This window comes from Micromonospora sp. NPDC049102 (assembly GCF_043197485.1).
Lineage (GTDB): Bacteria > Actinomycetota > Actinomycetes > Mycobacteriales > Micromonosporaceae > Micromonospora.
This window is the reverse complement of sequence record NZ_JBICTE010000023.1, coordinates 1-57,215: the sequence shown is the minus strand read 5'-3', so window position 1 is coordinate 57,215 and position 57,215 is coordinate 1. Positions and strand designations below refer to the sequence as shown.

At 71.8% G+C, this 57,215-nt stretch carries 53 protein-coding genes, 2 tRNA genes and 1 pseudogene (1 of these 56 running past the window's edge); 35 read left to right on the top strand and 21 right to left on the bottom strand.

The window, feature by feature from the left end:
- From ACGFH9_RS21215 to ACGFH9_RS21190, 6 genes are all read left to right on the top strand, one after another.
- Window positions 1–534, top strand: the 3' portion of a protein-coding gene (locus tag ACGFH9_RS21215) for a PH domain-containing protein (protein WP_355244487.1). The gene continues 342 nt to the left of window position 1, outside the view; 534 of the gene's 876 nt are visible here — the last part of the coding sequence; the start codon falls outside the window, past its left edge; the stop codon is at window positions 532–534.
- Window positions 535–637: 103 nt separating this feature from the next.
- On the top strand, window positions 638–1,444 hold the full coding sequence (locus tag ACGFH9_RS21210; protein ID WP_393221868.1) for a SigE family RNA polymerase sigma factor: 807 nt from the start codon (window positions 638–640) through the stop codon (window positions 1,442–1,444).
- Between the two features lie 56 nt (window positions 1,445–1,500).
- Entirely contained in the window at window positions 1,501–2,700 is a 1,200-nt protein-coding gene (locus ACGFH9_RS21205; RefSeq protein WP_393221865.1) for a hypothetical protein, read from the top strand.
- Between the two features lie 103 nt (window positions 2,701–2,803).
- The gene (locus ACGFH9_RS21200; RefSeq protein ID WP_393221862.1) at window positions 2,804–3,676 is read left to right on the top strand and encodes a PHP domain-containing protein; all 873 of its coding nucleotides are present in this window, start codon (window positions 2,804–2,806) and stop codon (window positions 3,674–3,676) included.
- Window positions 3,677–3,717: 41 nt separating this feature from the next.
- Window positions 3,718–4,332, top strand: coding sequence for a MarC family protein (locus tag ACGFH9_RS21195; protein ID WP_393221859.1), 615 nt, complete (start codon window positions 3,718–3,720; stop codon window positions 4,330–4,332).
- Between the two features lie 32 nt (window positions 4,333–4,364).
- On the top strand, window positions 4,365–5,297 hold the full coding sequence (locus ACGFH9_RS21190) for a RecB family exonuclease (protein ID WP_393221856.1): 933 nt from the start codon (window positions 4,365–4,367) through the stop codon (window positions 5,295–5,297).
- A 58-nt stretch (window positions 5,298–5,355) separates the two neighbouring features.
- On the opposite strand, the gene ACGFH9_RS21185 is transcribed toward ACGFH9_RS21190, so the two are convergent.
- A complete protein-coding gene (locus ACGFH9_RS21185; protein WP_355619365.1) occupies window positions 5,356–6,219 on the bottom strand; it encodes an oxygenase MpaB family protein in 864 nt (287 codons plus the stop codon).
- Window positions 6,220–6,408: 189 nt separating this feature from the next.
- Between ACGFH9_RS21185 and ACGFH9_RS21180 the strand changes: the two genes are divergently transcribed.
- Entirely contained in the window at window positions 6,409–6,891 is a 483-nt protein-coding gene (locus ACGFH9_RS21180) for a DUF2231 domain-containing protein (protein ID WP_393221994.1), read from the top strand.
- Between the two features lie 30 nt (window positions 6,892–6,921).
- Here ACGFH9_RS21180 and ACGFH9_RS21175 read toward each other — a convergent pair whose 3' ends face one another.
- Complete coding sequence (locus ACGFH9_RS21175; protein WP_393221852.1) at window positions 6,922–7,248, bottom strand: hypothetical protein; 327 nt, start codon at window positions 7,246–7,248, stop codon at window positions 6,922–6,924.
- Window positions 7,249–7,355: 107 nt separating this feature from the next.
- Between ACGFH9_RS21175 and ACGFH9_RS21170 the strand changes: the two genes are divergently transcribed.
- Entirely contained in the window at window positions 7,356–7,538 is a 183-nt protein-coding gene (locus tag ACGFH9_RS21170) for a hypothetical protein (RefSeq protein WP_393221849.1), read from the top strand.
- 170 nt (window positions 7,539–7,708) lie between these two features.
- Window positions 7,709–7,912, top strand: coding sequence for a hypothetical protein (locus tag ACGFH9_RS21165; RefSeq protein WP_393222007.1), 204 nt, complete (start codon window positions 7,709–7,711; stop codon window positions 7,910–7,912).
- 218 nt (window positions 7,913–8,130) lie between these two features.
- Here ACGFH9_RS21165 and ACGFH9_RS21160 read toward each other — a convergent pair whose 3' ends face one another.
- On the bottom strand, window positions 8,131–8,808 hold the full coding sequence (locus ACGFH9_RS21160; protein WP_393221846.1) for a 5-formyltetrahydrofolate cyclo-ligase: 678 nt from the start codon (window positions 8,806–8,808) through the stop codon (window positions 8,131–8,133).
- Window positions 8,809–8,893: 85 nt separating this feature from the next.
- Here ACGFH9_RS21160 and ACGFH9_RS21155 point away from each other — a divergent pair, with 85 nt between their 5' ends.
- The 8 genes from ACGFH9_RS21155 (at window position 8,894) to ACGFH9_RS21120 (ending at window position 17,765) form a co-directional block, all read left to right on the top strand.
- A complete protein-coding gene (locus ACGFH9_RS21155; RefSeq protein WP_393221844.1) occupies window positions 8,894–11,230 on the top strand; it encodes a diguanylate cyclase in 2,337 nt (778 codons plus the stop codon).
- A gap of 9 nt (window positions 11,231–11,239) precedes the next feature.
- Window positions 11,240–12,202 carry a UTP--glucose-1-phosphate uridylyltransferase gene (locus tag ACGFH9_RS21150; protein ID WP_355244516.1) on the top strand — a complete coding sequence of 321 codons (963 nt, stop codon included), beginning with the start codon at window positions 11,240–11,242 and terminating at the stop codon, window positions 12,200–12,202.
- Window positions 12,199–13,512: a gephyrin-like molybdotransferase Glp gene (gene glp / locus ACGFH9_RS21145; protein WP_355244519.1), complete on the top strand. Its 1,314-nt coding sequence runs from the start codon at window positions 12,199–12,201 to the stop codon at window positions 13,510–13,512. Before ACGFH9_RS21150 ends, glp begins: the two co-directional genes overlap by 4 nt.
- Before the next feature lie 70 nt (window positions 13,513–13,582).
- Window positions 13,583–14,233 carry a GNAT family N-acetyltransferase gene (locus tag ACGFH9_RS21140; protein WP_393221840.1) on the top strand — a complete coding sequence of 217 codons (651 nt, stop codon included), beginning with the start codon at window positions 13,583–13,585 and terminating at the stop codon, window positions 14,231–14,233.
- 179 nt (window positions 14,234–14,412) lie between these two features.
- The gene (locus ACGFH9_RS21135) at window positions 14,413–15,192 is read left to right on the top strand and encodes a hypothetical protein (protein WP_393221838.1); all 780 of its coding nucleotides are present in this window, start codon (window positions 14,413–14,415) and stop codon (window positions 15,190–15,192) included.
- Window positions 15,193–15,562: 370 nt separating this feature from the next.
- Window positions 15,563–15,639: transfer RNA gene (locus tag ACGFH9_RS21130), tRNA-Ala, on the top strand.
- A gap of 113 nt (window positions 15,640–15,752) precedes the next feature.
- Window positions 15,753–16,613: a LysE family translocator gene (locus tag ACGFH9_RS21125; RefSeq protein ID WP_393221835.1), complete on the top strand. Its 861-nt coding sequence runs from the start codon at window positions 15,753–15,755 to the stop codon at window positions 16,611–16,613.
- Window positions 16,614–16,790: 177 nt separating this feature from the next.
- A complete protein-coding gene (locus tag ACGFH9_RS21120; RefSeq protein WP_393221832.1) occupies window positions 16,791–17,765 on the top strand; it encodes a DMT family transporter in 975 nt (324 codons plus the stop codon).
- A gap of 69 nt (window positions 17,766–17,834) precedes the next feature.
- Here the strand turns inward: ACGFH9_RS21120 and ACGFH9_RS21115 are convergent, their stop codons facing one another.
- The 9 genes and pseudogenes from ACGFH9_RS21115 to ACGFH9_RS21075 form a co-directional block, all read right to left on the bottom strand.
- Window positions 17,835–18,980, bottom strand: coding sequence for an aminotransferase class I/II-fold pyridoxal phosphate-dependent enzyme (locus ACGFH9_RS21115; protein WP_393221829.1), 1,146 nt, complete (start codon window positions 18,978–18,980; stop codon window positions 17,835–17,837).
- Window positions 18,977–19,997, bottom strand: a pseudogene (locus ACGFH9_RS21110) (aldo/keto reductase family protein). The gene ACGFH9_RS21115 and the pseudogene ACGFH9_RS21110 overlap by 4 nt, the downstream one beginning before the upstream one ends.
- A gap of 21 nt (window positions 19,998–20,018) precedes the next feature.
- Complete coding sequence (locus ACGFH9_RS21105; protein ID WP_393221826.1) at window positions 20,019–22,100, bottom strand: molybdopterin-dependent oxidoreductase; 2,082 nt, start codon at window positions 22,098–22,100, stop codon at window positions 20,019–20,021.
- The gene (dapF, locus tag ACGFH9_RS21100; RefSeq protein ID WP_393221823.1) at window positions 22,097–22,996 is read right to left on the bottom strand and encodes a diaminopimelate epimerase; all 900 of its coding nucleotides are present in this window, start codon (window positions 22,994–22,996) and stop codon (window positions 22,097–22,099) included. The genes ACGFH9_RS21105 and dapF overlap by 4 nt, the downstream gene beginning before the upstream one ends.
- 159 nt (window positions 22,997–23,155) lie before the next feature.
- Complete coding sequence (locus ACGFH9_RS21095) at window positions 23,156–23,863, bottom strand: 2OG-Fe dioxygenase family protein (RefSeq protein WP_393221821.1); 708 nt, start codon at window positions 23,861–23,863, stop codon at window positions 23,156–23,158.
- Between the two features lie 77 nt (window positions 23,864–23,940).
- Window positions 23,941–24,981, bottom strand: coding sequence for an iron-containing redox enzyme family protein (locus ACGFH9_RS21090; RefSeq protein WP_393221818.1), 1,041 nt, complete (start codon window positions 24,979–24,981; stop codon window positions 23,941–23,943).
- A 678-nt stretch (window positions 24,982–25,659) separates the two neighbouring features.
- Entirely contained in the window at window positions 25,660–26,343 is a 684-nt protein-coding gene (locus ACGFH9_RS21085; protein ID WP_355244553.1) for a lytic polysaccharide monooxygenase, read from the bottom strand.
- A 145-nt stretch (window positions 26,344–26,488) separates the two neighbouring features.
- Complete coding sequence (locus ACGFH9_RS21080) at window positions 26,489–27,085, bottom strand: hypothetical protein (protein ID WP_393221816.1); 597 nt, start codon at window positions 27,083–27,085, stop codon at window positions 26,489–26,491.
- Between the two features lie 356 nt (window positions 27,086–27,441).
- A complete protein-coding gene (locus ACGFH9_RS21075; protein ID WP_393221813.1) occupies window positions 27,442–28,230 on the bottom strand; it encodes a hypothetical protein in 789 nt (262 codons plus the stop codon).
- A gap of 89 nt (window positions 28,231–28,319) precedes the next feature.
- Here ACGFH9_RS21075 and ACGFH9_RS21070 point away from each other — a divergent pair, with 89 nt between their 5' ends.
- Complete coding sequence (locus ACGFH9_RS21070; protein WP_393221810.1) at window positions 28,320–29,321, top strand: hypothetical protein; 1,002 nt, start codon at window positions 28,320–28,322, stop codon at window positions 29,319–29,321.
- 55 nt (window positions 29,322–29,376) lie between these two features.
- Here ACGFH9_RS21070 and ACGFH9_RS21065 read toward each other — a convergent pair whose 3' ends face one another.
- Complete coding sequence (locus ACGFH9_RS21065; protein WP_393221807.1) at window positions 29,377–30,390, bottom strand: hypothetical protein; 1,014 nt, start codon at window positions 30,388–30,390, stop codon at window positions 29,377–29,379.
- Between the two features lie 148 nt (window positions 30,391–30,538).
- Complete coding sequence (locus ACGFH9_RS21060; protein ID WP_393221805.1) at window positions 30,539–31,195, bottom strand: 4'-phosphopantetheinyl transferase; 657 nt, start codon at window positions 31,193–31,195, stop codon at window positions 30,539–30,541.
- 183 nt (window positions 31,196–31,378) lie between these two features.
- Here ACGFH9_RS21060 and ACGFH9_RS21055 point away from each other — a divergent pair, with 183 nt between their 5' ends.
- Window positions 31,379–31,648: a hypothetical protein gene (locus tag ACGFH9_RS21055; RefSeq protein ID WP_393221802.1), complete on the top strand. Its 270-nt coding sequence runs from the start codon at window positions 31,379–31,381 to the stop codon at window positions 31,646–31,648.
- Between the two features lie 53 nt (window positions 31,649–31,701).
- On the opposite strand, the gene ACGFH9_RS21050 is transcribed toward ACGFH9_RS21055, so the two are convergent.
- The 3 genes from ACGFH9_RS21050 to ACGFH9_RS21040 form a co-directional block, all read right to left on the bottom strand.
- Complete coding sequence (locus ACGFH9_RS21050; RefSeq protein ID WP_393221799.1) at window positions 31,702–32,484, bottom strand: peptidase; 783 nt, start codon at window positions 32,482–32,484, stop codon at window positions 31,702–31,704.
- Window positions 32,484–33,779 (bottom strand): VWA domain-containing protein, encoded by a 1,296-nt coding sequence (locus ACGFH9_RS21045; RefSeq protein WP_393221796.1) that lies wholly within the window; start codon window positions 33,777–33,779, stop codon window positions 32,484–32,486. Before ACGFH9_RS21045 ends, ACGFH9_RS21050 begins: the two co-directional genes overlap by 1 nt.
- Window positions 33,780–34,141: 362 nt before the next feature.
- On the bottom strand, window positions 34,142–35,800 hold the full coding sequence (locus ACGFH9_RS21040) for a dolichyl-phosphate-mannose--protein mannosyltransferase (protein WP_393221991.1): 1,659 nt from the start codon (window positions 35,798–35,800) through the stop codon (window positions 34,142–34,144).
- A 150-nt stretch (window positions 35,801–35,950) separates the two neighbouring features.
- Here ACGFH9_RS21040 and rsmI point away from each other — a divergent pair, with 150 nt between their 5' ends.
- The gene (gene rsmI / locus ACGFH9_RS21035) at window positions 35,951–36,790 is read left to right on the top strand and encodes a 16S rRNA (cytidine(1402)-2'-O)-methyltransferase (protein ID WP_393221793.1); all 840 of its coding nucleotides are present in this window, start codon (window positions 35,951–35,953) and stop codon (window positions 36,788–36,790) included.
- Between the two features lie 16 nt (window positions 36,791–36,806).
- Here rsmI and ACGFH9_RS21030 read toward each other — a convergent pair whose 3' ends face one another.
- A complete protein-coding gene (locus ACGFH9_RS21030) occupies window positions 36,807–37,970 on the bottom strand; it encodes a hypothetical protein (RefSeq protein WP_393221790.1) in 1,164 nt (387 codons plus the stop codon).
- Window positions 37,971–38,128: 158 nt separating this feature from the next.
- Here ACGFH9_RS21030 and metG point away from each other — a divergent pair, with 158 nt between their 5' ends.
- On the top strand, window positions 38,129–39,931 hold the full coding sequence (metG, locus tag ACGFH9_RS21025) for a methionine--tRNA ligase (RefSeq protein WP_393221788.1): 1,803 nt from the start codon (window positions 38,129–38,131) through the stop codon (window positions 39,929–39,931).
- Window positions 39,932–39,976: 45 nt separating this feature from the next.
- On the opposite strand, the gene ACGFH9_RS21020 is transcribed toward metG, so the two are convergent.
- Window positions 39,977–41,218, bottom strand: coding sequence for a hypothetical protein (locus tag ACGFH9_RS21020; protein ID WP_393221785.1), 1,242 nt, complete (start codon window positions 41,216–41,218; stop codon window positions 39,977–39,979).
- Between the two features lie 76 nt (window positions 41,219–41,294).
- Between ACGFH9_RS21020 and ACGFH9_RS21015 the strand changes: the two genes are divergently transcribed.
- The 6 genes from ACGFH9_RS21015 to ACGFH9_RS20990 all read left to right on the top strand — a co-directional run bounded on the left by ACGFH9_RS21015 (window position 41,295) and on the right by ACGFH9_RS20990 (window position 47,260).
- Entirely contained in the window at window positions 41,295–42,194 is a 900-nt protein-coding gene (locus tag ACGFH9_RS21015) for a TatD family hydrolase (RefSeq protein ID WP_393221989.1), read from the top strand.
- Complete coding sequence (gene rsmA, locus ACGFH9_RS21010; protein ID WP_355244594.1) at window positions 42,188–43,057, top strand: 16S rRNA (adenine(1518)-N(6)/adenine(1519)-N(6))-dimethyltransferase RsmA; 870 nt, start codon at window positions 42,188–42,190, stop codon at window positions 43,055–43,057. The genes ACGFH9_RS21015 and rsmA overlap by 7 nt, the downstream gene beginning before the upstream one ends.
- Window positions 43,058–43,144: 87 nt before the next feature.
- Window positions 43,145–44,095 (top strand): 4-(cytidine 5'-diphospho)-2-C-methyl-D-erythritol kinase, encoded by a 951-nt coding sequence (locus tag ACGFH9_RS21005; RefSeq protein ID WP_393221782.1) that lies wholly within the window; start codon window positions 43,145–43,147, stop codon window positions 44,093–44,095.
- Window positions 44,096–44,202: 107 nt separating this feature from the next.
- Window positions 44,203–46,008, top strand: coding sequence for an ABC-F family ATP-binding cassette domain-containing protein (locus ACGFH9_RS21000; protein WP_393221779.1), 1,806 nt, complete (start codon window positions 44,203–44,205; stop codon window positions 46,006–46,008).
- Between the two features lie 102 nt (window positions 46,009–46,110).
- Complete coding sequence (locus tag ACGFH9_RS20995) at window positions 46,111–46,566, top strand: DUF4383 domain-containing protein (protein ID WP_393221777.1); 456 nt, start codon at window positions 46,111–46,113, stop codon at window positions 46,564–46,566.
- A 217-nt stretch (window positions 46,567–46,783) separates the two neighbouring features.
- Window positions 46,784–47,260, top strand: a complete 477-nt coding sequence (locus ACGFH9_RS20990) for a DUF4383 domain-containing protein (RefSeq protein ID WP_393221774.1) — start codon at window positions 46,784–46,786, stop codon at window positions 47,258–47,260.
- Window positions 47,261–47,264: 4 nt separating this feature from the next.
- On the opposite strand, the gene ACGFH9_RS20985 is transcribed toward ACGFH9_RS20990, so the two are convergent.
- Together ACGFH9_RS20985 and ACGFH9_RS20980 are read right to left on the bottom strand one after the other, a co-directional pair.
- On the bottom strand, window positions 47,265–47,951 hold the full coding sequence (locus ACGFH9_RS20985; RefSeq protein WP_393221986.1) for a TetR family transcriptional regulator: 687 nt from the start codon (window positions 47,949–47,951) through the stop codon (window positions 47,265–47,267).
- Between the two features lie 222 nt (window positions 47,952–48,173).
- Entirely contained in the window at window positions 48,174–49,139 is a 966-nt protein-coding gene (locus tag ACGFH9_RS20980) for an acyl-CoA desaturase (RefSeq protein ID WP_393221771.1), read from the bottom strand.
- 282 nt (window positions 49,140–49,421) lie between these two features.
- On the opposite strand from ACGFH9_RS20980, the gene ACGFH9_RS20975 reads away from it, so the two are divergent.
- From ACGFH9_RS20975 to ACGFH9_RS20940, 8 genes are all read left to right on the top strand, one after another.
- Window positions 49,422–49,493 (top strand) — tRNA-Gln (locus ACGFH9_RS20975).
- Window positions 49,494–49,603: 110 nt separating this feature from the next.
- A complete protein-coding gene (gene glmU / locus ACGFH9_RS20970; protein ID WP_393221768.1) occupies window positions 49,604–51,136 on the top strand; it encodes a bifunctional UDP-N-acetylglucosamine diphosphorylase/glucosamine-1-phosphate N-acetyltransferase GlmU in 1,533 nt (510 codons plus the stop codon).
- 57 nt (window positions 51,137–51,193) lie between these two features.
- Window positions 51,194–52,174: a ribose-phosphate diphosphokinase gene (locus ACGFH9_RS20965; RefSeq protein WP_007455396.1), complete on the top strand. Its 981-nt coding sequence runs from the start codon at window positions 51,194–51,196 to the stop codon at window positions 52,172–52,174.
- Between the two features lie 311 nt (window positions 52,175–52,485).
- Window positions 52,486–53,175 (top strand): 50S ribosomal protein L25/general stress protein Ctc, encoded by a 690-nt coding sequence (locus ACGFH9_RS20960; protein WP_393221765.1) that lies wholly within the window; start codon window positions 52,486–52,488, stop codon window positions 53,173–53,175.
- Window positions 53,176–53,266: 91 nt separating this feature from the next.
- Entirely contained in the window at window positions 53,267–53,857 is a 591-nt protein-coding gene (gene pth, locus ACGFH9_RS20955; protein ID WP_355246173.1) for an aminoacyl-tRNA hydrolase, read from the top strand.
- A 134-nt stretch (window positions 53,858–53,991) separates the two neighbouring features.
- Entirely contained in the window at window positions 53,992–54,822 is an 831-nt protein-coding gene (locus tag ACGFH9_RS20950) for an inositol monophosphatase family protein (RefSeq protein ID WP_393221762.1), read from the top strand.
- Window positions 54,823–54,887: 65 nt separating this feature from the next.
- Window positions 54,888–55,799 carry a sulfate adenylyltransferase subunit CysD gene (gene cysD / locus ACGFH9_RS20945; protein WP_355246168.1) on the top strand — a complete coding sequence of 304 codons (912 nt, stop codon included), beginning with the start codon at window positions 54,888–54,890 and terminating at the stop codon, window positions 55,797–55,799.
- Window positions 55,799–57,112 (top strand): sulfate adenylyltransferase subunit 1, encoded by a 1,314-nt coding sequence (locus ACGFH9_RS20940; RefSeq protein WP_393221759.1) that lies wholly within the window; start codon window positions 55,799–55,801, stop codon window positions 57,110–57,112. Before cysD ends, ACGFH9_RS20940 begins: the two co-directional genes overlap by 1 nt.
- The last annotated feature ends 103 nt before the right edge of the window (window positions 57,113–57,215 follow it).

Sequence of the window (57,215 nt, the reverse complement as noted above, 5' to 3'; positions counted from 1 at the left end):
GTCGCCCGCTACCTCTTCCCCACCGAGCGCTACCGGGGCGAGTGGAAGCGGCACTGGATCCACCTCACCAACCCGCTCCTGATCGGCGTCGCGGCGACCTTCGTGCTCGGCTACCTGTCGGGCTTCCTCGCCGGCAACAACGTCGGCGCGCTGACGACCATCGCGGTGCTGCTCTGGTTCGCCGTCATGGGCTGGGTGGCGTGGAAGGTCGCGGACTGGTGGTATGACCGGTTCATCCTGACCAACAAGCGGGTCATGGTGGTCAACGGCATCGTCACCCGCAAGGTCGCCATGATGCCGCTGGTCCGGGTCACCGACATGAAGTACGAGCAGACCCCGACGGGCCGGGCCCTCAACTACGGCACCTTCGTGCTGGAGTCCGCCGGCCAGGAGCAGGCGCTGCGGGAGATCAAGAATCTGCCCAACCCCAACGAGCTCTATCTACGCGTCGTCGAAGAGATGTACGAGCCGCAGGCCGTCGAGGCACGGTTGGGCAAGGAGGCCGACGAGGCCAAGGCCGACGACGGGGCGTGAAAGTTTTCGTCCGAACATCGGAGCAAGTGCGCACCTTTCGTCATGGACCAGACCGCCTCTGACGTGGCACTCTGCCAGGACGGTTTGGGTGCGGAGGTGTGTGGTGGCGAGCAGGGACCCGTTGGAGGAGGAGTTTCGCGAGTTCGTCGCGGCTCGCTCCGCCGCCCTGCTCCGCACCGCCTATCTCCTTGCCGGGGACTGGGCGACGGCCGAGGATCTGCTCCAGACGGCGCTGACGAAGACCTACCTCGCCTGGAAGCGGCTCGGCGGGATCGAGGCGGTCGAGCCGTACGCCCGGCGTGTGATGGTCAACACCTCGACGAGCTGGTGGCGGCGGCGCTGGCACGGCGAGCGCCCCACCGAAGTGCTGCCCGAACGGCCCGGCGTCGACGAGATCGAGCGGCAGCTCGACCGTGACCTGCTCTGGCGGCACCTCAAGGAGCTGCCCAGCCGGCAGCGAGCGGTGCTCGTCCTGCGCTACTACGAGGACATGTCGGAAGCGCAGACAGCCGCACTGTTGGACATTTCCCCCGGAACGGTGAAGAGCCAGGCATCCCGTGCGCTGGCCACGCTGCGTCGACGCATGGGCACCGACACCCCCGATCTCGCCCCAGCGCCCCGGTCTGTCGGGAACGCCGCCAGCACCCGGCCCGGGCGGGACGCTGCTGTCGTCCGGCCCCGCCCGGGTGTCGATGCTGCCCGGTCCGGCCGAGGGTCCGGTGCTGCCCGGTCCGGCGCGGTCGGAGGGGTGTCGGGGTCCCTTTCCGCGGCGGCGCCGCGTCCCAGCACCGGTCGGGCCGAGCCCGCGTCCGTCGCACCTCGCCCGCCCCGTCCGATCGCCCCGGCGGTCGAGCTGCCCACCGCTTCGGCGGCCGTGCCTGTCGGCACCGGCCCCGGAGATCAGCAGTGAGCGCATTTCCGCGGCGACCCGACAACCTGACGGGCGGTCCGCAGCGTCCTAACCAGGTGCGACGTGACCAGCTCGAAGGTGCGGTGCGGGAGACCCTCTCGCACCAGGTCGCCGTCACCCGTCCACTGACCGCCGACCCGGCGGGTCAGGCCATCCGTCGCGCCAACCGGATCCGTCGGCGGCGTGCCGGAGCCGGCGTCGCGCTCGGGGTGGTCGCCACCGTGCTGATCGGCGCCGGCATGTCACACCTCGCCGACAACTCCGGCCGCGAGGGGCCGCCCATCGTCGTGATCGGCGACCCGGATCTGTCGGCTCGACCGCTCCCCTCGGTCAGCATCGCCCCGCCCCCACCCTCGCCGGGAGCTCCCGCCGACCTGATCCTCGCCGGCACCCTGATCGACGCCGACGGCAAACGGCTGCCGCTGCCCGGCGTCGGCTCCGCCGAACGCGCCCACCGGCTGCCCAATGGTGGCGGTCTCCTGGTGGTCGGTGCGCCCACCACGGCCGGGCGTTCCCTCTGGGTCGCCCAGGACGACGGCCTGGTGCAGGTACTGCTGGCCGGCGCCGCCCAGATCGTCCTCGCGCCGGACGCGACCCAGGTCGCCTGGCGGGACGGCGGTGACCTGTTCGTGGCGGGAGTCGTCGGCACCCAGCTCATCGGCACGGTGCGCATCGCGGTCCCGGAGGGCGCGCAGCCCGTCCGGTTCGTCGGCAACAACGTGCTGGTCCGGCTCGACCCGACCCGACCGGGTCACGCCATGTGGCGGCCCGGCGCGGAGAAGCTGACGGCGGTGCCCGAGCAGGACACCCTGGACGTGTACGGCGCGCTGCCCGACGGGCGGCTGGTCGGCCAGGTGGCAGGGAACTCCTCGGACGGAACCTGCCTGGCATTGCTCGATCCGAAGCGGGCTCTGAAAGTGGTACGCGCCTGCGGCGCCCAGTTGAGCCCGGACGGCGCGGGCGGGATGTCCGACGACGGACGGTGGCTGCTGGTCAACGGACGGGTCGGGGTGGCCGACCGGTCTCTCCTGGTCGACCTGCAGCAGCTCGGGACGACGCTGAACGCCGTACCGGCCGGCCCGGCGCTGAGCGGCGGCATCGCCTGGACGAGTGACTCGGACGTCTCCTACGTCGACAGCTCCGGTCGGCTGGTCCGGGTCGACGTCGAGCGGGTACGTGCCGGCGAACAGGCCGAGCCGGTGCCCGTGGCCGGCCTCCAGCCCGGTGACCGTCCGGTCCTGGTCAGCGGCTCCTGACCCTTCGCGGGCCCGCTTCTCCGGACCGACCGGTCCGCCGGACGGTTCGGGACCTCTTCGACCTACGCGAGTCATCTTCGGGTCCGCTCGGTAGCGTCGGGACGTGACCTCGCGTACCGGCTCCGCGCCCCGGATCGACCTGCACACCCACTCGACCGCCAGCGACGGCACGCTGACTCCGGCCGAACTGGTCCGCGCCGGCGCCGAGGCGGGCCTGGACGTGCTCGCCATCACCGACCACGACACCACCGCGGGCTGGGCGCCGGCCGTACGGGCGCTGCCGCCCGGACTGCTCCTGGTCCGGGGCGCCGAACTGTCCTGCCGCTGGGCGGGCACGCAGCCGGCGACGCCGCTGCACCTGCTGGCGTACCTGTTCGACCCGGAACATCCGGAGCTGGTCGCCGAGCTGGCCCGGGTGCGGGCTTCCCGAGAGGAGCGCGGCGAGCGCATCGTGCACCTGCTGCGCGCCGACGGCATCGACGTGAGCTGGCCGGACATCCTGGCCGGCGCGGCCGGCGGGACGGTGGGTCGTCCGCACATCGCGCAGGCGCTGATCCGCGCCGGCCTGGTCGCCGACACCCGTGCGGCGTTCGGCCCGGACTGGCTCGGTGAGCGGTACCGGCTGCCGAAGGAGGACATCGACGTCTTCCGTGCGGTCCGGCTGGTCCGGGCGGCTGGAGGCGTACCGGTCTTCGCCCATCCCCGTGCCACCCGACGCGGCCGGGTCGTCCCCGACGAGTTGATCGCCGAGCTGGCCGCCGCCGGGCTGGCCGGGCTGGAAGCCGACCACGAGGACCACAGCCCGGCCGAGCGTGCGCACGTACGCTCGCTCGCCGCCGAGCTGGACCTGCTGGTGACCGGCTCGTCCGACTTCCACGGCACCCACAAGACCGTCCAGCTCGGCGCGTTCGGCACCGGCGTCGAGGCGTACGAGCGGATCGTCGCCGCCGGGGTGACCGAGGTCGCTTCGGGCTGATCCGCGTATTTTGCCCACCACGGCGCGGCTAGGTTGCTCACGTGGATCTGAAGCTGTTCGGCGAGGTTTTCGTGACCCTGCTGGTGATCACCGACCCGCCGGGCATGATGCCGATCTTTCTGGCACTGACCGGGCCGCTGCCCGCGCGCGACCGCAACCGGGCGGCCTGGCAGGCCGTCGCGCTGGCCCTCGGTGTCATCGTGATCTTCGCGGTGGCCGGGCAGACCCTGCTCGACTACCTGCACGTGGACCTGCCCGCCCTACAGGCCGCCGGTGGGTTGCTGCTCGTACTTGTCGCACTGGAACTGCTGACCGGCAAGGCCGACGACCCCAGTCAGCAGGTCACCTCGAACATCGCCCTGGTACCGCTGGGCACCCCGTTGCTGGCGGGGCCGGGCGCCATCGTGGCGACGATGCTCTTCGTCCAGCAGGCCGACGGGTTCGGCGACTTCACCGCCATCGCCGCCGCGATCCTCGCCGTCATGGTCGCGGTGTGGATCGTGCTGCGTTTCTCCGGCGGCATCGTCAAGATCCTGCGTCCCGGCGGCATCGAGGTGCTGACCCGGATCGCCGGCCTGCTCCTGGCCGCGATCGCCGTCCAGCTCATCGCCGACGCGGTGGCCGCCTTCGTCACGCAATACGTGAACATGACCTGACCGGCACACGCCGGATGTCGCAGGCGGATGGCATGATCGCAGGCGTGCGACGAGCCTCTTCAGCCGGACGACCCGCCGCGGGCGGTCGGACCCCTCAGCAGCGTCCCGGTGGCGCCGAGCAACTCGGCTTCGAGGGGATGCCGGAACGACTGTTCGTCTGCGCCCCGAGCAAGCTCGGCGCGTACGCGGACTGCCCCCGCCGCTACCGCTACTCCTACGTCGACCGGCCCGCGCCGCCGAAGGGGCCGCCCTGGGCGCACAACTCGCTCGGCGCGAGCGTGCACACCGCCCTGAAGAACTGGTACGCGTTGCCCGTCGACCGACGCCGCCCCGAGGCGCTGGCCACCCTGCTCAAGGGCACCTGGGTCCGGGAGGGCTACCGCGACGACGAGCAGGAGCGTGCCGCCTACCGGCGGGCGCTGAGCTGGCTCGAGGCGTACGTCGAGACGTTGGAACCGGAGGCCGACCCGCTCGGCGTCGAGCGGGTGGTGGCGGTCAAGACCGCCGTGCTGGCCTTCAACGGTCGCGCCGACCGCATCGACTCCCGCCCCGGGCCGGAGGGTCCGGAGGTGGTCATCGTCGACTACAAGACGGGCCGCACCGGGCTGGACGCCGACGACGCCCGCGGCTCGCAGGCCCTGGCCCTCTACGCGTACGCGGCCGAGAGGGTGTTCCGCCGGCCGTGTCGTCGGGTCGAGTTGCACCACCTGCCGACCGGCACGGTCGCCGGGCACGACCACACCGCCGAGTCGCTGGCCCGCCAGTTGGCCCGCGCCGAGGACACGGCTCGCGACATCATGGCCGCCGAGCGGGCCGTCGCCGACGGCGGTGATCCCGACGAGGCGTTCCCCGTGGCGCCCGGGCCGCGCTGCGGCTGGTGCGACTATCGCCGGCACTGCCCCACCGGGGCGCAGACGCCGGGCAAGGAGCCGTGGGCGGCCGTGGAGAGGTCCGCCGAGGGCTGACCCGTGCCGCCGCCGGTGTCCGAAGCGGGAACGCCGGTGCCGGAACGCCGCCGGTTGGTCAGCCGGCCAGCGCGGTTGCGGCGCGGCGCGCGGCCCGCTCCTTGGCAGCCTGCACGAGCGGCCCCTCCAGGTAGCGGCGTGGCACCGCGCCGAGTGCCAGGCGCAGCGCGCGTACGGTGAGGTCGGCCGACAACTCGGTGGTGGGCAGCCCCAACCCGCCGTACATCCGCCGTGCCCACGGGGGCAGCAGCGCGAACGCGGTGCCGGCGATCCCGAGGTACGCCCAGCGCGGCGGGCCCAGGTTGAGGCCCAGCCGGGCCGGCAGGCCGAGCTTCCACGGCAGCGGCGGAGCGGTGAGGAAGATCGCCGTCTCGGCGGCTTCGCGGGTCATCCGCAGCTCGGGCCGGACGACACGGTAGTACTCCCGCACCTCGGCGGCGGTGCCCGGCACCGTGGCCGGATCCAGCCCGACGAGGGCGGCCGACCGACGCTGCTCGGTGTAGTAGCCGTCGACCTCGTCATCGGTGAGCGGCAGACCCGCCCGACGGGCGGTGCTGAGGAACGATTCGACCTCGGTGACGTGCACCCAGCGCAGCAGTGCGGGGTCGTCGATCCGGAATTCCTCGCCGGTGGCCTGGTCGACGGCCCGCAGCCGGGCGTGCAGCCGACGCAGCCGCGCTCCGGCCTGCTCCGCGTCGAGGGTGGTGCCGTAGACGGTGGTCGCCACGTAGGTGGCGGTGCGGACCAGTCGTCCCCACGCGTCGGTGCGGTAGTTGCTGTTCTGCGCGACGCCGGCCATGGCGCGGGGGTGCAACGCCTGGAGATAGAGCGAGCGCAGGCCGGCGACGATCAGGATCGGCTCCTCGTGCACCTTCCACGTGACCGAACCTGGACCGAAGAGGCCTAGGTCATCGGAGTCCACCGACCAAGCGTGCCACGGCCACCGCGTTGGTGCCCGCCAGCGCGGACGGACGACCGCCCGGTCGATCTCGTCGCAGCGGCGCTGAACCTGAGCACCGTCGTCCGCGTGTCTCTAGGGCGAGAGCCCGGGACGACCGGTGGCCGTACGTACGCTGTCGATCCCGTGACCGTGATCCGCCTGGAGGTGCCGATGTTCGAGGAGATCCTGGGTCTACCGGTACACGTCTTCGTCGTGCACGCGATGGTCGTCTTCGTCCCACTGCTGGCGGGGCTGGCCATCGCGTACGTGGGGCTGCCGCGCTGGCGGCACCGACTGGACTGGGCGCTGGGGATCCTCGCCGTGGTGACGCCGGTGACCGCCTTCGTGGCCGTCGAGTCCGGCGAGGCGTTCACCGATGCCCTGGTCGCCCGCGGCTACCAGGGGCAGATCCTCGACCAGATCTTCGAGCACTCGCGTTACGGCGACATCCTGTTCCGGATCGTGGTGCCCCTGGGGATCGTGGCCATCGCGCTTCTCGTGGTGACCAGCGGACACCGGCGGGTGCCACGGCTGCCGGCACTGGTGACGCCGATCCTCGCGGTGGCGCTCGTCGTGCTGTCCGTCGCCGCCCTGGTCTACGTCGTTCTGACCGGGCACTCGGGTGCCGAGGCGGTCTGGGGCACCACCCTCTGAGCGGTGCGGGATCGACAACGCGGATCGGGGTCAGAAGATGAGCCGCGAGCACAGCAGGCAGACGAGCGCCACCAGCACCACGCCGGCGGCGGCCCCGAAGCCGTAGGTGACCCGCTGCGAGCGCTGTTCGGCCGCGTCCAGGGCGGCCGTGTCCTGCGGCGGCAACCGTCGCGCCGGCGCCGGCTCCAGGTGGACGGGGGGACGCCACCCGGCCGGGGGCGGCACGCTCGGTGGTGGTCCGGTGTACCCGCTGGTGGGTGCTGTGGCGGGTGGGGGTTGGTCCGCCGCCGGGCCGTCGCCGCTCTCGGGTCGGCGCCAGTGGTCGTCCGGGCTGCTGCCGGCGCTGGGGGTCGTCACGCCGTCCGACGCTACCAACGGAGCCGGCGGTCGGGTCGTTTCTGACCGGTGTGCCCATCCGTCGGCGAGCGGCCCGGCGGGTGTGGCCTGCGCTAGTCTTGCCGCTCGTGAGCATCGAGGACCCCGGCGTGGCGAGCGTACGCGGCAACGACGACCGCACCGTCGACCTGAGCGACGACTTCGTGGTGCTGCCCGAGCAGACCTCGGACGACACGGACCACGGCTGGGGCGAGCGCAGCGACGGCGACGACGACTGGCTCCTCGCCCAACGCCCTCCGCACTGGGACTGAGCTCGGGCGGGGGACCGCGCCCGGCGACCGACGGCGGGTCGCCGACAGGACGGCATCCGTCCGAACGGACACCGTCATGTCGCCCGACCCGGTGTCGATCATGCGGCACGCCTCCGGAGCTCCGGAGACGTGCGCGGGAGGGTCAGGAGGTCGAGCTGGCCGCCTGCGCCTTGCCGCCGCTCGATCCGCCGGACGACGACGAGGACGAACCCGACGACGAGGAGCCGGACGACGAGGACGACCCGGAGGACGACGACCCGGAATCCCCGCCCGAGGACGAGGTCGAGGTCGAGGTCGAGTCGGACTTCGCCGGCTTGCTCGCGGTGCCGCCGGCCGACGTCTCCGAGCCGGACGCGCGGGAGTCGGTGCGGTAGAAGCCCGAGCCCTTGAAGACGATGCCGACGGAGTTGAAGACCTTGCGCAGCCGCCCCTGACACGCCGGGCACTCGGTCAGCGGCTCGTCAGAGAAGGACTGCACCGCCTCGAGCTGGTGACCGCACGCGGTGCAGGCGTACTGGTACGTAGGCACGTTCTCCTCCGGTGTCTGGGCTCGGCCAGTTGGCACTCGACGTATTCGAGTGCCAATGGTGCGTCATTCGGACCAGGTTCGTCCAGCGGACGTGTGGGGCGCGACACTCTGCGCCGTACCCAGGCCGGCGTCAAGCGTACGCATCCCGTCGGAGGGGGTGACGACCGCGCGGACCGGACGATCGTGCGGCTCTGCCGGCAGCGCCTCGACCAGCTCGCCGTCGTGCAGGGGCACCACCGTCAGGCTCGCCGCCGGTACCCGTGCCAGCGCCCGGTCGTACGAGCCGCCGCCGCGGCCCAGCCGCCGGCCGCGGTGATCGACGGCTAGTGCCGGCACGACCACCACCTCGGCGCCGGAGACCGCGTGCACACCGAGGCGCGGGCCGATCGGCTCCCGGATGCCCCGGCCGGCCGCGGCCAGTGCGTCCGGACCGGTGTACGCCGCCCAGTCCAGATCCAGATCGGCGCGAAGTACCGGAAGGAGCAACTCGGCGTCGGCCGGTAACGCCCTCCGTAACGCCTCGGCGAGGTCGGCGCCGCCCGGCTCGGTGCCGACCGGCACGTACGCCGTCATCCGGCGCGGGCGCAGCCGGCGGACCAGGGTGACCAGCTCCGCCTGGACGCGTACGGCCGATTCGGCCCGCGTCGCGCCGTCCAGGGCCCGACGACCGGCGAGCAGCCGCACGCGGGCGTCCCGCTTGGTCACTCGGGTCACTTCCGCTTCATCAGAAAAATCTGGCACGCAACACTCCTGACGCAACGCCACTCCCACGGTTGCTCTGTGTCAGCATCGCAAGCAACGGAGGCGGAACTTCCGGGGGGACCGAGTGACGCTACGCGGGCGGTTGACGGCAGCCTTCCTCGTGGTGGTGCTCGGCCCGGTCCTGCTCGGCGCGTTCTTCGTCGCCTCCACCGTCACGGCCGTCGACCGCACCCGGTCCACCGAACGGCTCGCCGTTGCCGCGTCCACGGTGCGGACCTCGGTCGACGCGCTCTGCCAGCAGTTGCGCGCCGCCGCCGACGCGGTCGCCCTCACCGGTGATCCGGCCGTCGTCGCCGGCCAGCTCGTCGGCCGAGGGTTGGCCGCGGCCGTGCTGATAAGCGACGTCAGCGGGCGGGTCACGTACGCGTCGCCCGGCGCGCCGACGACACCCTGGCGGGACTGCTCGGAGTCGGCCGCCGCGTCGTCCGGCCCGGTCCGCGCGCTGTCGGCCCGGGTGGACCGCCGGGACCCGGCCGGCACCCTGCTGGGTAGCGTGGCCGCCGCGCAACTTGTCGACCCGGCCTTCGTGGCCCGGCTGGCGGCGGTGAGCGGAGTCGCGGTCACGCTGCTCGACGGCGGCGCGAGCGCCGCCCGGTTCACCCACACCACCGAGTCCCGCGAGGTACGCGACGCGGTGCTGTCCGCCGCCGGCCACACCACCGGGGAGCGGGTCACCGAGACCACCAAGGGCCGGTACGTGCGGCGGATCGGGCCGTCCGCGGGTCAGCCGCTGCCGCTGGTGCTGTCGGTGCCGAGCACCAGGCCGCCGGGGCTGCATGTGACGCTGGCCGGCGTCGTCGTGCTCGCCGGGCTGCTCGCCGTGTTGACCGCGTGGCGTCTCGCCCGGGTGACCACCCGACCCCTGGTGGAGCTGGCCGGTGCGGTCGACCGGGTGGCGCACGGCGACCTGACCGCCCGGGTGCCGGTGCGCAGCCGCGACGAGCTGGGCCGGCTGGCGGCGGCGTTCAACCGGATGACCCGCGAGACCGGGTCGTACGTCGCGGCGTTGACCAGCAGCCGTGACCAGCTACGCGGGCACCTCGCGGTGCTCGGTGACACCCTGGCCAGCACCCACGACCTGCAACGCATCCTGCGGGTGATCCTGCACAGCGCCATCGCGGCCACCGGCGCGCGGGCCGGCGCGGTGCTGCTGGTGGAGACCGGCGGGGTGCTCGTCGCACAGTGCAGCGAGGGCCTGGACGGGCGCTGGCCCACACCGGACCCGGACGGCCCACCGACCCTGCGGGTGCCGGTGGGCGTCGGCGTGGTCGGCGCGGTGGCAGCGACCGGCGAGCCGCAGCGGGGGCGGGTGGAACAGACCGACGCCCCGACCGGTGAGCCGAGCTGCCGCACCTACGTGGCGGTCCCTTTCGCCGCACCGGGTGGCACGACGACCATGCCGGGCGGCGGGCACACCACCTCGGACGATGAGAGGACCGTGGACGAGGCCGGTGCCCCGGCGGTGGCGCTCGGGGTACTGGCGCTCTACGACCGGGTGGGCGCGGACGAGTTCGACGACGACGACCTGGTCACTCTGCGGACCTTCGCCGGGCACGCGGCCGTCGCGGTGGAGAACGTGCGGGTGCACGAGGAGGCCCAGCGGCTCTCCCTGACCGACCCGCTCACCGGGCTGTGGAACTACCGCTACCTGCGCGAGTCGATCCGGCGGGAGGTCGAGCGGGCCAGCCGGTTCGGCCGGATGCTCAGCGTCCTCGCCCTCGACCTGGACCGCTTCAAGGACGTCAACGACACGTACGGGCACGCGGCGGGGGACACCGTGCTGGCGGAGTTCGCCCGGCGGGTACGCGGAGAGATCCGGGAGGTGGACCTGGCGTTCCGGCAGGGCGGTGAGGAGTTCGTGCTGCTCCTGCCGGAGACCGACGCCCGGGGTGCGGCGATCGTCGCGGAGCGGCTGGGAGCGGCGGTACGCGAGACACCGATCGCCGTCGAGGCGTACGCGGGGCCGATCGTGGTCACCGTGTCGGTGGGCATCGCCGTCTATCCCGACCACGGCAGCACAGGGCGGGAGGTGCTGGAGGCCGCCGACGACGCCCTCTACGTGGCCAAGGCCGCCGGGCGGGACACCTACCAGGTCGCCGAGGCCCGCCCCGACGTGCCGACGCGGGAGATACCGGTGCCGGCCGGCGCGGTCAGCCCACCCGACGGACTGCCGAGGGCGGGTCGACAGGTGCAGGTCCCGCGGGAGCCGGGCGGCCACGCCCGGTCGGAGTCGGCTGTGGGCGTACCGGAGACGAACCGTTCGGGGCCCGCGCACGCCCGGCCGGATCCCGACGACGGCCCGGCGGACGCGGCGCGGGCCGGCCCCGACGCGGCCCGACCGGGGCCGGGTGGCGGCGCGTCTTCTGGGCCACACCCGCCGCGGCAGAGCCGTGGCCGATAGTCTCGCGGCATGTCGGAGCACTCAGCGAACCCCTCAGCGACGGTCGCCGCAACCGGCCGTCCCCTGGCGGTCAAGGCCGTCATCCCGGCCGCCGGACTGGCCACCCGCTTCCTGCCGGCCACCAAGGCGGTTCCCAAGGAGCTGCTGCCGGTCGTCGACCGGCCGGTGTTGCAGTACATCGTCGAGGAGGCCACCCAGGCCGGCATCGGCGACGTGTTGCTGATCACCGGTCGGGGTAAGACATCGATGGTGGACCACTTCGATCGACGCCCCGACCTGGAGACCAGGCTGGAGGAGAAGGGCGACGCCGAGCGGCTGGCGGCCGTGCGCCGGCCCAGTGAGCTGGCGGAGATCTACACCGTCCGGCAGCCGGAGCAGCTCGGGCTCGGGCACGCGATCGGGTACGCCGAGTCCCACGTCGGCGACCAGAGCTTCGCGGTGCTGCTCGGCGACGAGTTCGTGAAGCCGTCCGAGCCGCTGCTGCCGGCCATGCTGGAGTTGCAGGCCCGCACCGGTGGCGTCGTGCTCGCGTTCTTCGAGGTCGACCCGGCCGACACCAAGCGGTACGGCATCGCCTCGGTCGAGCCCGCCGAGGCCGACCTGACCGACATCGGCGAGGTCGTCAAGGTGACCGGCATGGTGGAGAAGCCACAGCCGGAGGACGCGCCGAGCAACCTCGCCGTGCTGGGTCGGTACGTGCTGCCGGGCACCATCTTCGACGCGATCCGGCGGACCAAGCCGGGCAGTGGTGGCGAGATCCAGTTGACCGACGCCATGGAGTTGCTCCGCACCGAGGGCACCCCGGTGCACGCGATCGTCTACCGGGGCACCCGCTACGACACCGGTATGCCGCTGGGTTACCTCCAGACGGTCGTGCAGATCGCCGCCGAGCGCGAGGACCTCGGCAGCGAGTTCCGCTCCTGGCTGGCCGAGTTCGTCAAGGCCGACGCGGCAGGCGGATCTGGTACATGACAGCGACGGCCGACGCCGAGGCGGCCGCGAACGAGTTGACGCCGCTCGCCGACTACCTGGGCAGCGTGCTGCGCAGGTTGCGAGCGCTGCCGCCACTCGACCTCGACCTCACCCAGGCGCACGGCAACGTCCTCGCCGAGGATGTCGTCGCGCCGCACGCCTTCCCGGCCTTCGACCAGGCGGCCGTGGACGGGTACGCGGCCCGCTGGGAGGACATTTCCGGAGGGGGCCGGGGCCCGAGCTACGTCCCGGCCCCCTCCGGCACGCCCGGCGGGCGGAGCATCCGGCTCAACGTCGTCGGCGACCTCGGCGCGGCGAGCTGGCGGCCGGTGCGGCTCACTCCGGGCTCGTGCTTCTCGGTGGCCGCCGGGGCGCCGCTGCCGGTCGCCGCGGACGTCGTGGTGCCGGTGGAATGGACGGACCAGGGCATGGCCGCCGTGGAGATCTTCCGCAGCCCCAAGCGAGGGTACGGGGTCCGCCGCGCCGGTGAGGAACTGCCCGCCGGCACCCTGCTCGCCCGTGCCGGCACCTACGTCTCCCCGGCCCTCGTCGCGGTGTTCGCCGCCACCGGCATCGGCCACGTCGTGGTGCGGCCCAGTCCACGGGTGGTCATCGTGGCCACCGGCGACGAGTTGGTCGACGTGGGCCGCGGCAGCCAGCCCGGTCAGGTGGTGGACGCCAACTCGCACGCGCTGACCGCCGCCGCGGCCGAGGTGGGCGCGCTCGCGTACCGGGTCGGCATCTGCGACGACGACCCGGAGGGGCTGCGCGGCCTGCTGGAGGACCAGACCCTGCGGGCCGATCTGATCATCACCACCGGTGGCACCGGCACCGGCCCCGGCGACATGGTCCGGCGGATCCTGTCCCGCCGTGAAGGTGGCCGGGCCGGACCGGTGACCTTCACCGACGTGGCGCTCTATCCCGGCACCGCCCTCGGGTTCGGCACCGTCGGCGCCGAGGAGGTGCCGGTGGTCTGCCTGCCCGGCGACCCGGGCGCCGCGCTTATCGGCTTCGAGGTGCTGGCCCGCCCCGCCATCCAACTGCTCGCCGGCGCCGAGCCGGTGTTCCGTCCCAGCGTCCGGGCGCATCTGCTGGAGACCGTGTCGTCCCCGGGTGGGCTGCGCGAGTTCCGGCCCGCGCACGTCGCCGAACGACGCGGCGGCGGTTACACCGTGCAGCCGCTGCGCGGGGGGCCCTTCACCCTCTCCGGCCTCGCCGAGGCGAACGGGCTCCTGGTGCTCGGCGAGCGGGTCACCACCGCGGCCGCCGGGTCCACCGTGGACGTCCTGCTGTTGGACCGCCGTCGGTGAGCTCAGCTCGTCGGCGGGATCTCGTGGGTCCACTTGCGCGCGCACCGGTCCCGAGCGGGAGACTGTGCGGGTGAGTCTCTTCGGACCAGTCCGGGCGCCCGGATGGCCGGCGGTGCTCGTCGACGGCCCGGTGTTGTTGCGCCCCTACCGGCGCTCCGACGCGGCGGCGTGGTCGGAGGTGCGTCGGGCCAACCAGGCCTGGCTGGCCCCCTGGGAGTCGTCGCTGCCGGGCGGCTGGGACGAGCTGAACTCGCCTGCCATGTTCCGCTGGGTGCACCGTGACCAGCGGCGCTCGGCACGCGAGGGTGAGGGGATGCCGTTCGCTGTCTGCCTGCGAGAGGCCGACCGGGACCGTCTGGTCGGGCACCTCAACATCGGCAGCATCGTGCGCCGCGCCTACTGCTCCGGTTACGTCGGCTACTGGGTCGACGCCCGGGTCGCCGGCCAGGGTGTCATCCCGACCGCGCTCGCGCTCGCGGTCGACCACGCTTTCGGCCCGGGTGGGCTGCACCGCGTCGAGGTCAACATCCGGCCGGAGAACCGTCCGTCGCGGCGGGTGGTGGAGAAGCTGGGCTTCCGCGAGGAGTCGTACCACGTGCGCTACATGCACATCGACGGTGCGTGGCGTGACCACATCGGATACGCGATGACGAGCGAGGAAGTCGCCGCCGAGGGCGGTCTGCTGGCCCGTTGGCACCGGATCCGCGCCACCGCGCGCTAGAGGCTGTCCCACGGACGGGATCGGCGCGGCGTGGCGGCAACCCGGTCGGTGCACCGTAACCTCAAGTAACTGCAAGCTGCGGCAAGCGCTCACCGCCCGGACGATCCACGCACACAGGCGTGATTGGTCAAAGATCCTGCGGTCGGGGAGCGGTTGCTCCGAATTCGGTGACGGGAGGGGTGAGGGTGCCGACCTCGGTGCTCCTCGCCGTCCTCGCCGCCGCCGGCCTGCTCGCCCTGGCTCCGGCGCTGGTTCGTCGGTACGACGCCACAGAGCGGCTGGTGGCGGAGCGGGCGCAGTCGACGGCGCGGGTGCTCCAGCGCCGTCGGCGGCGTCGCACTGTGCCGGGACGGCAGCCCGTGCACCCTCCACGCTCGCTTGTCGTCACCCTGAGTGAGGATGCGACTACGGGGAAGCTGGCCGTGCCGGTCTCCGCGCCCCCGGCCGCCCGCCGATCCGGACGGCTGCGCGCCGTGCCGCCGGCGCCGAAGCGTCCCCGCCGCCGTCCACCGCGCCGGCAGCACACCCCCGCCGTGTACCGGCGACGCCGCGTGCTCGCCGCGCTGCTGCTGCTCAACGTCGTCGAGTTGATCGGCGTGCTGTTCGTCAGCCCCGGCTTCTGGATCGGCTTCTCGGTCACGTTCATGCTGCTGGCCGTGTACGTCGTACACCTGCGTCGGCGGGCCCTCGCCGCCCGTCGCCGGCGTCGCGCCCGGGCCCGGGAGGCGGCGTGGCTGGCCGCCCGGCAGGCCGAGGTCCGCCGCGAACAGGCCCGCCGCGCGGCGGCCCGCCGGGAGGCGCAGCGTCGTCTGGCGGCCCAACGCGAGGGGGTACGCCGAGCCGCCATGGGTCTCGACCGGCCCTCCGACCTGCCGGCGGCGGTCAACGGCGGCTCGGTCTCGTACCGCCGCTCGGGCGGACTGCGCGGTCGCCCCTACGAGGCCGGCCGCGGCGCCTGACCGCGCTTGCCGGGCCTGGCCGGGCTTGCGTCGGCCCCCGTCGGGGCGCTTGATCGACCCCCGTCGGGGGCGCTTGATCGAACCCAGATCACCGATATGGGGGTGTCACCGCACGATGATGCCCCCACGTCGGCGATGTCGAGTCGATCAAGGCCGAGCGAAGGCCGGCCGCGCTTGATCGACTCGGCTTCCCGGAAGGCGGGGTGTCCGGGCGTCCGGGATGGCCCGACTTCCCGGATGTCGAGTGGATCTCAGAGCTGGCCGGGCGGCGCACCGGGGGTGGATTCGCGGTGGAGGCGAACGACCTGTTAGCCTTGCTGCCGGCCCGCCCGGTGCAAGCCGGGTGGGACCGAAGCCGGTTAACCGGTGGGGGGCTGTGGCGCAGACTGGTAGCGCACCTCGTTCGCATCGAGGGGGTCAGGGGTTCAAATCCCCTCAGCTCCACCACGAAACAGCAGGTCAAGGGCGGGTCTCCGGAAGACGGAGACCCGCCCTTGATCATTTGTCCGCTGCTTGTCCGCAGGGCGGCGCCGACGCGACCCGGTCCGTCCTGCTGGGGGGTGCGTCAGGCGCTGGTGCGCGCTGTGTCGGAGGAGACGCGGTCGTCGGATCGCGCCGTCACGAGCACCACCTGTCAACTTCAGCGTGAACCGATCCGGCCGACCTGCGATAGCCTGACAACAATTCAACATTTGCTTCCTTGTGGAGCCGGCCGCCCAAATCCTGGGAACGGCGGACGGATTGCCGACGTCTACCGGTCCACACCGGTATGGAATACTATGTCGGTGATCGATCTGTCGCTTTACCAGGCATTCGTGTTGGCTGCCGTGATTCTGGTGATCGTGCCGGGACCCGACATGGCATTCATCATCACCATGGGCGTGAGCGGCGGCCCGCTGGCCGGATTCGCCGCCGCGCTGGGCGTGGCGGCCGGCCTCGCCGTGCACGCGGTGGCGGCCATCCTCGGCTTCGCCGCGATCTTCGCCGTGGCACCGTTCCTCTACGACGTGATCCGCTGGGCCGGCGCGGCCTATCTGGTCTACCTGGCCGTCAAGACGTACCTCGAACGCAACGAGACGACCCTGGCCGCGCCGGCCGGCGAGGCGGGCGGCGTGAACCGCTGGGTGGCGTTCCGCAAAGCGGCAGTGGTCAACCTGCTCAACCCGAAGGTGATCCTGTTCAACGCCGCGTTCCTGCCCCAGTTCGTCAACCCGGAACTCGGCAACGTCGCCGGCCAGTTCCTCATCCTCGGCCTGACCCTGGTGGTCATCGACCTCCTGATCGACGGCGTGATCGGCCTCGCCGCCGGGCACGCGGGTCAGTTGCTGCGCCGCAGCCGGCGGATCATCAAGGCGCTCAACGTGGTCACCTCGGCGGTGTTCGTCGGCCTGGCCCTGCGGCTGATGCTGGTCCGGGACTGACCTACGGCACGGTGTGACGGCCTGGTCACCGGAACGCCGGTATGGTGTCGTGGTGACATTCTTCGTTGTCTCGCCACCACCCGCGAACCGGTAACGACACCTTTCCAACCCGGCTCCCTCTTTCCTGAGCCCGGGTGCGTTTGTGGTGCCCGGGTGGCGATGACTTCGGAGAATTGTGTGAATACTGATATGCGCCCGTCCGTCGGGCGTGGAATCTTCTACATCTGTGTCGCGGCTGTCGCCTGGGGGACCGGCGGCGCCGTGGCGGCCGTCCTCTACGACAACAGCGGCATGGGACCCGTGGCGGTGTCCTTCTGGCGGTTCGCCAGTGGAGTCCTGCTCCTCGCCGCCGCTCACCTGCTGCTCCGCCGCCGTACCGGCACCCCCGCCCGGCCGCGCTGGCAGCAGGTGGTGACGACAGGGGTGGGGTTGGCGGTCTACCAGACCGCCTACTTCGCCGCCGTCGACTACGCCGGGCTGGCCGTCGCGACGGTGGTGACCCTCGGATCCGGACCGGTCCTGATCGCCATCGGATCCCACCTCCTGATGGGTGAACGGCTCGGCCGGGCTGGGGCCGCCACCGTGGCGATGGCCCTGGTCGGGCTGCTTCTGCTGGTCGGCGGCGGGAGCGCCAGCACCGCCTCGGCACCGGCGCTGGGGCTCGCCTGCGCGCTGCTGTCCGCCACCGGGTACGCCGGGGTCACACTGCTCAACCGCAAGTTGGGCCGGGACAGCGGCGGCAGCCCGCAGGTCATGGCACTGGGCGGGTTCACCGTCGGAATGGTGTTCCTGCTCCCGCTGGCCCTGCTCGAAGGGCTGCTGCCCACCTCGGGGGACGTCGGTCAGACGCTGGGTCTGGTCTTCTACCTGGGATTCGCGCCGACAGCGCTCGCGTACAGCCTGTTCTTCGCCGGGCTGGCCACGGTCCGGGCGACGACGGCGTCGGTGATCGCGTTGATCGAGCCGGTCACCGCCGCCGTGATCGCCGTGCTCTGGTTCGACGAACGGCTCACCGTGGCCGCCACCGTCGGCTCGGTAGTGCTGCTCGGCGCCGTGGTCGCGCTGACGCTCGGCGAGCGACGGGCCAACGGGGCGCGGCCGGCGAACGCGACCGACGGCGGCCGGCGGCCGTCGCCGGCCCGGACCGGCTGAGCCGGACGCGGGGGCCGCCCGGCTGGACATCCCACCGGGCGGACCCCGCGTCCGCGGTGCCGACCGGCGTCAACCGGGTCCCACGTCCTCCGGCAGCACACCCTCGACGCCCTCGGCCAGCACCGTCGCCACCCGGTCCAGCGCCGCCGAGACGTACCCCGGATCGAGCGAATGGATCACCCGGAAGTGCCCCTCCCAGCCGAAGTGGGCGCCGGCCCCGACCAGCACCCGACCCCGCACCCGCAGCGCGGTCGCCAGCGCCAGGCTGTTCACCGGCGCGCGGTACCGGACGAAACCGAGTGCGGTCGCGGTCGGTGGGACGATCGACACCAGCTCCTGGTGCGTCTTTACCCAGTCGACCAGCAGGGACCGGCCGGCGCGCATCAGCCGCCGGTTCCGATCCAGCAGCCGGGTTCGGGTCGGGGCGGCGAGGGCCAACTCGGCGACCTGCATGGCGAGCATCCCGGTGCTGACCGTCAGGTACTCGTGTCGGCGCCACACCCGGGTCAGGAAGTCCGCCGGCGCGACGATCCAGCCCACCCGCAGCCCCGGCAGGGCGAACGCCTTCGACAGGCTGCCAACACAGATCACCCGGTCGTACCCGCCCCACAGGGTCGGGGTGACCGTGTCGAAGTCGAGTTCGGTACCCCGGTGCACCTCGTCCACGACCAGCCAGGCGCCGTTGCGCGCGGCGACCGCGACCAGGGCCGCCCGTTCCGGCGCGGACAGCACCGAGCCGGTGGGGTTGTTCGGGTTGGTGACGACGATCGCCCTGGTGTCCGGCCGGACGAGGCTCTCCAGCGCGGCCAGGTCGATTCGCCACCCGCGTTCCTCGTCCAGCGCGAAGGTGTCGATCTTCGCGCCGGTGTTGCGGGCCAGTCCCCACACCTGCCGGTACCCGGGTTCCATCAGCACCACGTGGTCGTCCGGCCCGACCAGCGCGTCCATGATCAGAGTGTTCGCCTCGGCCGCGCCGACGGTGACCAGCACCTCCTCCGGCCGGCAGCCCTGCCAGTCGGCAATCAGCTCGCGTAGCGCCGGGGTACCACGCACGGACGGGTAGTGCTGGCGGCCGTCGAGCAACCGGTCGGCGTCCGCCCCGGTCACGAACTCCCGCAGCCGTACCGGCTGGCAACTGCTGTCCGCCAGTGTGTACTCGACCGTGGGCTCGTACCGGGACTGCCACTCGACAAGCGCGAACGGTTCGAAACTCATGTGGCCTCGATTCTCCTCGGCGGCCGCTCAGACGGCGCTTTCCGTCCTGCCGGGATCACGCTCGACCACGTCGCCGAGGGTCTCGTCGATCCGCCGGAGCAGCGACGGGTCGAGCCGTACCCCGACCGCCGCGACGTTCTCCCGGATCTGCTCCGGCCGGGACGCCCCGATCACCGCCGCCGCCACGTTCGGATTGTTCAACGTCCACGCGACCGCGAGCTGGGCCGTGGTCAGCCCGGCCTCGGCGGCCAGCGGACGCAGCGCCCCCACCCGCTCCAGCACCTCCGGCCGCAGGTACGGGCCGACCCAGTCGGCGCCGTTCACGTCCAACGCGCGGGAGCCCTCCGGCGGCGGCCCGTCGGACCGGTACTTGCCGGTGAGCACGCCCTGGGCCAGCGGTGAGAAGACGACCTGGCTCATGCCGGCCTTCTCGCAGGCCGGTACCACCTCGCCCTCGATCACCCGCCACAGCATGTTGTACTGCGGTTGGTTCGCGACGAACGCGGTCAGGCCCAGGTCCTCGGCCAGCCGCCGGGCGGTGACGATCTGCTCCGCGGTCCACTCGGACACCCCGAGGTAGAGCACCTTGCCCTGGCGGACCAGGTCGTCGAACGCGCGCAGCGTCTCGACGAGCGGGGTGGCGTGGTCGAACCGGTGCGCGTAGTAGACGTCCACGTAGTCGGTGCGTAGCCGACGCAGCGAGGCGTGCAGCGACTCGACGATGTGCTTGCGGGACAATCCCTGGTCGTTGGGGCCCGGGCCGGTCGGGAAGTACACCTTGGTGCACAGCACCAGCGACTCCCGGCGTACCCCGGTCAGCGCCTCGCCGAGCACCGCCTCGGCCCGGGTACCCGCGTACACGTCGGCCGTGTCGAAAGTGGTGATCCCCTCGCCGAGCGCCGCCGCCACGCAGGCCCGCGCGGTGTCGACGTCGATCTGCGAGCCGTGGGTCAGCCAGTTGCCGTACGCGATCTCGCTGACCCGAAGGCCGCTGCGACCGAGTGGGCGGAACTCCATGGACGGTCTCCTACTCTCTGGTCACGATAGTTCGACGTCCCCGGGTACGACGGGTTCGATCTGCACCCGGTTGTCGTGGAAGACGGCGCCGCCGCCCATGTCCGAGTCCCGCTCGTCCACAGTGGCGTTCACCCCGGCGCCGCCGCTGAGCTTGAGCCAGTGGCCCTTTGTCGTCGCGACCACCCCGGGCCGGACGTGGTCCGCGTCCACGCTCACCGTCGCGGTGAACGCGCCCCGGTCGTTGAAGATCCGCGCCTGGCCGCCGTCGACGAGTCCGCGCGGCCCGGCGTCGTCCGGGTGCAGGACGATCCGGGGCCCGCCGGCCCGGCGGACGAGTTCCGGCTTGTTGCCGAAGACCGTGTTGACGAAGAAGTGTCCGGCACCCGCGATCAGGGTCAGCGGGAAGCGTCGGGACAGGTCCGGGTCGTTCGGCTCCTTCGGTGGGACGTACCCGACCAGCGGGTCGAGCCCGTCCGCGGCGGCCCGCTCGGAGTAGAACTCCAGCCGGCCGGACGGGGTGGGAAAGCCGTCCGCGAAGGGCAGGAACGCCGGCTCGTAGTTCAGCCGGGCCCAGCCTTCGGTGCGCAGCCGATCCATGCTGATCCCGGCCAGTGACGGATCGTCGGTGGCCAGCAGTTGCCCGGCCAACTCCTCATCGGAGTCGTACAGGCTGGGTTCGGTCAGCCCGAGGTGCCGGGCCAGCCGGCGGAACGTCTCGGTGGTGGACAGGCACTCCCCGGGTGGCGGTACCGCCGGCTCGTTCCAGGTGATGTACATGTGCCCGTACCCGTCGAGCACGTCCAGGTGTTCGGTCTGCATGGTGGCCGGCAGCACGATGTCGGCGTAGTCGACGGTGTCGGTCGGGAAGTGGTCGAGGACCACCGTGAACAGGTCCGGCCGGGTCAGCGCCCGGCGGATCCGGTTCTGGTCGGGTGCGCTGGCGACCGGATTGGAGCCGTACACGACGAGCGCCCGCACGGGCGGGTCGTCCACGTCGAGCAGGGTTTCCGCGAGCCGGGTCATGGACAGGGCGCGGACCGGCCGGGTGAGCAGGTCGGGGCGGGCCAGCGCGTCCCGGTCGCCGCCGAAGTAGCCGTCGGTCGAGAACGCCAGCCCGCCGCCCGGGTACTGCCAGTCGCCGGTGACGCCGACCAGGCAGGCCAGCATCCGCAGCACCTCGCCGCCGCCGGCGTGCCGCTGCACCCCGATGCCGGCCCGGATCGCGGTGGGTCGGGTGTGCGCCAGCCGCCGGCCCAGGGTGACGATCTGTTCCTCGGTGAGGCCGGTGATCGCGGCGACCCGGTCCGGCGGGTACTCCAGGATCCGATCCCGGAACTCGGGCCAGCCGAGGGTGTACCGCTCCAGGTAGTCGCGGTCCTCGGCGCCCTCGGCGAGCACCACGTGCAGCAGGCCCAGGGCGAGGGCCGCGTCGGTGCCGGGCAGCGGGGCGATGTGCTCGTCGGCCTGCCGCGCGGTCCGGGTCCGTACCGGGTCGATGACCACCACGTGCGCGCCGGCGCGGCGGGCCTGGTCGACGAAGCGCCACAGGTGGTGGCTGGTGGTGAGGGTGTTGGCACCCCAGAGCAGGATCAGCCGGGCGTGCGCCATCGACTCCGGATCGATGCCCCGGCTGGTGCCGGTGGCGTACGTGGTGCCGTGCAGCCCTGCGATCGAACAGATGGTCATCTCGTGCCGGGAGGCGCCGAGCACATGCCACAGCCGGGCACCGGACCGGCCCTGCAACCCCTGGAGGAAGCCCAGGTTGCCGGTGCCCTGGTAAGGCCAGATGGCTTCGCCGCCGCTCTCCCGCACGATCCGGTTGAGCTGGTCGGCGATCTCGGTCAGCGCCTCGTCCCAGCCGATCCGGGTGAACCGGCCGGAGCCCTTGGGGCCGGTCCGGCGCATCGGGTACAGCAGCCGGTCCGGGGAGGCGACGTGGTCGAGGTACTGATTGACTTTCACGCAGAGCGTGCCGCGCGTGTACGGATGGTCCGGGTTGCCGCGCAGCCGCACGGCCTTCCCGTCGGTCACGGTGACCTTCCAGCTACATCCGTCCGGACAGTCCAGCGGGCATCCCCCGACGACCTCACGCGTTTGCGTCATCCGATCCGCTCCGTTTCCCGTTCCTTGGCGGTGACCCGGGCGATCAGGTCGCCACTCAGCTCACCGGCGAACACCTCGCGGACCGGCCCGGTGAGGGTGACCGTGCCGTCGGCGTCGATGCCGACCTCGACCGTGCCGCCGGGCATGTGTACGACAACCTGGTCGTCGACCAGGCCGAGCGCGTGGGCGGCACCGGCGGCGGCGCAGGCGCCGCTGCCCGACGCGGTGGTGTAACCGGCTCCGCGCTCCCAGACCTCGATCTCGACTGTGGAACGGTCCAGGACCCGCAGGAACTCCACGTTGGTCCGGCCGGGAAACTCCGGGTGGCCGGCGATCGGCTCGCCGAGCGCCCCGGCGACCGCCCGGTCCACCGCCGGCAGCGGCACCACCAGGTGCGGGTTGCCGTCGTCGAGGGCGACCACGGACAGGGTCCGGTCACCGACGACAAGCGGGCGGAGCAGCCGGGCGGCGGGGTCCGTCGCGCTCGGGTCGGCCACGCTGAAGGCCGGCGCGTCGGTGGCGATCCGGACCGTGCCGGTACCCGGATCGCGGATCTCCACCCGGGACGTGCCGCCGCGGGTGCGGACGGTGACCTGGTTGCCGGCCGGCCCGCGGCCGAGTTGTGGTGCCCGGCCGAGCAGGTGACTGGCGAAGATCCGGATGCCGTTGCCGCTGCGGCCGCACGGGCTGCCGTCCGCGTTGAAGATCAGCAGGTCGACGGGTTCGCCCGGGACCACCTCGCCGACCGGGCCGATGAGCAGGCCGTCGGCGCCGACCCCGTACCGGCGGTCGCAGAGCAGGCGGGCGGTGTCGCCGGTCCGCGCGATGTCCAGCCGTCGGGGGTCGACGATCAGGTAGTCGTTGCCGAGCGCGTGGTACTTGACGAAGTCGCTCATCCTCGCTCCCGTCTGTCCGGCGGCGAGCCGGTGGTCCGCTTGTCCGCTGGCGGGTCCGTCCGATGGGCCCGCCGCGTGGGTGATTCGCCCGCCCGGCGGGCCGCCGTGGCCCGGTGTTGCGACCGGACCACGGCGGACGGCCTCACCCGGCGGACGCGCTCACATCGCCGAGACGACCGGCTCGCCGTCGGCCAGCACGGCGGCGTCGTGCTCCTCGCCGTACCACTTCTCCCGCCAACGGGAGCAGGCGACGATCAGGATGTCCCGAAGGCCGGGCTGGCCGTTCTCGGGCTCGATGTCGGTGACGTCGTGCAGGATCGCCCGGTCGTCGAGCAGCAGGGCCTGGCCGGGATTGAGGGTGCCGGTCCAGAACGGCTCGGTGGCGTCCGGCCGCCACAGCCGCGTCTCGCCGCCGACGACGTTGTGCCGGCGCAGGATGGCGATCATGACGTACTCGTGGCCGTCCTGGTGGATGCCCTCCGGGGTGAGCTGACCCGGCTTCTCCAGCGTGGCCCGGCTGCGGTTCTGGTGCACGTTGAGCTGCCAGTCCTCCGAGGGGTCCAGCGGGATCGACTCGATGCCGAACCTGGCCCACGGGATCAGGTCCGCCTCCAGCGGCTCGTACGGCCGCCGCATCCCGCCGCCGATCGAGTTGAACTTCTTGAACGCGGTGTACGCGCGGTGCGGCAGCTTCTCGAACTGCCACCCGTCGTCGCCCTTGTGCGACACGCGGTACTGGGAGAAACGCTTGTAGCGGGTCAGGTTGCCCATGTACGGGTCGGGCGGGCAGCGGTCGTAGCTGGCCAGGACCTCCTCGGTGACCGGCGGAAGCTCGACGAGCTTGAACCCTTCGTCGGTGATTGGCATGTCGTTCCCTTTCGCTTCGGGTACGGGTGTCGCCGCAGGTGCTGGTGGCGGGGCGCGGCGGCGCCTCGATCACCAGGTCAGGCCGCGCGGGCCAGCCGCTCGTCGAGGTGCCGGGCGGACGAGTTCATCCGCCAGAGCGAACCGCGGGCGATCCCCCGGCGCATCTGCGGCGACTCGCTCGCCGGGACGACGATGTTGTGGAACCAACCGGCGGCGTGCTTGGAATCGATCGTGATGTGCAGGCGGTGGTAGGTGATGCCGACCTCCGGCAGGCCGAGGCGCTCCCAGGCCCGGACGACGTTCTGGAACCGGTCCGGCACCAGCCACTCGGTCATGCCGAGGAAGCCGACCGCCTCCGGGTAGAACTGCCGGTACCGGCAGAGCAGCACCGCGAGGTTTCCGGCCAGCAGGTCGTTGGCGGTCATCGCGCTCTCCAACTCCTCGTCGGAGATGTCGAACACGTCGTAGATCTTGTTGAACAGGTGGGTGTGGACCTCGGCCGGGTTGCCGTTGCCCATCTCGTCCCAGAAGTTCTCCGCGATCTCCATCTTGGCCGCGCCGCTCGTGCCGATCTGCATCATGGCGAGCAGGTCGTCGAACCGTCCGTCTACCAGGGACTCCTGGATGACGTACGTGCGCAGGTCGGCGGAGCTGGCACGGTGGTTGATGAAGTCGACGTAGTACGGGTGCTTGAACACCGGGTGCTGCCGCGCGACCCCCTTCAACCAGGACAGGAACGGCTGACCCGGGCCGGGCATGGCGTCGTAGACGGCCGGTTCGATCCAGTTGTCCTCGGCCTCGATGGTGGCCTGCTCCAGCAGGCGGGTCACCTCGTGGATGATCACCGAGCCCTCGGCCGTCGCGCCGTCGGGCAGCGCGGTGATCAGGGCGTAGATCCGGGCGAGCAGCAGTTGCTGGTGGTACAGAGCGTCGGGCTCGTTGGCTGCGGCGCGGTCGTTGATCGTACGAACGGCCGACAGGATGCGTTCCCGGTCGTGTCGCAGGTCCTCGTCGACCTTGTCCGCGGGAACCGCGAACCACGAACTGATCTGTTCCACCACATCGGCTGCCGATGTCGGCCCGGCGGCGAACCGGAGCCGGTCACTGACGATGGGCACTGAACCTCCCCCTGGTGCTGGTATAGCCACGTGAACGGTGTGCGCGAGCTTGCGTGTGCGTGGGACGACGAGTCCCGCCGCGCTGCCGTGCCCGCATCCCGACCCGCCGCACGCAGGCATGCACCCTGGACCGACGCGCCAGGTCACCCCGCGCACCCAGGGTGGCGGCGGACCGGCGAGTGGTGAGGCGGCGCATCCGACAAGGCGGCACGGCGTACCGGCCACCGGGCGGTCCGATGGCGTGGCCGCAGCTTCGGGATGATCTGGATCGGCAGTCGCAGAAAGCGATGATTCTGAGAGCGGACGGCCCCGTTGACGACACTCCCCGTGCATGCGTCGAGGAGTGGTCCCCCGATCACAAGGAGTCACCCTACTGAATACATTGACTGATGTCGAGGTGCGTTTCAGGAAAATATTGCCGACGGTGCCGTCTTGATCATGGTACGCGGAGTCCATTCTCGGGGTCGTGATGATCCGATCATGCAGGCATCCGGACATCGGCAATGAATACGCTGTTTCAATCTTTGCATCGATGTTTACATCCGCAGCCGGCCCGGGTCGCCACGCCGGCCGGGCCAAGAGGAAGTCAGGCGTTCGAATTCCCCCAGCTCCACGAGCGCAGCAGAGGCGGCTCCCGGGTCACCGGGAACCGCCTCTGCTGCATGCCGGGTCCTGCCGTCAGCTGACGGTGATGTCGCTGCACCACATGTAGGTCTGGTCCATGTGCGACGCCTTCCACAGCACGAACAGGATGTGGTTTCCGCTGCGCGAGGACGGGATCGAGACGTTGAACGAGATGTTCTGTGCGGGCGCGTAACGCCCGGTCGTCGCGATCAGGTCCAGGTTGCCCCACCCGAGTTTCTGGGTGGCCGGGTTGAACCCCTGCTTCGAGACGTAGACCTGGAAGTAGTCAGCGCCGTGGCTGGCCTGGTCGTACATCTGGACCGTCAGGTTGCGGCTGACGGCTGTCGACTTCCACGCTCCCGGCTGGTTGAGCGAGTCGTTCCGGGAGAGCGCGTTGCTGCACAGTTGCCCGTCCGGGGTGCGGGCCTGGAACTGGCCGGCGAGACCGTCGCGCAGCTGGCTCATCCAGTTCCACATGGTGTCGGGGTTGGCCTGGAACGCCCGGTAACACATCGGGTCCTGTTGCTGCATGGCCGGGTTCGTGTGCTGGTTGCCCCAGGTCTTCCAGCACTGGTACGCGCGGGTCGCCGGGCCGATGACGGTGCCGTGTGCCTGGGCCGCGCCGATCGAGGGCAACGTGCCGGCCACCATGGCGAACAGCAGGACGAGCGCCTGAAGTGACCGACGGGCGGTTGACCGGGGTCGTCCGCCGGATTGATCGGATTTGGGTGAACGCACGGTTCATCCTCCGTTCTTCGGGGTGATCGAAGTGGGAACGCTCCCAAACCCACTGTTACATCCATGTGTCCAAATATCAATGCTGATCTATCTAAAATCGGATATGAGGTGGTCAGGGTGGTTCCCATCGACCGGAGGGATCTGGTCAGAGCTCGGCTGCGGCGTCGTATCGGCGACGCTGGTCGGCCATCTCCGACTGGGTCAGCGCCTCCTTGAGCGCCAACTCCTCGTACTTGTCCGGGAACATCTCCCGTAGCCGGTCGACGAACATGACGTCGGCTGTCGCCTCGACCACCTGGATGCCCGGAGGGTTGGTGGACATGTCCATGATCAGCGGGCCGGCCAGCTTGACCGCCACGTCCCAGGGGCGCTTCTTCTCGGCGATTCCGCAGAGGTGGAAGCCGTAGACGGTCCGTACGTCGGCGAGCGCGGCGGCGTCGGTCGGCTCGTAGCCGTAGACACGAACTCCGCAGATCACCGGGGGCTTGCTCTCGGTGACCGCCTGCTGGGCACCGTGACCGGCATGGTTGTGCTGCCCCGGGTCCGCCTGTTCGAGGGTGGTACGCATGCGGGCCGTGATCTGTGCCTGCAGATCCGTCGGCTCCGCGTCCCGACCTGCCCGCCGGACCAGGACGACCGTGCCCGCCGACACCGCCAGCAGGATCACCACCACCCACACCAGGCGGTGCCGGTACCACCTCTCGGCAGTCGCGGCACTCTCGACACTCTCCTGGGAACTCATGACTGCCTCTCACCTCGTCGCCGGTTCCGGCGTCCCGACAGGCCGGATCGGACGCCCCCGGCGGGCGGGACGTCGAGTGCGTCGGCCGTCGGGGTGCGTGCCAGGGGATGCGTGCGACGGGCGAGGACGCCCTACGCGTCGAGGTGCCCGTCGTCGTGGAGGTGGCCCGGTGCTGCGACAGGCGAGCGTCTGCCCAAGTGGCGCGCTGCCGGCACCGCGATGCTCCCGCAGTGGCCGTTCGCAGCGCGGTTGCCCCCGTGCTGCGGCGATACGAGCCATTCCATCACGTCTGAACCCACGGTGGCAACATCGACGTACATCATCGCAAAGTCCGTACGTCGCCCTTTGTGGAGCGGCTACGAGAACCGTTCGGTCGTCACGACGATCAGGCCGTACCTGCGCAGCAGGTTCGTCAGGTCGGTCAGGGTCGCGCGTACCGCGTCGACCGCGTCGGTTCTCATCAGGACCGTCACGTCGAGGCACCAGGCGAGTGTGTGGGCGACCCGTCGCAGCTCCCAGGTGAACTGGTCACCGCCGCTCTCGCGCCGACCGTCGGCGACCGATCCGGCTGCGCCGCCGCCAGCCGCACGCCAGAGCGCGCGCAGGGCCGCCACCTGGTCCGTCCGCAGGTCCCTGGCGAACAGGACGCGGTACACGCGTCGCTCGTGAAAGCCGTCCGGCGGCTGGGTCGGGCCGAGCCGCAGCGGCGGGGCCGTCGCGATCGGCTGGTGGTCGCGGAAGTACGTCCGCAGCGCCGCCTCGGAGGGCAGGTCACCACCGCCCAGGCGGCGGTAGGCGTCTGCCGCCCCCGCGCGTTCGGCGGGGACGACCCGGGCGAGTGCGGCCGGATCGCTACGCAGGTCGCGGCTCAGCGAGGCGGAACTCCACCAGCCGAACCCGGGCGTCCAACTCGCGCTGTGCAGGCCGTTGGCGGAGAAGTCGTCCTGCCGGGTGAACTCCTCGACGAGGATGCCCTTCCCGTCACCGGTGCCCGGCGCGGGCAGGACCAGGTGATAGTCCAGTGCGCAGTTCGCCTGCGGCCGATCGATGATCACCTGCTCGATCCTGCGGCCACGACGCCCGTCGGGCAAGGGCATCCGTCCGTAGCAGACCCGCGAGACGCCCCGCTCGATCAAGTCGCTCATCGGACAGGCCGCAACCGTGAGGCGTCCTCAGGAGTGCATCTGGCATCAGTTGACGCCCGGAAACGCCGGGCTCCACACGGGGAGAGAAGATGACGTACACCGCTCGACGCAGAATGCTCGCCGGCACCGCCGCCGGACTGCTCGCCGCCACCCTCGGGCTCGCCGGGTTCTCGACGGCGACCGCCGCCCCCGCCGGCAGCGCCTGCACGATCAGCACCCTGCCCTACCCGACGGACACCTATCGGGCCGAGGCGCGCGCCATCGACCCGTCGGGTCGCTTCGTCGTCGGGTCTGCCCTGCGGGTCTTCGACACTGGCAACCAGTACGTGCTGCTGTTTTGGGACGGACAGCAGCTCACCGAGACCGAGATGCCCGCCAACGGGGTCTCCCCGGTCGACGTCAACGAGAGCGGCATCGCGATCGGCAACGGCTGGGCGGAGAACGGCATCGGCCGGCCGTGGACGTACCGCGACGGCAAGTTCGAGCAGTTGCCGGTGCTGCCGTCCACCGGCATCGTCGTCACCGCCATCAACTCCTCCGGTGACATCGTGGGTTACGGCTCGGACATCGTGCCCGGCGAGTACAGCGCCCTGCGCTGGCCGGCCGCCCGTCCGGGCACGGTCGAGGTGCTCGACGCCCCGCTCAACGCCCAGCCGGTCGGGATCACGGCGAACGGGACCATCGTGGGTTACGCGGGAACGTTCGGCGACTGGACCGGCTGGGTTCGCCGGCCGAACGGCAAGGTCAAGCCGCTCGCGGTCCCGGGTGGTGGGTCGACCACTGTCAACGCCGCTGCGGGTCACTGGGCCATCGGCCAGGTCTGGCTGGGCGGCACCAGCCCGGCCATGGTGCGGTGGGACGTACGCGACGGCTCGTACACGTTCCTCGATGAGGAGGCGGGGCTGGACGACGTCAACGCCAAGGGCGTCGTGGTGGGTGGCGACCGGGTCGCGCGCGGCGGTACCTCCCAGGTCCTGCCGGGCGGCGGTACGCGGATCAACATCGGTGCCCGGGCCATCGCCGACACGGGCACGATCGTCGGCTTCCGCAATGCCGACCGGGTGACCCCGGTCCGGTGGACGGGCTGCTGACACCCGACCTCCACAGGTGCGTGGGGCCGGCCCGTCGGGTCGGCCCCACCGCACGTCACGGCTTCCAGGAGCCAGCGGTCGCGAACCTGGGTTGGTACTCGAGCACTCCCGACCTGTCGTGCACGTCGAACACCACGCTGCCGGTGCGTCTGGTGCCGGCGGTCAGGTCGTTCCCGGCCGGGATGGGCTTGCCGCAGCCGGAGAAGGCGCCGGCGATCGCATTGGTCTCGGTGCCGTCGGCGGCGACCCACTGGAAGTAGAGCGGGTTCGCCGAACCGGTGCCCCTGGTGACCGCAACCGTCACGTCGGCGATCAAATACACGCCCTCGTCCGGCTCAAGGCCGTACGACGTGCAGGGCTCGGCCGAGGTGCTGAACTTCGTCACGGTGATCTCGACGGTTCCGCTGCTGTCGTCGAGGACCAGGGTGTCGCCGACCGACATGTCGCGGGTGTCGCCGCCGTCGGCCGCCCGGGGCGACGGGGCGGCGGTGGCCGGTGGCTGCCCGACGCCGCGGGTCACGCCCGGGGTGGGAAGCGCGTCGGTCACCTCGTTCGCCGCGCGGTTCGCGCCGATGACCACCGCCACGATCCCGCCCGCGCAGCAGAGCAGGGTGAGCACGGCCGCCGTCACCGCGACGACCACCACGGTCTTCTTGGAGCTCTTCGTCGCGACGGGCGGCGGCGTCGTGAGCGGGTAGCCCGGACCGCCGGGAGGTGGATACGCGCCCCCCGCGTACGGGTAGGCGCTGCCCGAGAACGGGGGCTGCGGCCAGGGCTGGTCGGGGGAGACCGGATAGGGCGAGCTGGCGAACGGCGGCAGCGGGGCGTTCGTCGGGGCCGCCCACTGCTCCGGTACGCCCTGCGGTGACACCCCGGCTGCCGGCTGACCCGACACCGGCGTCTGCGCCGCCGCCGACCACGGGTCGGGCGGCACCGGCGCCTGCGGGACCGTCGGGTCGGCGGCGGACTGCTGCGGCTGCGGTGTCGCCGGGAACGGCTGCGTCGGCGGCGGCTCCGGGCTCGGCTGCTGAGAGTCCTGCGGTCCGACGGGGGGCTGGGGGTGGGTCACCGTACTCCTTGACGCCTCGTACGTGCGGTTCGGGAACCCGTCGACGCTACCGTGCGTCGACTGTCGCCCGGTCGGCGCGCCGCCTCGCGTCCACGGTTCCGCCGAGCGCCCGCGCGGCGGCCAGCATGGACGGTGCGAGTGGCGGCGGTCAGGGCAGGGCGAGGACGGCGGCGGTGCGGACCAGGCCGTCGGCGACCACGAACCGGCCGGTGATCGTGGTCGGGGGATCGGCGACCTGGGCAGCGTCCACGCGCGCCGGTGCGATCCGGGCGGTGAACGTGCCGGCGTCCGGGTCCAGGTCGAGGTGGGCGTCGTGGAAGTCCAGCCAGGTCCCCACGACCGGGTGCCAGACCTTGTAGACGGTCTCCTTGGCGCTGAAGAACACGATCGGCCACCGGACCCCGGAGGGTAGCCGCGTGCACGTCTCCTCCTCCTCGGGCAGCAGCACGAGTCGGCGTACCCCCGCATTGATCTCGCGGTGTTGCTCGGCGTCCATACCGACGGATCGCACCTCGGTGGCGCGCGCCGCGGCGGCGGCGCAGTAGCCGGCGGTGTGGGTGATCGCACCCACCACGCCCGCCGGCCAGATCGGCGCGCGGTTGGCGGCGCTGGGCAAGGCCACCGTCGGCAGGCCGAGGTCGGCCATCGCCCGACGGGCACACACCCGACCGGCGGTGAAGTCCCGTCGGCGGGTCTGCACCGCCTTGTCGCCGAGACACGCCTGTTCGGCGTCGAGGAGGTCGCCGGTCCAGTCGTCGGGTGCGGCCACGGCCACGGCCACCGTTGGCGGCATGAGGTCACGCACGGCGGACACCTACCGCCGGGTAGTGAGGGGACGTTAGCGCGACGGTCACATTTCCGACTCCCACGATCGCAGAACGTACCGCAAAGATGTAACACCGGAGGGACGCGTCGCGCCCTTCGTGATGGCTCCGGGGGGACCACCATCAAGAGCTGGCAAGTCCCGTGAACATCTGGAGGAGCTGCGATGAGCGATGGCGCCGAACGGCCGAGGGGCCGGGCCGACGACCACGCACCGACGACCCCGGGCTGGAGCTGCGGCTCCTGCGGCGACGAGTGGCCGTGCACGACCAAGCGCGGCCGGTTGCTGGCGGAGTACGGGGGTGACCGGGCGATGCTCAGCGTCTACCTGGGCTCGTGTCTCGCCGCCGCCGCCGAGGACCTGCGGGCAGCTCCGGTGATGTCGTTGCAGGACCGGTTCATCGGCTGGCTGCCCCGAGGAACGCGACGAAGCTGAACCGCCGGTGGCCCCGCCCCGATCGGGCGGGGCCACCGGCGGACACGGTCGGGTCAGGGCCGCCGGGGCCGCCGGGTCAGGGCGAAACCGACCACCCCGGCCACCGCGGCGAGCACGCCGCCGACGCCGGTCCAGATCCAACGCGAGCCGAGATCCGGTAGCCAGTCCGCCAGCCAGTCACCCTCGTCGTCCGCCTCCGGCGCGGGCGTCGGTACGGCGTTGAGCACCGTGCCCGCCTTGGTGTTCGGCACCAGCGGGGCGGCCAACGCGCCGTCGTCGGCCGAGGCGCCCCGGTCCGCGACGACGCCGGCCAGCAGGTCCACGTCGATGGGTGCGCCCAGGTCCGGCTCGGGCAGGTCGACGACCGAGAGTCGGACGACGTACGTGCCGGGAAGCGGGTCGGCCGACCAGGGCTCCGCCCAGGGACGCACCTCGCGCAGGGTGCAGCCCAGCGCCACGCTCGACGCCTTGCCGTCCACCGTCGGCGTCTGCGCGCCGGCGGTGCACGCCTGTCGTCGGCGCAGCCCGTCGAACACGTCGATCGTCCAGGTGGAGGCCCCGCCGCGCGGCTTCGGGAAGGTGACGGTGGCGGTGATCTCGTGGACCTGACCGGCGGTCGCCGTGAACGACCAGTACAGGTGGTCGCCGACGGAGGCGTCCACGCGTACCGGCTGGCCGGCGATGATCGGCGTGGCGGTGAGGAACGAGGTGCCGGCCCGGGTCACCGGCGTGGCGCCCGGAGACGGGGTGGGGGCGGCCACGGCCGCCGCGGGCAGCAGCGCGGCCCCACCGGCGGCGAGCAGCGCCGCCAGCGAGCGGAACAGAGCAATACGCATCAGTTCTCCCTCCAGGTGGCGACCCACCAGCGGGTGAGCAGGCCGGCGATCAGGCCGGTCAGCAGGCCGGCCACGGTGAGCAGGACGAGCAGCACCCAGCCCCGCCCGAGATCGGGGCCGTCCGGGGCGCCGGCGGCGGCGACCACGTCGATGGTCAACTCCACCGGCATGCCGGGCGTCGCCGCGGTGCCCGGACGCGCGGCGAACGAGTTGCTGACCACCAGGCAGACGGTGGTGGGCTCGACGACGGGTGCCGGGCTCTCCTCGGCGGCTTCCTCGTCGTCGGTGGTGGCCTCGTCGTCCGCCGTGGCGGACCAGCGCAGACCGGCGGAGAGCACGTCGGCGCGGCCGCTGCCGGCGTCCGCGCCCCGAACCAGTTCCCGGCCGTCCGCCGCGGTCGCCCGCAGCAGCACCCCGTAGTCCCGGTTCACCGGACGGTCCAGCGCCATGCTCACCGACGCGCGCAGCTCCTGCCCGGGGCGTACGGGCACCCGGTAGTAGCGGTGCTCGGAGAACGACTCCCGGTCGGCGTACACCCCGGGGGCGAGCAGCGGCGCGGAAGCGCAGTCGTCCGTGCCGCCGACGACGGTCGGCGCCCGGGTGTGGGTGTCTCCGGCCCGCTCGACGAGTTGCTTGATGCGGCCGGTCAGCTCGTCGGCGCTCTGCGCCGCGGTGTACGTGCCGCCGGTCGCCCCGGCGATGCAGAGCAGTTGTCGGCGTACCTTCTCGTCGGGTGCGAGGCCGAGCGTGTCGACGACCAGGCTGGTGCCCTGCGCGGCGAGTTCCCGGGCCACCTGGCAGGGGTCCGGCGGCGCGCAGGTGTCCTCCCCGTCGGTGATCAGCACGATCCGTCGGGTGGTGGTGCCGGTGCCCAGGTCCTGTGCGGCGGAGCGCAGCGCGAGCCCGACCGGGGTGAACCCGGTGGGCCGCAACCCGGCGACCGCCGCCTTGGCCGCGGACCGGTCGACCGGCCCGACCGGCACGATCTGCTGGGTGTCCTGGCAGCCGACCTTCTTGTCCTTGCCCTTGTAGGTCGCGCCGAGCACCCGGATGCCGAGTTGGGTCTCCTCCGGCAGCGCGTCCACCACGTCGTTGAACGCCTGTTGGGCCACCGAGATCCGGGTGCGCCCGTCGATGTCCGCCGCCCGCATCGAGCCGCTGACGTCGAGCACCAGCTCGATCCGGGGCGGCTCGGCCACCTGCTCCTCGTCGGCCGCCGCCGGGACGGGCCCGGTCAGCGCGGTGGTCGCCAGCAGTCCGAGAAGGACGGCCGCCGATCGTCTGAAGTTGATCACGGCCCGCAGTGTAGTGAGATCTACTTTGGATGATCGTCGGGGTGGTTGGTCGTCCAGTACGGTCCGGGAACGACTCCGCGAGGGGGCGCTGGGTCCACGTCAGGTCACCCTCGGTCAACGGCCGGAGGGTAGTCCTCGGCCCGGGCGGAATCGGTCGGAAATCCGACCCAAGTTGACCCGTTGTGCCGGTGGCGCGCGGTGGTTAAGCTCTTCATGCGCGCCCCAATCGCCCGCTTCCCCCGTGGCAGGCGATCGGGGCGCGCGTCTTCGTGTAGAGCTTGGAGAGCAAAAATCGGGCCCGCACGCTTCACGCGTGCGGGCCCGATTTCCGTCGCGCTGTGCGGCGCGTCGCCTGCCGGTGCTTATATCCAGCGACCGTCGAGCCACATCCGGGCCAGCCAGTCCGAGTACGGAATCAGTCGGCCCACGAAGATCGGATAGAAGTACGCGAAGCACAGGCCCACCAGCAGCACGTACGCCCCGGCCGCGATGCTGCCGACCAGCCGTCTCTCGTAGCCGGCGTCCCCGGGCGTCAGGGCCGCCGTCTCGCCCACGTCACCCCCGGCCGGGGCGATCATCGCACCCAGCACGTACACCACGGCGAGCACCAGGAAGGGCAGTGCCGGCGCCGTGTAGAACGAGAACATCGTCCGGCCGTCGAGGGCGAACCAGAACCAGGGCAGCAGACCCGCGGCCACGGTGAGCAGGATCGCGCCGGCCCGCCAGTCCCGGCGGGCGATGCCCAGCCAGACGAGCGCGACCAGAGCGGGCAGGAACGACCACCACAGCAGCGGGGTGCCCAGCAGCAGGATCTCCGAGGCGCAGGTCGGCGCGCCGCAGGCGCCGTCCCCCGACCAGTGGAACGCGACCGGTCGCCCGAGCAGCAGCCACTGCCACGGCCACGACTGGTACTTGTGCGGATCGTCGAGCTGCGCGTGGAAGCCGTACGCGGCCCGGTGGTACTCGTAGAGGTTGACCAGCGGGCCGATCACCGGGGTGTCGCTGAGTGACCCCGTCGGGTAGGCGGACGACGTCGCCAGCCGGTAGTAGCCGTCGTCGCTGATCAGCCACCCCGACCAGGTGGCCAGGTAGGTGCCGACCATCAGCACCCCGGCCAGCACCAGCCAGGGCACCTCGTCGAGCAGGGTGTCCCGCCAGGGCCTGCGGACGCCCGCCGACCGGCGGAGCCCGACCTCCCAGAGGACCACGAACAGGGCGAACACCGGCACGAAGTAGAGCGCGCTCCACTTGACCGCGCAGGCGCAACCGATCAGCACCCCGGCCGCCAGACGCCACCACGGCCACGTCCGCCAGCCGGTCGACGGCCGGCCCTCGCGACCCGGCAGGCTGGGGTCGAGCCCCTCGTCCAGGGCGCGCGCCCAGCGCCGCCGCCGGGCGTCCCGGTCGAGCACCAGCGCCCCGAACGCGGCCAGCACGAAGAACAGCAGGAAGATGTCGAGCAGCGCGGCGCGCGACAGCACCAGGTGGAAGCCGTCCAACGCGAGCAGCAGGCCGGCCGCGCAGCCGAGCACCGTCGAGCGGAACAGCCGCCGACCGATGCGGACCAGCAGCAGCACCGACAGCGTCCCGATGACGGCCGCCGAGAACCGCCAACCGAACTCCGGCGCGGTGGTGAACAGGTGCCCGCCGACGGACACCTTCGACTCCGCGTCCTGATAGCCGAAGGCCCACTCGCCGATGCCGATCAGCCACTTGCCCAGTGGCGGGTGCACCACGTACGACGGGCCGTTGTCCTTGTAGTTCCACTCGACGCCGCGACTGATCAGCCCGTAGGCGTCCTTGGCGTAGTACGTCTCGTCGAAGATCTTGCCCTTGGGACTGGACAGGCCGACGAAGCGCAGGATCGCCGCGATGGCCACCACCACGGCGGTGGCCAGCCACGAGTACGGGTCCAACCGGGTGTCGACGGTGGCGAACCGACGGCGGACCACGGCGGACACCCCCCCGCCGTCGGCACGCGGCTCCGCCGGTGTCTGCTGCGGGCTGGGCTCGCCGGACACCTCGACCGGGTCTGCCGGGTCGGCGCTCGGGCTCTGCGCTGTCGACGCACTCGTCACCCGGCGATCGTAGGCTGCCAGGGTGTCGTGTGGCGCCCGTCGTCCCTGATACCGGTATTCGCTGTCGATGAAGGAGACGATGTCGTGGGTGAAATGTCCGAAGCTGGGCGCCTGATCCTGCTCGGTGCCCCGCTCGGCAACCCCGCCGACGCCTCGGTGCGGTTCCGGGAGGTGCTGGCGAGCGCCGACGTGGTGGCCGCCGAGGACACCCGTCGCCTCACCCGGCTGGCCCGCGACCTCGACATCACCGTCGGCGGTCGGATCGTCTCCTACTTCGAGGGCAACGAGGAACGGCGTACGCCCGAACTGGTCGAGGTCATCCTCGGCGGGTACACGGTGGCGTTGGTGACCGACGGCGGTATGCCGAGCGTCTCCGACCCGGGATACCGGATGGTCCGGGCGGCGCTGGACGCGGGTGCGCCGGTCACCGTCGCGCCGGGGCCCAGTGCGGTGACCACCGCCCTCGCCGTCTCCGGGCTGCCGTGCGACCGGTTCTGCTTCGAGGGGTTCCTGCCGCGCAGTGGGGGTGCCCGCCGGTCCCGGCTGCGGGCGCTCGCCGCCGAGGAGCGCACCCTCGTCTTCTTCGAGGCGCCGCACCGGATCGGCGCGGCGTTGACCGACCTGGCCGAGACGTTCGGCGCGGACCGGCCGGCCGCGCTCTGCCGGGAACTCACCAAGACGTACGAGGAGGTGCTCCGCCGCCCCCTCGGTGAGCTGGCCCGATGGGCCTCGGAGAGCGAGCCGCGCGGGGAGATCACCCTCGTGGTGGCCGGCGCTCCGGTGACCCCTGCGGAGCGCCCCGACGACGAGACCCTGCGTGCCGCGGTCGCCGAGCGCGAGGCTGCGGGCCGCTCCCGCCGGGACGCCATCACCGATGTCGCCACCGAATACTCCCTGCGCCGCCGCGAGGTCTACACGATCGTGCACAGCTGACCCGCCGCGCCCGCGTTCACCAGGCGGCGGCCAGGAAACCGAGGGTGATCAGGGTGGGGCCGGCGAGTGCGGCGGAGACCGCCCAACGGCGGTGTCGTCGGCCGGGCAGCCGGGCCGACCCGGTCCACCGGACGATGCCGGCGGCGCAGCCGAGCACCACCAACAGCCCGGGCAGCCAGTGCAGGTGCCGGCTCGCGCCGGTGTCGGCGTACGCGGTGCCGCTGTCCGGGCCGGTCATCCGGGCCCGGTGCGCGGTTCCCGTCGCGCCGCCTCCGGTGGGCGCGCCGCTGACGCGTACGCCGTGTGCCAGGAAACGTCCGTCGTCCGCCGTGAAGATCCCCCGGCACCGCTGGCTGAGGCCGCCGCCGGTGCAGGTGTCGATCACCACCGTGCCATCGCGCCCGTGCCCGACGGCGAGCCAGAACGGCCCCGCGCTGACCCAGGCGAAGAAGGCTGTGACCAGGCTCAACAGCACCAGGACGGTGAGCCCGCGCAGCGGGTCCGGCAGCGCCGTCGTCCGCGCGGCCCTGCGGCGGTCGGTCGCCGGGGAGCGCGGTCGGGGAGCGGGGTCGTCCCGGACCGGGGTGCCATCCCAGTGCACCTCCTCGATCGGCGCCCAGAAGACACCGTCGTCCGACGACTGCTCCCCGTCGGGCCGGTACGCGTCCCGGCTGCGGCTCTGTTGACGGATCGGCACCCGGCGCGGCACCGCGTCCACCGGGGCCCCGGTGGTGGGCTCCACCTCGACCGTCGCCCCGCCCGGTCCGGCATCCGCCGGTGCCGTGCTCGCGGCCGTCGTCGTGCCGGCGGGCGAACCGCGTGGCGGCGTGTCGGTGGACGAATCGGGTGGCGTCATGTCGGCGGAGGAACCGGGTGGCGGCGTCTCGCCGGACGATCCTGCCGGGTGTGGCCGGGTCGGGCTGGGTGTGGGCACCGTCGGGCTGGGTCGCGCCGGGGTGGGTGTCGGCGGCCGTGGCGTGGGGCTCGGCCGGGACGACGCGCCCGGCCGTGACGACGCGCCCGGGCGGCCGGTGGTGGTCGCGTCGGCGGCGGGGGGTACCGGTCGGGGCAGCGGCGCGACCCCGCTGCCCCGGGGCTCGGAGGTCCGGGTGGCCTCGTCGCCGGCCGCCGCCCCGGTGGGACGCTCGTCATGGTCCCGAGCCGCTCGTCTGCCAGTCACGACGTTCATTGCACACCGGTAGCGGGGGCTGAACGGGCAGCTGGGCCGCGTGTCGACGACAAATCGGACCAAAGGTCGAGGGGGTCGGCCCGGTCCGTCGGCCCGGCACCCCCTATTGGTTCGCGGGCACGCCGGACGGGTCACTAGGCTTGCTGCTCATGAGTCACGTTCTCGCGGCAGTGGCCTGGCCGTACGCCAACGGCCCCCGCCACATCGGCCACGTCTCCGGTTTCGGCGTTCCCTCCGACGTCTTCGCCCGGTACATGCGGATGGCCGGCCACGACGTGCTCATGGTCTCCGGCACCGACGAGCACGGCACCCCCATCCAGGTGCAGGCCGACGCCGACGGGGTCACCCCGCGCGAGCTGGCCGACCGGTACAACAGGGTGATCGTGGAGGACCTGCACGGCCTCGGCCTCTCCTACGACCTGTTCACCCGCACCACCACCCGCAACCACTACGCGGTGGTGCAGGAGTTGTTCGAGGGCATGTACCGCAACGGCTACATCGTGCCCAAGACCACCATGGGCGCGATCTCGCCGTCCACCGGGCGCACCCTGCCCGACCGGTACATCGAGGGCACGTGCCCGATCTGCGGGTACGACAGCGCGCGCGGCGACCAGTGCGACAACTGCGGCAACCAGCTCGACCCGATCGACCTGATCGACCCGAAGTCGCGGATCAACGGCGAGACCCCGAAGTTCGTCGAGACCGAGCACTTCTTCCTGGACCTGCCCGCCCTGGCCGAGGTGCTGCGGCAGTGGCTGGACACCCGGGAGGGGTGGCGGCCCAACGTGCTGCGGTTCTCCCGCAACCTGCTCGACGACCTCCAACCCCGGGCGATCACCCGCGACCTGGAATGGGGCGTGCCGATCCCGCTCGAAGGCTGGCGGGACCGCCCCGACAAGCGGATCTACGTCTGGTTCGACGCGGTGATCGGCTACCTGTCCGCCTCGATCGAGTGGGCACGCCGCTCCGGCGACCCCGAGGCGTGGCGTAAGTGGTGGTCCGCCGACGCCCAAGGCAAGGACGCCCGTTCGTACTACTTCATGGGCAAGGACAACATCGTCTTCCACTCGGTGATCTGGCCGGCGCTGCTCTCCGGCTACTCCGGCGAGGGCTCGCGGGACGGTGAGCCGGGTGACCTGGGCCGACTCAACCTGCCCACCGAGGTCGTCTCCAGCGAATACCTGACCATGGAGGGGCGCAAGTTCTCCTCGTCCCGCAAGGTGGTCATCTACGTCCGGGACTTCCTGGAGCGCTACGACGCCGACGCGCTGCGCTACTTCATCGCCGCCGCCGGCCCGGAGAGCAACGACACCGACTTCACCTGGGCCGAGTTCCTGCGCCGCAACAACGACGAGCTGGTCGCCGGCTGGGGCAACCTGGTCAACCGGTGCGTGTCGATGGCCGCGAAGAACTTCGGGGCCATCCCGCCGGTCGACCCGGCCGGGCTCACCGAGGCCGACGAGGCACTGCTCGCCGTCGCCCGGGCCGGCTTCACCACGGTCGGCGACCTGATCGGTCGGCACCGGCAGAAGCAGGCCATCGGCGAGGCGATGAAGGTGGTGGCCGAGGCCAACAGGTACCTCTCCGAGCAGGCCCCGTGGAAGCTCAAGGCCGAGGCCGACAAACCCCGGATGGGCACCATCCTGCACGTCGCCCTCCAGGTGATCAGCGACGCCAACACGCTGCTCACCCCGTTCCTGCCGCACTCCGCCCAGCAGGTGCACGAGCTGCTCGGCGGCACCGGCGTACACGCGCCGATGCCCGTCATCGAGCAGGTCGACGACCTGGACGGCGGCCCGTCGTACCCGGTGCTCACCGGTGACTACACGGTGGGCGCGCGCTGGGAGTCGGTGCCGATCGAAGCCGGCCGGCCGCTGACCGCCCCCAAGCCCGTGTTCCGCAAGCTCGACCCGTCGATCGTCGACGAGGAGCTGGCCCGCCTGGCCGACTGAACGTCGGACGGCGCGCGGCGGTGGACGTCCCGCCGCCGCGCGCCGTCAGATCGCGTACCGGGTGTCCATGACCTGGTCGTCGGTCACCTCGGCGCCCGGCGCCCAGGTCTCGTAGACGCCCCGGTCGTGGCACTGCGCGCCGGTGCCGACCACCGCGTCCGGGTCGGGGTGCCGCAGCCGCAGCCAGCCGGCCTCCTCACGCAGCACCAGGCACGACACGCCCCGCCACGTCGCGAACCGGAGCCGGCGGGCCACCGCCTCCACCGGGTAACGGGCCGCCCGGGTCATCGCCAACACCCGGAAACCCCCGGGCAGGTCGGCCACCGCCTCGTACTCCGTGTCGCCGTACAGGCCGACCAGCTGGGTCGAGCGCGGGGCGTCGCCGGTCGGGACGTACTCCTGGTCGGGGGAGACGCCCGGCACCGCGGCCAGCAGGTGCCGCCACTGCGGGCCCACCATCCGCAGCCAGGCGCGCTGCTCGGCCTGGTAGCTGTAGAGCACCACCTCGACACCCTCGGCGGTGTACGCGAGCAGGGTCGCGTTCGCCGGCATGGGCAGGTCGGCGACGTCGCGGGTGACGAACTCGGGGATGAGCTGGCCGTTGCTCGGCACGAAGCCGGTGCCCAGCACCGGTGGGCCCACGCGGTCGCGGGACGCCAGCGCGGTCAGGCCCCGGTGCGCCTCGCCCACCGGCACGTCGTAGTCGCCCGGGTCGGCCGTCCGCCAGCGCAGCGCGTACGCCACGTCCGAGCCGTCCCGCGCGACGTCGCCGTCGGTGCGCAGCACAGTGGTCGTCGCCGTCGTCCGCAGGTGCGCCACATCGTGCTCCCGGTAGCAGAAGCCGTGCGGCAGCCAGCCCCGCACGTACCCGGCGAGCTGCGCGGCGGAGAGCACCTTCACCATCCGGGTGCCGCGCCGCACCACCGCCGAGGCGCGCACCGCGGTCAACACCGGGTCACCCACCGCCGATGGCTGCTGGCTGAGCTGGTGTACGTGCGACCAGCCGCGCTCCCGGTGCGCCGGCATCATCAGCGGCGTCTCCGGCTCCTCGGCCGGCTCGACGGCCCCGTGCACCGCGCTCACCTCGGTGACGTGCACGAACCGTCGCCACGGCAGGGCGTTACCCGGACGCGACGCCCGTTCGAAGCCGGCGACCTCCTCGGCGCTGAACAGCTCGTACGCGGCGCCCCGGGCGATTTCCTCGGCCGGATAGACGCCGCCGCCGAATGCCACGCGCAGACCGGTCCGTTCGCCTGCGGCGTCGCTCACGTGGGGTCTGACGTCCATTGCCGCGACGGTAGAGTCGCGCGGCGTAGTCGAGGTGAACGCCGGGTGGCGGGCGGATGGACGACGCCCGTGTGTGATGCTGTCGCTGATGAGCGAGCCGACTGAAACCCGCCGCGAGCGTGCCGCCCGGCGGGCCGGAGAGTTCCCACCCGCCCCCGAGCCGCTGCCCCGGCCGGTGCTGGACAGCCACACCCACCTGGACATCACGGTGAGCGAGGCGGGCGTACCGGGTGGCGGTCCGGCCGACGACCCGGTCGCCGCGGCCGTCGACCTGGCCGTCAGCGTCGGGGTGGACCGGCTGGTGCAGGTGGGGGTGGACGTCGTCTCCTCGCGGTGGGGCGCGGACATCGCCGACGCGTACCCGGCGGTGCTGGCCACCGTGGCGCTGCACCCCAACGAGGCGCCCCGGCTGGCGGACCTCGACGAGGGGCTGCGGGAGATCGAGTCGTTGGCCGCCCGCGACCGGGTCCGGGGGGTCGGCGAGACCGGAATGGACTTCTTCCGCACCGGCGACGAGGGGCGCGCCGCTCAGGAGGAGAGCTTCCGGGCGCACATCGCGATCGCCAAGCGGTACGGCAAGGCGCTCGTCATCCACGACCGGGACGCCCACGCGGACGTGCTGCGCATCCTCGACGACGAGGGCGCGCCGGACACGGTGGTGCTGCACTGCTTCTCCGGCGACGCCGAGTTCGCCCGCGAGTGCGTACGTCGGGGCTACCTACTCAGCTTCGCCGGCACTGTCACCTTCGGCAGTGCCGCCGCGCTGCGCGAGGCCGCCGCGCTCACCCCGCTGGATCAGATGCTGGTGGAGACCGACGCCCCCTACCTCACCCCGATTCCGCACCGGGGTCGGCCGAACGCCTCGTACCTCATTCCGCTGACCGTCCGCTTCCTCGCCGAGACGACCGGCAGCGACCTGGACGAGCTGTGCGCGGCCATCTCCGCCACCGGCGACCGGGCCTTCGGCCCGTGGTGAGCCTCCTCGGCCCGGCGGAGATCCGGGAGCTCGCCACCCGGCTGGGCGTCGCGCCCACCAAGAAGCTGGGTCAGAACTTCGTACACGACCCGAACACCGTGCGGCGGATCGTCACCGCCGCCGGCCTGACCCCCGACGACGTGGCCCTGGAGGTCGGCCCCGGGCTGGGCTCGCTGACCCTGGGGCTGCTGCCGGTCGCCGGGCACGTGCACGCCGTGGAGATCGACCCGACGCTCGCCGGGGCGCTGCCGGAGACCGCCGCGCGGCACGCCGGGGCGGACGCCGACCGGCTGAGCGTGCACCGCGCCGACGCCCTACGCGTCACCGCAGCGGACCTGGGCGACCCGCCGCCGACCGCGCTGGTCGCGAACCTGCCCTACAACGTCGCCGTACCCGTGGTGCTGCACCTGCTCGCCGAGCTGCCCTCCCTGCGACACGGCCTGGTGATGGTGCAGAAGGAGGTCGCCGACCGGCTCGTCGCCGGTCCCGGCTCCAAGGTGTACGGCATCCCGTCGGTCAAGCTCGCGTGGTACGCCAGCGCCCGCAGCGCCGGGCGGGTGCCGCCGAACGTGTTCTGGCCGGTCCCCAACGTCGACTCCGGTCTGGTCGCCTTCACCCGTCACGACCCGCCCCGACCCGACGTACCCCGGCAGCGGGTCTTCGCCGTGGTGGACGCGGCGTTCGCGCAGCGTCGCAAGACCCTGCGCGCGGCGCTCGCCGGCTGGGCCGGCGGTCCGGACCGGGCCGCCGCCGCCCTCACCGCCGCGGGCGTCGACCCCGGCGCGCGCGGCGAGTCACTGACCGTCGAGCAGTTCGCGGCCATCGCCGCGTCGTCTCCGGCCGGTACGCCGGGCGCGAAGTAGGCTGGCGCCCGTGCCCGCCGAGGACGCCGAGGAGCTGATCGTGGCCAAGCCGTTCGACATCCGCCTGAGCATGCGGGAATTCACCCCGTGACCGAGGCCTGGCGACCGGACGACGAGGACGAGCGACGCGGGGCCATCGGCCCGGTGCGGGTGCGGGTGCCCGCGAAGGTCAACCTGCACCTCGGGGTGGGGCCGCTGCGCCGCGACGGCTACCACGAGTTGAACACGGTCTATCACGCGATCTCCATCTACGACGAGCTGACCGCTCGCCGGGGCGACACCCTCGGCCTGACCATGGAGGGTGAGGGCACCGGCGAGCTGGCGCTTGACGACTCCAACCTGGTGATCCGCGCGGCGCACGCCCTGGCTGGTTACGCGGGTGTCCTGCCGCACGCCCGACTGCACCTGCGCAAGCAGATCCCTCTGGCGGGTGGGCTGGCCGGCGGCAGCGCCGACGCGGCCGCCGCGCTGGTGGCCTGCGACGCGCTCTGGGGCACCGGGTTGTCCCGCGACGAGTTGGCCGGGATCGCCGCCGACCTCGGCTCGGACGTGCCGTTCCTGATCTACGGGGGCACCGCGCTGGGCACCGGCCGCGGTGAGGCGGTCAGCCCGGTGCTGGTCCGTCCGACGTCCTGGCACTGGGTGGTGGCGATCGCCGATGTCGGCCTGTCCACGCCTGCCGCGTACCGGGAGTTGGACCGGCTCCGTGACGCCGGCACCGCCGGTACCCCGCTGGGCAGCACCGACGACCTGCTCGGCGCGCTGCGCCAGCGCGACCCGCAGGTCCTCGCCCGTTCGCTCGGCAACGACCTCCAGGACGCGGCGCTGGCCATGCGTCCCGCGCTGGCCGACACCCTGAAGGCCGGCGAGGCTGCCGGCGCGCTCACCGGCATCGTCTCCGGCTCCGGCCCCACCTGCGTGTTCCTCGCGGCCGACGCCGCCGACGCCGAGCGGATCGCCGCCGAGCTGACCAGCGCCGGTGTGTGCCGGGAGGCGCGGGTCGCACGCGGCCCGGTGGCGGGGGCGCGCGTCGTCTGACGGCGCTCCCCGGCCGGCGCGGCCGGCCGGGACGTCCGCGTACCCTTGGGTCAGGCGTCCCGAGGTGCCCGCCGGCACCCGGACGCCTTGATCTTGAAGGGTGGAACGTGGCCAACATCGTCAATCTGGACCGGGTGTCCAAGGGGTACGGCGCCGCCGGGCGGCTGCTCACGGACGTCTCGCTCGGCCTGGACGACGCCGACCGGATCGGTGTGGTCGGCCTCAACGGCGCCGGCAAGTCCACCCTGCTACGGCTCCTCACCAAGCAGGAGGACCCCGACGACGGTCGGGTCACCCACCGTCGTGACCTGCGCGTGCTCTGGCTGCCGCAGCAGCTCACCCTCGCCCCCGAGGCCACCGTCCGGGACGTGGTGCTCGGGACTGCCTGGCTGGGCGAGGGCATGGGCGCTGAGCACGAGTGGGCCGGTGACGCCGGTGTCCGCAACATCCTCGACGGCCTCGGCATGCCGCACCTCGGCCTCGACCAGCCGGTCGGCCCGATGTCCGGCGGCGAACGGCGGCGGGTGGCGCTTGCCGCGCTGCTCGTGCGCGACTCGGACCTGCTGATCCTCGACGAGCCCACGAACCACCTCGACGTCGGCGGTGTCGACTGGCTGGCCCGGCACCTGGTCGGCCGCAAGGGCGCCCTCGTGGTGGTCACCCACGACCGGTGGTTCTTGGACGCCGTCTGCACCACCACCTGGGAGGTCGCGGACCAGACCGTCCGCGCGTACGAGGGTGGCTTCGCCGCCTGGACCCTCGCCCGGGTCGAGCGCGAGCGGGTTGCCGCCGCCACCGAGGCGCGCCGGCAGAACCTGCTGCGCAAGGAGATCGCCTGGTTGCGGCGTGGCCCGCCCGCCCGCACCTCCAAGCCGCAGTTCCGGATCGACGCCGCCAACGCGCTGATCGCCGACGTGCCGCCGGCCCGCGACACCATGTCGTTGCAGCGCATGGCCGTCTCCCGCCTCGGCAAACAGGTGTACGAGCTCACGGACGTCGAGCTGCACGCCGGGCCGAAGGAGATCCTGAGCGACGCCACCTGGCTGGTCGGCCCGGGCGACCGGATCGCCATCCTCGGCGCCAACGGTGCCGGCAAGACCACCCTGCTGCGGATGCTCGCCGGCATCACCCGCCCCGACGGAGGTCGCTTCACCACCGGCTCCACCGTGCGGCCGGCGTTCCTCTCCCAGGAACTCGCCGAGCTGCCCGGGCACCTGCGGGTCCTGGAAGCCGTCGAGGAGGTCGCCCGCCGGGTCCAGCTCGGCGACCGGGAGGTCTCCGCCGCGCAGCTCGCCGAGGTCTTCGGCTTCGACGACCGCCGCCTCTGGACACCCGTCAGCGACCTCTCCGGCGGTGAGCGTCGCCGGTTGCAGATGCTGCGGCTGCTGGCCGGCGAGCCCAACGTGCTGCTCTTCGACGAGCCCACCAACGACCTGGACACCGACACCCTCGCCGCGCTGGAGGACCTGCTCGACTCCTGGCCGGGCACGATCATCGTGGCCAGCCACGACCGCTACCTCATCGAACGCGTTACCGACACCTCGTACGGGATGTTCGGCGACGGCCGGCTGGTGCACCTGCCCGGTGGCGTCGACGAGTACCTCGCCCGGACCGCCGAGCGGGCCGGCTCCGCTCGGGTGGGCGGCACCGTCTCGGTCGGGCCGGCCGGGCCCAGCGTGGGTGGCATGTCGGCAGCCGAGGTGCGCCAGGCCCGCAAGGAGCTGACCCGCCTCGAACGGCAGCTCGGCAAGCTCGACCAGCGCGAGACCACCCTGCTCGACCAGCTCGCCGCCCAGGCCACGGACTATGCCCGCGTCGCCGAGCTGGACACCCAGCTCAAGGATCTGCGCGCCGAGCGGGAAGGTATCGAGGAGAGCTGGATGACCCTCGCCGAGGAGCTGCCCGAGGGCTGACCCGCCCGGGCACACCAGCGCGGGGGCCGTGTGCGGCGTCACACCGGCACATGCGGGACAATCATCGGCGACACCTCACCCCACGGCGTTGGAGACCCAGACATGGCCCACACCCCCATCAACCACCCCGCGCGGCCGATCTACCGGGCGATCGGCGGGCTGACCGGTCTGTACCTGGTGGTCTTCGGCGTGCTCGGCATCATCGCGAGCGCCGGCAACGAGGTCCTCGCGCAGGACGACACGAAGGTCCTCGGCCAGGGCACCAACCTCGGCTTCTCGCTGCTCTGCGTGTTGCTCGGGCTCGTCGTGCTGGTCGGCACCGGACTCGGCCGCAACATCGACGTGGCGATCAACCAGTGGCTGGCGTACACCCTGATGGTCATCGGCCTCGGCGCTCTCGCGTTCATCCGCACCGACGCCAACATCTTCAACGTCAACGTCCTCACGGTGGTCGTGGTGCTGTCGGCCTCCCTGGTGCTGCTCATGGCCGGCATGTACGGCAAGGTCGGCACCGACGAGGAGGCGGAGGCGTTCCACAAGGCTCGGCTCGTGCTCTGAGCTTTGCTGCTTGCTTTCTTTGGTTGCGGTCGTGGGTTTTCGTCGGAGCCCGAGCTGCTCCGGGCGGTCAGGCTTGATCCCTGCGCAGCTCGGGCTCCGGCGAAGTCCTGACCTGGTCCAGCCTTCCGGCGGACCTCCGGCATTGTGGTTCGTCGGACAGTCGGCTCTGCCTTGGGCGACAATTCCCCCTGAAACAGTCACATCAGGGGGTTCTGGGATGCCGCACTTTCCGGTCAACCATCCGGCACGGCCGCTCTACCGGGTCCTCTCCGGGCTGATCGGCGTCTACATCCTGGTCTTCGGCGTCTGGGGCGTCGCCGAGACGATCGGCGACCCGCTCTTCGCCCGCAACAGCACCTGGGCTCTTGGCCTCCGCACCAACCTGGCCTTCTCGCTGGCCTCCGTGATCTTCGGAGTCGTCCTGATCGTCGGGGCGTCCCGGCGCAGCAACCTCGGTCACTACATGAACCTCACCGCCGGCGCGGTGTTCCTGGTGACCAGCATCCTCATGATGTCCGTGCTGCAGACCGACGCGAACTTCCTCAACTTCTCGATGTCGACGGTGATCGTGTCGATGCTGTTCGGCCTGGTCCTGCTCGGCACCGGCCTCTACGACAAGATCGGCCCGTCGGAGCACGCCGAGGCGGAGCGCGAACGCCGCAAGCATCCGGTGGCCGACGCGCACCGCACCTGACGCCTCAGCAACGGCGCGCGGTGATCAACGTCGGCTTCGCCTCCAGGTGCGACAACCCGTTCCACGCCATGTTGACCAGGTGCGCCGCCACCGTCTCCTTGCGGGGCTTGCGCACCTCCAGCCACCACCGGCCGGTCAACGCGACCATGCCCACCAGCGCCTGCGAGTAGAGCTCGGCCAGCTTCGGGTCGTACCCGCGGCTCTTGAACTCGGCGCCGAGGATGTGCTCGACCTGGTGGGCGACGTCGTTCATCACGCTGCTGAAGGTGGCCGTGCCGGACATCAGCGGCGACTCGCGGACCAGCACCCGGAAGCCGCTGGTCTCCTCCTCGATGTAGCCCAGCAGAGCCATCGCCGCCTGCTCCAACAACTCACGCGGATGGCCCGCGGTCAGCGCCGTGGTGATCCGGTCGAGCAGGGCCCGGACCTCCCGGTCGACCACGACCGCGTAGAGCCCTTCCTTGCCACCGAAGTGCTCGTACACGACCGGCTTGGAGACCTTGGCGCGGGCCGCCACCTCCTCGATGGAGGTGGCGTCGAAACCCCGCTCGGCGAACAGTTGCCGGCCGATCGCAATCAACTGCTCCCGGCGCTGCGCCGCCGACATGCGTACCCGTGAGGTGGGCTTGGGTTTCGGCGTGGCGGCCGGCGCCAGCCGCCGGCCGCCCGCCTCGTCACTCGCCTCGGGCATGTCGCCGCCTCGCTGGCGCTCGGTCACGCCCTGCCGTGGGATGGTGTTCCCGCTGTGCCCGTTCACGTCGTCGCCTCACTGGCGGGCGGCTTGGCCGCCCCGCCGTGCCGTGCGACCAAACCCGGATCGGGCCCGGCCCTCGTCCGCCGAGCCGTCCAGTCCCCCCGCGTCGCTCGGTCATCCGGCCATCCTGCCAGGCGACACGCTGTGGCACCGCCCGGTTTACCGGGGTGCGACCGGCTTCACGAGCTTGGCGGCGAGTCGTTCAGGCTTCGGCCAACGCACCTGCGACGCCGCACCGGCCTTCTCGAACAGCCAGATCACCCGCGCCGAGATGTCGACCTGACCCCGCAGCACACCGTGCCGCGCGCTGGTCGGGTCGGCGTGGTGCAGGTTGTGCCAGCTCTCACCGAACGACAGGATCGCCAGCGGCCAGAAGTTCGACGCGCGGTCGCCCTGGCGCATTGCGAACGGGCGCTCGCCGTACACGTGGCAGACCGAGTTGATCGCCCAGGTGACGTGGTGCAGGAGGCCGATCCGGACCAGCCCGGCCCAGAAGAACGCCGTGAGCGCGCCCTGCCACGACCAGGTCACCAGACCCCCGATCAGCGCCGGGCCGAGCAGCGAGATGACCACCAGCGCGGGGAAGAGCCGGTCCACCCGGCTGATGTCGCGGTCGGCGATCAGGTCGGGCGCGAAACGCTCCCGGTTGGACAGCTCGCGACGGAACAGCCAGCCCACGTGAGCGTGGAACAGGCCCCGGGTCAGCGCCCAGACGCTCGTGCCGAACCGCCACGGCGAGTGCGGGTCACCCTCCAGATCGGAGAACGCGTGGTGCCGCCGGTGGTCGGCCACCCACTGGATGATCTCGCCCTGCACCGCCAGCGAACCCGCCACCGCCAGGGTCACCCGCAGCCACCGCTTGGCCTTGAACGAGCCGTGCGTGAAGTAGCGGTGGAAGCCCACCGTGATGCCGAGCCCGGAGACCACGTACCAGACCAGGCCGATGATCACGTCGGTCCAGCCCAGCCAGCCGCCCCAGGCGACCGGTACGGCAATCAGCAGGGCCGCGAAGGGGATCACGACGAACGCCCACAGGGTGGCCAGGATCCCGGGGGACTGGGTGCCGTCGGTGAGCGGTTTCGGGCCGGAGCCGGTGGTGTTGGGTTCGAGCACGGTAGTGGACATGGCACCTCGCAGAGGGGACGGAAACGATCACGAACCTACGCCTACGTCACCGTAACTTACGGCTCGGTAGATCGCACGGGGAAGTTTCGAAGCGTCGTCGTACGCCCGTGCTAACGTGCTGCTCAGGGCCGCTTCGGTCGCTCTCGAGGTGCGCCGTCCGCGCGACGTCGAAAGGGGCCGAGGGGATCATGAAGGGTATGAGTGCTGGCGTCGACGAAGTCGGGCGTTAAGGTGTAGCGGCAGGATGCGCATCCCGTCGCGTCGGCGTTTTCGACGCTGCGATCGGCCGTGGTGTAATTGGCAACACCCGGGTCTTTGGTACCCGTATTTCAGGTTCGAACCCTGGCGGCCGAGCTGTCCCCATAAGTCCGCTTTAGGTATTCGTGGGGGTAAGAGGGAACCGTGCCGGGCCTCGTGGTTAGCATGGCCGCGAGAGTGTCCGCCGTCCCGACGGGAGCCACGTCGTGCCCCAGCCCCACCTTCGTACCGTCGTCGTACTCGCCGCCGGTGAGGGCAAGCGGATGAAGTCGACACTGCCCAAGGTGCTGCACCCCCTGCTCGGTCGTACGCTGCTCGGCCACGTGCTGGGCGCGGCGGCCCCGCTGGCCGCCGACCGCACCGTCGTCGTGGTGGGACACGGCGCCGACCAGGTCCGGGCCCACCTGACCGAGATCGCCCCCGAGGCCACGCCCGTGCTCCAGGCCGAGCAGCTCGGTACCGGGCACGCCGTGCGGATCGCGCTGGACGCCGTGCCGGAGGGTGCCGGCACGGTCGTGGTGATCAACGGAGACGTGCCGTTGCTGCGGCCGGAGACGGTGGGCGCGCTGGTGACCGCGCACGAGGAGGCTGCCGCGGCGGCCACCGTGCTTGCCGCCGAGGTCCCCGACCCGACCGGGCTCGGGCGGATCGTCCGAGACGCCGACGGTCGACTGGAGCAGATCGTCGAGGAGCGCGACGCCGACGCGACGCAGCGCGCGATCCGGGAGATCAACGCCGGGATCTACGCGTTCGACGCGGCGCGGCTGCGTGACGCGTTGGGCAAGCTCTCCACGGACAACGACCAGGGCGAGGAGTACCTGACCGACGTGTTCGGTCTGCTCCGTTCGGCCGGCGAGCCGGTCGCGGTGCACGTGGCCGTCGACCACGTCGAGACGCTCGGGTGCAACGACCGGGTGGAGCTGGCGTCGCTGCGCCGACTGCTGCGCGACCGGGTGAACGAGGCCTGGATGCGCACCGGGGTGAGCCTGCTCGACCCGATGACCACCTGGATCGACGTGACGGTGGCGGTGGACCGCGACGCGGTGATCGACCAGAACACCCAGTTGCGCGGCGCCACGGTCGTCGGTGCGGGCGCGCTGGTCGGCCCGGACGTCACGCTGGTCGACACGATCGTCGGCCCGGCCGCGTCGGTGGTCCGCAGTCACGCGGTCGGGGCCGAGGTGGGCGCGGGCGCGAGCGTGGGGCCGTACGCGTACCTGCGGCCCGCCGCTCGGCTCGCGGACAAGGCGAAGGTCGGCACGTTCGTCGAGGTGAAGAACTCCGAGATCGGTGCCGGCTCCAAGGTGCCGCACCTGACGTACGTCGGTGACGCGACGATCGGCGAGCAGACCAACATCGGGGCCGCGTCGGTCTTCGTGAACTACGACGGGGTCGACAAGCACCGTACGGTGATCGGCAGCCACGCCCGGACGGGCGCGGACAACATGTTCGTCGCGCCGGTCGAGGTGGGCGACGGCGCGTACACGGCGGCCGGTTCGGTGATCGTGGACGACGTGCCGCCGGGCGCGATGGGTGTCGCCCGGGCGCGGCAGCGCAACATCGAGGGCTGGGTGGTGATGCGGCGGGCCGGTACGGCGGCGGCCGAGGCCGCGCAGCGTGCCCGCGACGGGAAGGATGCGTCGGAAATGGGTGGCGCCGCAAGTGACAGTGAGGCAATGCACGGGCGGGCCGAGACGGTGGGCGGTCCGTCCGGCGCGGGAGATACTGCAACCGAATAGTCCCCGACCCACCACCACCGGGCCGGGTACCGCCGACAAACGGGAGCAGACGGGCCCATGGGCAGCATCGTCGCCGAAAACCGCAAGAGCCTGATGCTCTTCTCCGGACGGGGTTTCCCGGAGTTGGCCAAGGAGATCGGCGAGGTGCTCGGCGTGGCACCGACGCCGGCCGACGCGTACGAGTTCGCCAACGGCGAGATCTTCGTACGGTTCAAGGATTCGGTGCGTGGTTCGGACGCCTTCGTGGTGCAGTCCGTGACGCACGGGGTGAACACCTGGGTCATGGAGACCCTGATCATGGTGGACGCGTTGAAACGGGGGTCGGCGAAGCGGATCACCGTGGTGTTGCCGTTCTACCCGTACGCGCGGCAGGACAAGAAGCACCGCGGTCGGGAGCCGATCTCGGCCCGGCTGGTGGCGGACCTGCTGAAGACCGCCGGTGCGAACCGGATCCTCACGGTCGATCTGCACACCGCCCAGATCCAGGGCTTCTTCGACGGCCCGGTGGATCATCTCTTCGCGATGGACATCCTGGCCGAGTACGTGGAGCACAGGTACGCCGGCCGGCCGATGACCGTGGTGGCACCGGATTCGGGTCGGGTGCGGGTGGCCGAGCGGTGGACCGACCGGCTGGGCGGCTGCCCGTTGGCGTTCATCCACAAGACCCGCGATCCGATGAAGCCGAACCAGGTGGTGGCGAACCGGGTGGTCGGTGAGGTGGAGGGTCGGGTCTGCCTGATCGTCGACGACATGATCGACACCGGTGGGACGATCGCCAAGGCGGCGGACATCCTCAAGGAGTCGGGTGCGGCGGAGATCGTGGTGGCGTCCACCCACGCGCTGCTGTCCGACCCGGCCACCGAGCGGTTGAAGAACAGCCCGATCAGCGAGGTCGTGGTGACCAACACGCTGCCGTTGCCGCCGGAGAAGCAGCTGGACAAGCTGACCGTGTTGTCGATCGCCCCGCTGCTGGCGCGGGCGATCCGGGAGGTGTTCGACGACGGCTCGGTGACCACCCTCTTCGGTGGCCTGAGCTGAGAGTGGCCGAGTCCCGCCACGAAGGCTGACAAAATGGTCGAAAAGGGCTGACTCGCCGTCGGGAAACGCCGTCGGCGGGTCAGCCTGGAGCCGTGACTGGGGACTGCCGGAAACCAGCGAATTGGCTCGGGTAGACTGGTGCGGTTGCCACGGCGAGGGTGCCCGGCGGGCCGCTGAAGAGCGCCGCACGGAGGCACCGTCATCGACGCGGTGCTCCGGGCAGTCGTTCATGACGCATGAGCCCCAGCGAGCCCCTCGCCCCAGCACCGCAAGACGACAAGCCGCCGCAGCGAAGCATCAGGAGTTTCCCCGTGTCCGAGGTAAAGATCAGCGCCGAGCCCCGCACCGAGTTCGGCAAGGGTGGTGCCCGTCGTACCCGCCGGGCCGGCAAGGTGCCCGCCGTGCTGTACGGCCACGGCGAGAAGCCCAAGCACATCGCGCTGCCGTCGCGGGAGTTCGCCGCCGCGATCCGCAAGGGTGGCGCCAACCAGCTCTTCGCCATCGACATCACCGACGGCACCCAGGTGCTGGCGCTGCCGAAGGCGATCCAGCGTGACCCGATCAAGGACAGCTTCGAGCACGTCGACCTGCTCCTGGTCCGCCGTGGCGAGAAGGTCACCGTCGAGGTTCCGGTGCAGCTGACGGGCGAGGCCGCCCGGGACACCCTGATCGTGCACGACCACGACACCCTCTCGGTGACCGCCGACGCGACCAAGGTCCCGGACCACCTCGAGGCGTCGATCGAGGGCCTGGAGGCGGGCTCCCAGGTGACCGCCGCCGACGTCGACCTGCCCTCGGGTGTCGAGCTGGCCGCCGACTCCGAGCTGACGGTCGCCTCGGTGACCGCCGCGCCGACGGCGGAGCAGCTCGAGGCGACGCTGCCCGAGGTCGAGACGGCCACCGACGAGGCCGAGGCCGGGGTCGGCGAGACCACCGAGGGCTCCGAGGGCGCGGACGCCGCCGAGGGCGACGAGAGCGCCGAGGCGCGTACCGAGGCCTGATCGGTTCGTACTCTGCTGGCAGGCGTCCCCGAGCTTCGGGGGCGCCTGCCGGCGTATCGGGTGTCGGTGAAGACGTCGGGAGGGGCGGGTCGTGACGGACGAGGCGGGACCGTGGCTGGTGGTCGGCCTGGGTAACCCGGGCCGGGAGTACGCCGGCAACCGGCACAACGTCGGTTTCATGGTGGCCGAGCTGCTGGCTGGGCGTGTGGGCGCGCGGTTCGGCCGGCACAAGCGGGCGGTGGCCGAGGTCGCGGAGGGTCGGCTGGGGTTCGGCGGCCCGAAGCTGGTGCTGGCGAAGCCACTGACGTACATGAACCTCTCCGGCGGGCCGGTGGCGGCGCTGTCGCAGTTCTACAAGGTGCCGCCGGCGCAGGTGGTCGCGGTGCACGACGAGTTGGACATCGAGTTCGGCCAGGTGCGGATCAAGTTCGGCGGCGGCGAGGGCGGGCACAACGGCCTGCGCTCGATGTCGAAGTCGCTGGGCACGAAGGACTACGCCCGGGTGCGGTTCGGGGTGGGTCGTCCACCGGGGCGGCAGGACCCGGCGGATTTCGTTCTGTCGGATTTCGGCGCGGCGGAACGCAAGGAGCTCGATTTCCTGGTGGACCGGGCTGCCGACGTGGTGGAGTCGGTGATCGTCAAGGGCGTGGAGCCGACCCAGAACCTGTATCACGGCGGTTGAGTCGGGCGGTGCGTACCGGATCGGAAACGCCGGGCCGGTAGTCTGCGCCTTTCGGCGTGCCGTGACCGGCGACGCGGGTCGCGGCCGATCGGTGCGTGCGGGCACGGCCGCGGCGAAGCGACGGGAGCGGGCAGATGGGCAGTCCTCCGATGATCGACGGGGCGTTCGCCCGGTGGTTGGCCTCCCGGGCCGGGCAGGCGCTGCTCGACCTGCGCGCCGAGATGGGCTTCGCGGACGGTGGTGCGCTGAAGTCGGCCGGGGACAAGGTGTCGCACGACCTGATCCGCACCGAGTTGGCGAAGTGGCGGCCGGGGGACGCGGTGCTCTCCGAGGAGGACGAGGGCTCGCGGCTGGCCTGGGCGGCCGAGGTGAACGCCGGGGCGGTGTCCCGTCTGACCGCGGACCGGGTCTGGATCATCGATCCCTTGGACGGCACCCGTGAGTTCGCCGAGGAGGGCCGCTTGGACTGGGCGGTGCACGTTGCCCTCTGGGCGCGGAGCGCGCCGAGCCCGCACGGGCTGGTCGCCGGGGCGGTGGGGCTGCCGGCGCAGCACCGGGTGCTGGGCACGGACTATCCGCCCGCGTACCCGCCGATGACTGTGGAGGCCGCGACAGCCGGCGAGCGCAAGATCCGTCTGGCGGCGAGTCGGAGTCGGCCGCCGGTGTTCCTGACCGACCTGGCCGAGGACGTTGGTGCGCATCTGGTGCCGATGGGTTCCGCCGGGGCGAAGATCGCCGCGGTGGTGACCGGCGAGGTGGACGCGTACATCCACGCCGGCGGACAGTACGAGTGGGACTCGGCCGCGCCGGTGGCTGTGGCGACGGCCACCGGACTGCACGCTTCCCGGATCGACGGTTCTGCGCTTCGATACAACGAGGCGGATCCGCGCCTGCCGGACCTGTTGGTCTGTCGCAAGGATCTCGCCAGCCGGTTGCTTGCAGCGCTGCAGAGGCATTCCGGGTAGCCTGAGCGCACTTCTTGACATGTCCGACCGGAAAGGTCTGGAAATCGGATGAGCGAGCGAGTGTCATGACCTCCCCCGCGGCCTACCGCGTCTCCCACCTGGACGCTCTCGAGGCGGAGAGCATCTTCGTGATGCGCGAGGTTGTCGCCGAGATGGAACGTCCGGTGCTGCTCTTCTCCGGCGGCAAGGACTCGATCGTCATGCTGCGGTTGGCGCAGAAGGCGTTCGCTCCGGCCAACATCCCCTTCCCCGTCATGCACGTCGACACCGGGCACAACTTCGCCGAGGTGCTGGAATACCGCGATCAGCGGGTCACCGAGCTGGGATTGCAGCTCGTGGTGGCGAGCGTGCCGGAGGCCCTCGCCAGCGGCATGGTCCGGGAGTCCGGCGACGGCATGCGCAACCGCATCCAGACGCCGGTGCTGCTCGACGCGGTGGAGAAGCACCGCTTCGACGCGCTGTTCGGCGGCGCGCGCCGGGACGAGGAGAAGGCGCGGGCCAAGGAGCGGGTGTTCAGCTTCCGCGACGAGTTCGGCCAGTGGGATCCGAAGAACCAGCGCCCGGAGCTGTGGTCGCTCTACAACGGGCGGCACCACCCCGGCGAGTCGATCCGGGTCTTCCCGCTGTCCAACTGGACCGAGCTGGACGTCTGGCACTACATCGCCCGCGAGCGCATCCCGTTGCCGTCGATCTACTACGCCCACGAGCGCGAGGTGATCGAGCGCGACGGCATGCTCTACGCGGTCAACGAGTTCTTCCGCCCACGCGCCGGCGAGGAGCGGTTCAAGGCCCAGGTGCGCTACCGCACCGTCGGCGACGCCTCCTGCACCGCGGCGGTCCGCTCGGACGCGGACACCGTGGAGAAGGTCATCGAGGAGGTGGCGGCCACCCGGATCACCGAGCGGGGCGCGACCCGTGGTGACGACCGGGTCAGCGAGGCCGCCATGGAGGACCGCAAGCGGGAGGGCTACTTCTGATGAGCACCGAGACCCTGGCCCCGGCGGCCGGCACCGAGACCCCGCCCGAGGCGCGGCCGATGGACCTGCTGCGGTTCGCCACCGCCGGCAGCGTGGACGACGGGAAGTCCACCCTGATCGGCCGGCTGCTGTACGACACCAAGTCGCTCTTCACCGACCAGTTGGAGGCGGTGGAGGCGGTCAGCGCGGCCCGTGGCGACGAGTACACCAACCTCGCGCTGCTCACCGACGGCCTGCGCGCCGAGCGGGAGCAGGGCATCACCATCGACGTCGCGTACCGGTACTTCGCCACGCCACGGCGCAAGTTCATCATCGCGGACACTCCCGGGCACATCCAGTACACCCGCAACATGGTCACCGGCGCGTCCACGGCCGACCTGGCGTTGATCCTGGTGGACGCCCGCAAGGGCCTGGTCGAGCAGTCCCGCCGGCACGCGTTCCTGTGCTCGCTGTTGCGGGTGCCGCACCTGGTCCTCTGCGTCAACAAGATGGACCTGGTCGACTGGTCGCAGGAGGTCTACGAGCAGATCGCCGACGAGTTCACCGCGTTCGCCGCGAAGCTCGACGTACCGGACCTGACCGTGGTGCCGGTCTCCGCGCTGCGCGGCGACAACATCGTCACCCGCTCGGACAACATGCCCTGGTACGAGGGCCCGTCGCTGCTGCACCACCTGGAGCGGGTGCACATCGCCAGTGACCGCAACCTGGTCGACGTCCGCTTCCCGGTGCAGTACGTGATCCGCCCGCAGTCCACCACGGTCACCGACTACCGCGGCTACGCCGGTCAGGTCGCCTCCGGTGTGCTCAAGCCGGGGGACGAGGTGATGGTGCTGCCGTCCGGCTTCACCAGCCGGATCGCCGCCGTGGAGACCGCCGACGGGCCGGTCGCGGAGGCGTTCCCGCCGATGTCGGTGACGGTACGACTGGCCGACGAGATCGACATCTCCCGGGGCGACATGATCTGCCGGCCGAACAACGCGCCGGCCGTCTCCCAGGACATCGAGGCGATGGTCTGCTGGATGGACGAGACCGCCCCGTTGCGGGTCGGCGGCCGCTACGCGATCAAGCACACCACTCGGTCGGCGCGGGCGATCGTGCGCGGGCTGTACTACCGGTTGGACATCAACTCGTTGCACCGCGACGAGTCGGCCGACGAGTTGCGGCTCAACGAGATCGGCCGGGTGCGGCTGCGGACGACGGTGCCGCTGCTGGCCGACGAGTACCGCCGCAACCGCACCACCGGTGGCTTCGTCATCATCGACGAGACCACCAACCGCACGGTGGGCGCCGCCATGATCGTCGAAGCCGCCTAGGGTCTGTGTCGAAGTCGGTCATAGCCACTCGTTGATCGCGGCGATGTGCACGGTGGCTTCGTAGCGCACGGCGAGTTTGTCGAAGCGGGTGGCCACGGCACGG

Excerpts from the sequence above, each read along its gene's own strand:
- rsmI (WP_393221793.1), top strand. The coding sequence starts at position 35,951 with ATGTCCGAAGCTGGGCGCCTGATCCTGCTCGGTGCCCCGCTCGGCAAC.
- ACGFH9_RS20980 (WP_393221771.1), bottom strand. The coding sequence starts at position 49,139 with ATGTCCACTACCGTGCTCGAACCCAACACCACCGGCTCCGGCCCGAAA.
- ACGFH9_RS21105 (WP_393221826.1), bottom strand. The coding sequence starts at position 22,100 with ATGACGCAAACGCGTGAGGTCGTCGGGGGATGCCCGCTGGACTGTCCG.
- ACGFH9_RS21070 (WP_393221810.1), top strand. The coding sequence starts at position 28,320 with ATGACGTACACCGCTCGACGCAGAATGCTCGCCGGCACCGCCGCCGGA.
- ACGFH9_RS20940 (WP_393221759.1), top strand. The coding sequence starts at position 55,799 with ATGAGCACCGAGACCCTGGCCCCGGCGGCCGGCACCGAGACCCCGCCC.
- ACGFH9_RS20950 (WP_393221762.1), top strand. The coding sequence starts at position 53,992 with ATGGGCAGTCCTCCGATGATCGACGGGGCGTTCGCCCGGTGGTTGGCC.
- ACGFH9_RS21190 (WP_393221856.1), top strand. The coding sequence starts at position 4,365 with ATGATCGCAGGCGTGCGACGAGCCTCTTCAGCCGGACGACCCGCCGCG.
- ACGFH9_RS21115 (WP_393221829.1), bottom strand. The coding sequence starts at position 18,980 with ATGAGTTTCGAACCGTTCGCGCTTGTCGAGTGGCAGTCCCGGTACGAG.
- ACGFH9_RS21055 (WP_393221802.1), top strand. The coding sequence starts at position 31,379 with ATGAGCGATGGCGCCGAACGGCCGAGGGGCCGGGCCGACGACCACGCA.
- ACGFH9_RS21075 (WP_393221813.1), bottom strand. The coding sequence starts at position 28,230 with ATGAGCGACTTGATCGAGCGGGGCGTCTCGCGGGTCTGCTACGGACGG.
- ACGFH9_RS20965 (WP_007455396.1), top strand. The coding sequence starts at position 51,194 with ATGGGCAGCATCGTCGCCGAAAACCGCAAGAGCCTGATGCTCTTCTCC.
- ACGFH9_RS21095 (WP_393221821.1), bottom strand. The coding sequence starts at position 23,863 with ATGCCAATCACCGACGAAGGGTTCAAGCTCGTCGAGCTTCCGCCGGTC.
- cysD (WP_355246168.1), top strand. The coding sequence starts at position 54,888 with ATGACCTCCCCCGCGGCCTACCGCGTCTCCCACCTGGACGCTCTCGAG.
- ACGFH9_RS20990 (WP_393221774.1), top strand. The coding sequence starts at position 46,784 with ATGCCGCACTTTCCGGTCAACCATCCGGCACGGCCGCTCTACCGGGTC.
- ACGFH9_RS21080 (WP_393221816.1), bottom strand. The coding sequence starts at position 27,085 with ATGAGTTCCCAGGAGAGTGTCGAGAGTGCCGCGACTGCCGAGAGGTGG.
- ACGFH9_RS21180 (WP_393221994.1), top strand. The coding sequence starts at position 6,409 with ATGTTCGAGGAGATCCTGGGTCTACCGGTACACGTCTTCGTCGTGCAC.
- ACGFH9_RS20985 (WP_393221986.1), bottom strand. The coding sequence starts at position 47,951 with ATGCCCGAGGCGAGTGACGAGGCGGGCGGCCGGCGGCTGGCGCCGGCC.
- glp (WP_355244519.1), top strand. The coding sequence starts at position 12,199 with ATGACAGCGACGGCCGACGCCGAGGCGGCCGCGAACGAGTTGACGCCG.
- ACGFH9_RS21020 (WP_393221785.1), bottom strand. The coding sequence starts at position 41,218 with ATGGACGTCAGACCCCACGTGAGCGACGCCGCAGGCGAACGGACCGGT.
- ACGFH9_RS21150 (WP_355244516.1), top strand. The coding sequence starts at position 11,240 with ATGTCGGAGCACTCAGCGAACCCCTCAGCGACGGTCGCCGCAACCGGC.
- ACGFH9_RS20995 (WP_393221777.1), top strand. The coding sequence starts at position 46,111 with ATGGCCCACACCCCCATCAACCACCCCGCGCGGCCGATCTACCGGGCG.
- ACGFH9_RS21015 (WP_393221989.1), top strand. The coding sequence starts at position 41,295 with ATGCTGTCGCTGATGAGCGAGCCGACTGAAACCCGCCGCGAGCGTGCC.
- dapF (WP_393221823.1), bottom strand. The coding sequence starts at position 22,996 with ATGAGCGACTTCGTCAAGTACCACGCGCTCGGCAACGACTACCTGATC.
- metG (WP_393221788.1), top strand. The coding sequence starts at position 38,129 with ATGAGTCACGTTCTCGCGGCAGTGGCCTGGCCGTACGCCAACGGCCCC.
- ACGFH9_RS21050 (WP_393221799.1), bottom strand. The coding sequence starts at position 32,484 with ATGCGTATTGCTCTGTTCCGCTCGCTGGCGGCGCTGCTCGCCGCCGGT.